At 64.6% G+C, this 57,671-nt stretch carries 48 protein-coding genes, 2 tRNA genes and 2 pseudogenes (1 of these 52 running past the window's edge); 24 read left to right on the forward strand and 28 right to left on the reverse strand.

All coding sequences use genetic code 11. The features are described 5' to 3' along the window. The 4 genes from A9762_RS11660 to A9762_RS11675 all read right to left on the reverse strand — a co-directional run. The coding region (locus A9762_RS11660) for an SH3 domain-containing protein (RefSeq protein WP_069342213.1) at window positions 1-692 on the reverse strand (692 nt) is incomplete at its 3' end. Between the two features lie 153 nt (window positions 693-845). After that, window positions 846-2,564: an inorganic phosphate transporter gene (locus A9762_RS11665; protein ID WP_083253849.1), complete on the reverse strand. Its 1,719-nt coding sequence runs from the start codon at window positions 2,562-2,564 to the stop codon at window positions 846-848. 13 nt (window positions 2,565-2,577) lie between these two features. Continuing rightward, on the reverse strand, window positions 2,578-3,684 hold the full coding sequence (locus tag A9762_RS11670; protein ID WP_010805175.1) for an S-(hydroxymethyl)glutathione dehydrogenase/class III alcohol dehydrogenase: 1,107 nt from the start codon (window positions 3,682-3,684) through the stop codon (window positions 2,578-2,580). A 213-nt stretch (window positions 3,685-3,897) separates the two neighbouring features. Then, entirely contained in the window at window positions 3,898-5,619 is a 1,722-nt protein-coding gene (locus A9762_RS11675) for a bifunctional diguanylate cyclase/phosphodiesterase (RefSeq protein WP_069342214.1), read from the reverse strand. Window positions 5,620-6,056: 437 nt separating this feature from the next. Between A9762_RS11675 and A9762_RS11680 the strand changes: the two genes are divergently transcribed. From A9762_RS11680 to A9762_RS11695, 4 genes are all read left to right on the forward strand, one after another. Then, window positions 6,057-6,638: a YfiR family protein gene (locus A9762_RS11680; protein WP_139133181.1), complete on the forward strand. Its 582-nt coding sequence runs from the start codon at window positions 6,057-6,059 to the stop codon at window positions 6,636-6,638. Window positions 6,639-6,784: 146 nt separating this feature from the next. Next, window positions 6,785-8,059, forward strand: a complete 1,275-nt coding sequence (locus A9762_RS11685; protein WP_069342280.1) for a diguanylate cyclase domain-containing protein — start codon at window positions 6,785-6,787, stop codon at window positions 8,057-8,059. A 111-nt stretch (window positions 8,060-8,170) separates the two neighbouring features. After that, window positions 8,171-8,758, forward strand: coding sequence for an OmpA family protein (locus A9762_RS11690; protein ID WP_371442830.1), 588 nt, complete (start codon window positions 8,171-8,173; stop codon window positions 8,756-8,758). Between the two features lie 288 nt (window positions 8,759-9,046). Next, complete coding sequence (locus A9762_RS11695) at window positions 9,047-10,348, forward strand: SGNH/GDSL hydrolase family protein (RefSeq protein WP_083253858.1); 1,302 nt, start codon at window positions 9,047-9,049, stop codon at window positions 10,346-10,348. 38 nt (window positions 10,349-10,386) lie between these two features. Here the strand turns inward: A9762_RS11695 and A9762_RS11700 are convergent, their stop codons facing one another. Continuing rightward, a complete protein-coding gene (locus A9762_RS11700; protein ID WP_069342215.1) occupies window positions 10,387-11,058 on the reverse strand; it encodes a 2-hydroxychromene-2-carboxylate isomerase in 672 nt (223 codons plus the stop codon). 244 nt (window positions 11,059-11,302) lie between these two features. On the opposite strand from A9762_RS11700, the gene A9762_RS11705 reads away from it, so the two are divergent. Together A9762_RS11705 and A9762_RS11710 are read left to right on the forward strand one after the other, a co-directional pair. Continuing rightward, entirely contained in the window at window positions 11,303-12,364 is a 1,062-nt protein-coding gene (locus tag A9762_RS11705; protein ID WP_069342216.1) for a YeiH family protein, read from the forward strand. Between the two features lie 125 nt (window positions 12,365-12,489). Further along, window positions 12,490-12,672 (forward strand): hypothetical protein, encoded by a 183-nt coding sequence (locus tag A9762_RS11710; protein WP_069342217.1) that lies wholly within the window; start codon window positions 12,490-12,492, stop codon window positions 12,670-12,672. Window positions 12,673-12,713: 41 nt separating this feature from the next. Here A9762_RS11710 and A9762_RS11715 read toward each other — a convergent pair whose 3' ends face one another. From A9762_RS11715 to A9762_RS11730, 4 genes are read right to left on the reverse strand one after another with little or no spacing between them, the layout of a single operon-like run. Beyond that, window positions 12,714-13,607, reverse strand: coding sequence for a glycosyltransferase family 2 protein (locus tag A9762_RS11715; protein WP_069342218.1), 894 nt, complete (start codon window positions 13,605-13,607; stop codon window positions 12,714-12,716). A 16-nt stretch (window positions 13,608-13,623) separates the two neighbouring features. Further along, window positions 13,624-14,997 (reverse strand): O-antigen ligase, encoded by a 1,374-nt coding sequence (locus A9762_RS11720; protein ID WP_139133182.1) that lies wholly within the window; start codon window positions 14,995-14,997, stop codon window positions 13,624-13,626. Between the two features lie 58 nt (window positions 14,998-15,055). Next, complete coding sequence (locus tag A9762_RS11725) at window positions 15,056-15,406, reverse strand: hypothetical protein (RefSeq protein WP_069342220.1); 351 nt, start codon at window positions 15,404-15,406, stop codon at window positions 15,056-15,058. Between the two features lie 58 nt (window positions 15,407-15,464). After that, window positions 15,465-15,677: a hypothetical protein gene (locus A9762_RS11730; protein WP_069342221.1), complete on the reverse strand. Its 213-nt coding sequence runs from the start codon at window positions 15,675-15,677 to the stop codon at window positions 15,465-15,467. 306 nt (window positions 15,678-15,983) lie between these two features. Between A9762_RS11730 and A9762_RS11735 the strand changes: the two genes are divergently transcribed. The 3 genes from A9762_RS11735 (at window position 15,984) to A9762_RS11745 (ending at window position 19,245) form a co-directional block, all read left to right on the forward strand. Continuing rightward, window positions 15,984-16,937: a LysR family transcriptional regulator gene (locus A9762_RS11735; protein ID WP_069342222.1), complete on the forward strand. Its 954-nt coding sequence runs from the start codon at window positions 15,984-15,986 to the stop codon at window positions 16,935-16,937. 226 nt (window positions 16,938-17,163) lie between these two features. Further along, window positions 17,164-17,817, forward strand: coding sequence for a DUF4286 family protein (locus A9762_RS11740; protein ID WP_069342223.1), 654 nt, complete (start codon window positions 17,164-17,166; stop codon window positions 17,815-17,817). A gap of 75 nt (window positions 17,818-17,892) precedes the next feature. Continuing rightward, window positions 17,893-19,245: an MFS transporter gene (locus A9762_RS11745; RefSeq protein ID WP_083253851.1), complete on the forward strand. Its 1,353-nt coding sequence runs from the start codon at window positions 17,893-17,895 to the stop codon at window positions 19,243-19,245. 13 nt (window positions 19,246-19,258) lie between these two features. Here A9762_RS11745 and A9762_RS11750 read toward each other — a convergent pair whose 3' ends face one another. The 4 genes from A9762_RS11750 to A9762_RS11765 form a co-directional block, all read right to left on the reverse strand. Next, window positions 19,259-22,135 (reverse strand): hybrid sensor histidine kinase/response regulator, encoded by a 2,877-nt coding sequence (locus A9762_RS11750; RefSeq protein WP_139133183.1) that lies wholly within the window; start codon window positions 22,133-22,135, stop codon window positions 19,259-19,261. Beyond that, window positions 22,132-22,923, reverse strand: a complete 792-nt coding sequence (locus A9762_RS11755; protein ID WP_240493529.1) for a helix-turn-helix domain-containing protein — start codon at window positions 22,921-22,923, stop codon at window positions 22,132-22,134. Before A9762_RS11755 ends, A9762_RS11750 begins: the two co-directional genes overlap by 4 nt. 464 nt (window positions 22,924-23,387) lie before the next feature. Next, on the reverse strand, window positions 23,388-24,689 hold the full coding sequence (locus tag A9762_RS11760) for a UDP-N-acetylglucosamine 1-carboxyvinyltransferase (RefSeq protein WP_069342225.1): 1,302 nt from the start codon (window positions 24,687-24,689) through the stop codon (window positions 23,388-23,390). A gap of 120 nt (window positions 24,690-24,809) precedes the next feature. Beyond that, a complete protein-coding gene (locus A9762_RS11765; RefSeq protein ID WP_240493525.1) occupies window positions 24,810-25,595 on the reverse strand; it encodes a GntR family transcriptional regulator in 786 nt (261 codons plus the stop codon). A 428-nt stretch (window positions 25,596-26,023) separates the two neighbouring features. On the opposite strand from A9762_RS11765, the gene A9762_RS11770 reads away from it, so the two are divergent. From A9762_RS11770 to A9762_RS11785, 4 genes are read left to right on the forward strand one after another with little or no spacing between them, the layout of a single operon-like run. Next, complete coding sequence (locus tag A9762_RS11770; RefSeq protein ID WP_069342227.1) at window positions 26,024-26,281, forward strand: DUF3311 domain-containing protein; 258 nt, start codon at window positions 26,024-26,026, stop codon at window positions 26,279-26,281. After that, on the forward strand, window positions 26,278-27,753 hold the full coding sequence (locus A9762_RS11775) for a sodium:solute symporter (protein ID WP_069342228.1): 1,476 nt from the start codon (window positions 26,278-26,280) through the stop codon (window positions 27,751-27,753). The genes A9762_RS11770 and A9762_RS11775 overlap by 4 nt, the downstream gene beginning before the upstream one ends. Continuing rightward, entirely contained in the window at window positions 27,750-28,967 is a 1,218-nt protein-coding gene (locus tag A9762_RS11780) for an amidohydrolase family protein (RefSeq protein WP_069342229.1), read from the forward strand. Before A9762_RS11775 ends, A9762_RS11780 begins: the two co-directional genes overlap by 4 nt. After that, window positions 28,964-30,259, forward strand: a complete 1,296-nt coding sequence (locus A9762_RS11785) for an MFS transporter (protein ID WP_069342230.1) — start codon at window positions 28,964-28,966, stop codon at window positions 30,257-30,259. Before A9762_RS11780 ends, A9762_RS11785 begins: the two co-directional genes overlap by 4 nt. A gap of 360 nt (window positions 30,260-30,619) precedes the next feature. Here A9762_RS11785 and A9762_RS11790 read toward each other — a convergent pair whose 3' ends face one another. Further along, window positions 30,620-30,823, reverse strand: a complete 204-nt coding sequence (locus tag A9762_RS11790) for a hypothetical protein (RefSeq protein ID WP_139133184.1) — start codon at window positions 30,821-30,823, stop codon at window positions 30,620-30,622. Here A9762_RS11790 and A9762_RS11795 point away from each other — a divergent pair. Both A9762_RS11795 and A9762_RS11800 read left to right on the forward strand, forming a co-directional pair. Continuing rightward, window positions 30,822-31,610, forward strand: coding sequence for an alpha/beta hydrolase (locus A9762_RS11795; RefSeq protein ID WP_069342232.1), 789 nt, complete (start codon window positions 30,822-30,824; stop codon window positions 31,608-31,610). The two genes, A9762_RS11790 and A9762_RS11795, sit on opposite strands and share 2 nt — an antisense overlap. Window positions 31,611-31,618: 8 nt before the next feature. Beyond that, complete coding sequence (locus tag A9762_RS11800; protein ID WP_083253852.1) at window positions 31,619-33,202, forward strand: MATE family efflux transporter; 1,584 nt, start codon at window positions 31,619-31,621, stop codon at window positions 33,200-33,202. Between the two features lie 16 nt (window positions 33,203-33,218). Here the strand turns inward: A9762_RS11800 and A9762_RS11805 are convergent, their stop codons facing one another. Then, entirely contained in the window at window positions 33,219-34,133 is a 915-nt protein-coding gene (locus A9762_RS11805) for a LysR family transcriptional regulator (protein WP_069342233.1), read from the reverse strand. 295 nt (window positions 34,134-34,428) lie between these two features. Here A9762_RS11805 and A9762_RS11810 point away from each other — a divergent pair, with 295 nt between their 5' ends. The 3 genes and pseudogenes from A9762_RS11810 to mdoH all read left to right on the forward strand — a co-directional run. Further along, window positions 34,429-35,088, forward strand: a complete 660-nt coding sequence (locus A9762_RS11810; RefSeq protein WP_069342234.1) for a LysE family translocator — start codon at window positions 34,429-34,431, stop codon at window positions 35,086-35,088. Between the two features lie 368 nt (window positions 35,089-35,456). After that, window positions 35,457-37,010 (forward strand): glucan biosynthesis protein G, encoded by a 1,554-nt coding sequence (locus A9762_RS11815; RefSeq protein ID WP_069342235.1) that lies wholly within the window; start codon window positions 35,457-35,459, stop codon window positions 37,008-37,010. A gap of 128 nt (window positions 37,011-37,138) precedes the next feature. Beyond that, window positions 37,139-39,637, forward strand: a pseudogene (mdoH, locus tag A9762_RS11820) (glucans biosynthesis glucosyltransferase MdoH); the annotation flags it as partial. Here the strand turns inward: mdoH and A9762_RS29430 are convergent. Next, a pseudogene (locus A9762_RS29430) lies at window positions 39,560-39,757 on the reverse strand (hypothetical protein); the annotation flags it as partial. The pseudogenes mdoH and A9762_RS29430 sit on opposite strands and share 78 nt — an antisense overlap. 45 nt (window positions 39,758-39,802) lie before the next feature. Further along, on the reverse strand, window positions 39,803-40,525 hold the full coding sequence (locus tag A9762_RS11825) for a peptidoglycan DD-metalloendopeptidase family protein (protein ID WP_069342286.1): 723 nt from the start codon (window positions 40,523-40,525) through the stop codon (window positions 39,803-39,805). Window positions 40,526-41,121: 596 nt separating this feature from the next. Here A9762_RS11825 and A9762_RS11830 point away from each other — a divergent pair. The 3 genes from A9762_RS11830 (at window position 41,122) to A9762_RS11840 (ending at window position 43,312) form a co-directional block, all read left to right on the forward strand. Next, complete coding sequence (locus tag A9762_RS11830) at window positions 41,122-41,325, forward strand: cold-shock protein (RefSeq protein WP_044456973.1); 204 nt, start codon at window positions 41,122-41,124, stop codon at window positions 41,323-41,325. A 268-nt stretch (window positions 41,326-41,593) separates the two neighbouring features. Continuing rightward, window positions 41,594-42,232 (forward strand): LysE family translocator, encoded by a 639-nt coding sequence (locus A9762_RS11835; protein WP_069342236.1) that lies wholly within the window; start codon window positions 41,594-41,596, stop codon window positions 42,230-42,232. A gap of 312 nt (window positions 42,233-42,544) precedes the next feature. Beyond that, window positions 42,545-43,312 (forward strand): flagellar brake protein, encoded by a 768-nt coding sequence (locus tag A9762_RS11840; RefSeq protein ID WP_069342237.1) that lies wholly within the window; start codon window positions 42,545-42,547, stop codon window positions 43,310-43,312. 99 nt (window positions 43,313-43,411) lie between these two features. On the opposite strand, the gene A9762_RS11845 is transcribed toward A9762_RS11840, so the two are convergent. The 8 genes from A9762_RS11845 to A9762_RS11880 all read right to left on the reverse strand — a co-directional run bounded on the left by A9762_RS11845 (window position 43,412) and on the right by A9762_RS11880 (window position 52,858). Continuing rightward, the gene (locus A9762_RS11845; RefSeq protein ID WP_069342238.1) at window positions 43,412-44,554 is read right to left on the reverse strand and encodes a PAS domain-containing protein; all 1,143 of its coding nucleotides are present in this window, start codon (window positions 44,552-44,554) and stop codon (window positions 43,412-43,414) included. A 140-nt stretch (window positions 44,555-44,694) separates the two neighbouring features. Then, a complete protein-coding gene (locus A9762_RS11850; RefSeq protein WP_069342239.1) occupies window positions 44,695-46,053 on the reverse strand; it encodes a hemolysin family protein in 1,359 nt (452 codons plus the stop codon). Between the two features lie 103 nt (window positions 46,054-46,156). Next, window positions 46,157-47,104 carry a LysR family transcriptional regulator gene (locus A9762_RS11855; protein WP_069342240.1) on the reverse strand — a complete coding sequence of 316 codons (948 nt, stop codon included), beginning with the start codon at window positions 47,102-47,104 and terminating at the stop codon, window positions 46,157-46,159. An 87-nt stretch (window positions 47,105-47,191) separates the two neighbouring features. Beyond that, a complete protein-coding gene (locus A9762_RS11860) occupies window positions 47,192-48,019 on the reverse strand; it encodes a dioxygenase (RefSeq protein ID WP_069342241.1) in 828 nt (275 codons plus the stop codon). Between the two features lie 134 nt (window positions 48,020-48,153). Then, a complete protein-coding gene (locus tag A9762_RS11865) occupies window positions 48,154-48,558 on the reverse strand; it encodes a DoxX family protein (protein WP_069342242.1) in 405 nt (134 codons plus the stop codon). Between the two features lie 218 nt (window positions 48,559-48,776). Beyond that, window positions 48,777-50,036, reverse strand: a complete 1,260-nt coding sequence (gene glcF / locus A9762_RS11870) for a glycolate oxidase subunit GlcF (RefSeq protein ID WP_069342243.1) — start codon at window positions 50,034-50,036, stop codon at window positions 48,777-48,779. Between the two features lie 18 nt (window positions 50,037-50,054). After that, entirely contained in the window at window positions 50,055-51,245 is a 1,191-nt protein-coding gene (glcE, locus tag A9762_RS11875; RefSeq protein WP_083253855.1) for a glycolate oxidase subunit GlcE, read from the reverse strand. Beyond that, complete coding sequence (locus A9762_RS11880; RefSeq protein WP_240493526.1) at window positions 51,245-52,858, reverse strand: FAD-linked oxidase C-terminal domain-containing protein; 1,614 nt, start codon at window positions 52,856-52,858, stop codon at window positions 51,245-51,247. The genes glcE and A9762_RS11880 overlap by 1 nt, the downstream gene beginning before the upstream one ends. Window positions 52,859-53,136: 278 nt before the next feature. On the opposite strand from A9762_RS11880, the gene A9762_RS11885 reads away from it, so the two are divergent. Together A9762_RS11885 and oxlT are read left to right on the forward strand one after the other, a co-directional pair. Then, window positions 53,137-53,979, forward strand: a complete 843-nt coding sequence (locus tag A9762_RS11885) for a FadR/GntR family transcriptional regulator (RefSeq protein WP_170836230.1) — start codon at window positions 53,137-53,139, stop codon at window positions 53,977-53,979. 1,008 nt (window positions 53,980-54,987) lie between these two features. After that, window positions 54,988-56,316, forward strand: coding sequence for an oxalate/formate MFS antiporter (gene oxlT / locus A9762_RS11890; protein WP_069342245.1), 1,329 nt, complete (start codon window positions 54,988-54,990; stop codon window positions 56,314-56,316). Window positions 56,317-56,591: 275 nt separating this feature from the next. Here oxlT and A9762_RS11895 read toward each other — a convergent pair. The 3 genes from A9762_RS11895 to fdxA form a co-directional block, all read right to left on the reverse strand. Continuing rightward, window positions 56,592-56,667 (reverse strand) — tRNA-Asn (locus A9762_RS11895). Between the two features lie 86 nt (window positions 56,668-56,753). Then, window positions 56,754-56,829: transfer RNA gene (locus tag A9762_RS11900), tRNA-Asn, on the reverse strand. 106 nt (window positions 56,830-56,935) lie between these two features. After that, window positions 56,936-57,259: a ferredoxin FdxA gene (gene fdxA, locus A9762_RS11905; protein ID WP_069342246.1), complete on the reverse strand. Its 324-nt coding sequence runs from the start codon at window positions 57,257-57,259 to the stop codon at window positions 56,936-56,938. Between the two features lie 320 nt (window positions 57,260-57,579). Between fdxA and pncB the strand changes: the two genes are divergently transcribed. Then, window positions 57,580-57,671: the start of a nicotinate phosphoribosyltransferase gene (pncB, locus tag A9762_RS11910; protein ID WP_069342247.1), read on the forward strand. The gene runs 1,114 nt beyond the window's last position; only the first 92 of its 1,206 coding nucleotides appear in the window; its start codon is at window positions 57,580-57,582; its stop codon lies beyond the right edge, outside the window.

Below are 57,671 nucleotides of genomic sequence, written 5' to 3' on the forward strand. Positions count from 1 at the left end.
CCGCCATGACCCCCGCCATGACCACCCCCGTGCCCGTCGCCACCACCCGGCGGACGTCTCCCCGGTCCCCCATGGCCCGGCGGCCTCGGGCCCGGACCCGGGCCGGCGCCATGTCCCGGGGGGCGCGGACCCGGCCCTGCGCCGTGTCCCGGCGGCCTCGGTCCCGGTCCCGGATAGTGACCACCCGGCGGTCGCGGTCCCGGCCCCGGATAGTGACCGCCCGGTGGCCTCGGCCCCGGACCCGGGCCCCAATGCGGCGGGCGAGGACCCGGCGGCGGACGATGCCAATACCGCTGGTCGTTGTACCAGGGACGGTTACGGTAATAGTTGCCCCAGTAATTGCCGATGGAGAAGGCGATGATCGGCAAGCCGATCATCGTCCCGTAATTGAGCACGGGTACCGGATTGCCCTGATAGGGATAGCTGAGCAGCGCGCCATAGATCCATCCGCGTGCGCCCGGCAGGCCGATGTCGCACCACGAGTAGCCGGCGATGCAGCCGTAAACCGTTACCGGCATGCCGGGCGCCGCCTGTGCGACGATCGGGTAGTCGGAGGCCGGACCCGCTCGCACATTGGCCGCCGAGTTGATGACGGCTTGCCCCGACTGCGCCGACGCGACTTCGGGCAGGGCCGCGAGCGTGGTCAGCATGGCAGTCCCCGCCAGAATGAGCGGCAAGGTTCGTTGGTTCATGGTCTTCTCCCTGTTGTGACGAGGTGCAGCCCCAAACCTCTGCATGCCGGTTCGACCGGTCGTGTCGCTGGTTGGTTTGCAGTAACGCGTAACGAAACGTTGCAGCCATATTCTCGCGCGTTACAGCATTTACATTCGCGCCCGATCCCACACTCAGAACAACTGGCGAAAGCCCCAGTACAAGCCACCCGCAAGCACGATCGCGGCCGGCAGCGTGAGCACCCACGCCAGTAACAAATTCCGGATGGTGTCCCACTGAAGACCCGCACCGTTGATGGTCATGGTGCCCGCAACACCGGATGACAGCACGTGCGTCGTGGACACGGGCATGCCGAACATGTCGGCCGCGCCGATGGTCATCATGGCGACGACTTCGGCCGACGCCCCCTGTGCGTAAGTGAGATGTTTCTTGCCGATGCGCTCGCCCACGGTCACGACGATGCGCCGCCAGCCGACCATCGTCCCCAGACCGAGCGCCACGGCGACCGACACTTTGACCCAGAACGGGATGTATTTGGTCGCCGTGTCCAGCTCGCCGCGAAACACCCTGAGCTCGCGCTCGGTGTCGGGCGCAAGACGAACATCATGTGTGTCCTGCCGACGCTCCAGCAGACGTATCGTCTCCGACACGATGTACATGTCGTTGCGCACGTTGGCGACCGACGTCGCCGGAACTCGCGCAAACGAGCCATGCGAAGCGATGTCGTGACCGATCTCGCCGGTCAGCTCGGACAGCGCCGGCACGACCTCGGGCGTGAATTGTTCGGTGCGAATGAAGCCGGTCAGTACGTCGCGCGCCGGAGCGGCCGCCGGGATATCGGAGACGGTCGGGCTCAGCGGCGGATGCGCTGCGAGCGAGCGCTGCACACGCTGCGCGCTGGCGGCGAATTGCGCGACCTGCGCGTCAGGCATCGCATGGTTGAGCGCATAGGCGATCGGCACGGTGCCGACGAGAATCAGCATGATGAGACCCATGCCTTTCTGCCCGTCGTTGGACCCGTGCGCGAAGGACACGCCCGTGCAGGTGAGGATGAGGATGCCGCGAATCCACCAGGGCGGCGGCGTGCGCGGCTCGGGCGATGCGTAAAGCGCGGGATTGCGCACGCACACCTTGAGCGCTATGAACAACGCCGCAGCGAGGCCGAAGCCGATTACGGGCGAAAGCAATAGCGAGTAACCGACGCTCGTGACCTGCTCCCAGTCGATGCCGCTGGTGCCGTCGCGTCCGTGCATGAGCGCGTTCGCGATGCCGACACCGACGATGGACCCGATCAGCGTGTGTGATGACGACGCGGGCAATCCCAGCCACCACGTACCGGCGTTCCAGAGGATCGCGGAGATCAGCAGCGCGAACACCATGGCAAAGCCTGCGGACGAACCGACTTGCAGGATCAGCTCGACAGGTAACAACGCCACAACGCTGAACGCCACCGCGCCGCTGGAGAGCAGCACGCCGAGAAAGTTGAACAGGCCGGACCACATCACGGCAATGCTCGGCGGCAGGGAGTTTGTGTAGATGACGGTTGCCACCGCGTTGGCGGTGTCGTGAAACCCGTTGACGAATTCGAAGCCCAGCGCGATGAGCAGGGCCACGACGAGCAGCAGGAACGGCAGTAGCGCGATGCTGTGCTCGCCCGCGCGCCCCACGTCGTGCACGAGACTGACCGTGGTGAAGGTCAGGCCCGCGAGCAACAGGGTGAGAAAGAGGGCGAGACGAATGCGATGGCGCCGCCGGCGTGCCCGCGCGAGCGGTACGCCGGTCGGGTCGGCGCGCCCCTCGCCACCGAGATCCTTGCGATCCCCGCCGTCCTTGCCGGACGAGCGTGGCGGCCGCGGTGGCAAGGCCGGCGTGGGGGCGCCGCCGTGTGCCATCGTGTGTCGTCGCTCAGTACAGCACGACCGAACGGATGGACTCGCCGCGCTTCATCAGATCGAAACCTTCGTTGATCTGGTCGAGGCGCAGCGTGTGCGTGATGAGATCGTCGATGTTGATCTTGCCTTCCATGTACCAGTCGACGATCTTCGGCACGTCGGTCCGGCCACGCGCACCACCGAAGGCGGAACCCTTCCACTCGCGGCCCGTGACCAGTTGGAACGGACGCGTGCTGATCTCCTGACCGGCCGCCGCCACACCGATGATGAACGACTGGCCCCAGCCCTTGTGGCAGCACTCCAGCGCCTGACGCATGGTCGTCACGTTGCCGATGCACTCGAACGAGTAGTCCGCACCGCCGTCGGTCAACTGCACGATGGTGTCGACGACGTTCTCGACCTCCTTCGGGTTGATGAAGTGTGTCATGCCGAATTTCTTCGCGAGTTCGACGCGACCCGGGTTGATATCGACGCCGATGATCTTGTCGGCGCCGACCATCTTCGCGCCCTGAATGACGTTCAGGCCGATCCCGCCCAGACCGAAGACGACGACGTTCGCGCCCGCTTCGACTTTCGCCGAGTACACGACAGCACCGACACCGGTCGTCACGCCGCAGCCGATGTAGCAGACCTTGTCGAACGGCGCGTCGGAGCGGACCTTCGCCACGGCGATTTCCGGCACGACGATGTAGTTCGAGAAGGTGGACGTGCCCATGTAGTGGAAGATGGGCTTGCCGTCGAGCGAGAAGCGCGACGTGGCGTCCGGCATCAGGCCGCGGCCCTGCGTGCTGCGGATCGCCTGACACAGGTTGGTCTTGCGCGACAGGCAGAACTTGCACTGACGGCACTCGGGCGTGTACAGCGGAATGACGTGGTCGTCTTTCTTGAGCGTGGTGACGCCCGGACCGACGTCGACGATCACGCCCGCGCCTTCATGGCCGAGGATGGCGGGGAAGATGCCTTCCGGATCGGCGCCCGAGAGTGTGTAGTAGTCCGTATGGCAGATGCCGGTGGCCTTGACCTCGATCAGCACCTCGCCGGCGCGCGGCCCTTCCAGATCGACTTCTTCGATGGTCAGGGGTTTGCCCGCTTCCCAGGCAATGGCGGCTTTGGTTTTCATGGCGATGTTCCTCGTTGCTACGTCGTTCGGGGGAATCCCTTCGCGACGTACCATACCGCGTTCTAAAGTCACGCGCGAGTCTTGACACGCCATGTCGACAAAAAAGGCGGCACCGGATACATGATTCGCCGGGGTGGCGGGGCGTCAGCGGTGGGGCGCCGCTGCTTTATCAAACGATGTCACCGGCGAGCGCCGCTGCATGAGCAGTCGATGTCACCGGCGAGCGCCGCTGCCCAGGGGCGCAACGATGTGATAAAAGCCCTGAGCGTCGACGGGGCGGGCGAACCAGTAGCCCTGCGCCTCGTCGCAGCCCAGTTCGGTGAGCCGCTGCGCCTGCGCCTGCGTCTCCACGCCCTCGGCCGTCACCCGTAATCCGAGCGAGTGGGCCATGGCGATGACGGCGCTCACGATGGCATGGCTCGGCGCGTGCGTGAGCATGTCGCGCACGAAGCTCTGGTCGATCTTCAGGCGATGCACCGGAAAGCGCGTGAGATACGCGAGGCTGGCGTAGCCGGTGCCGAAATCGTCCACGGCGATCTCCACCCCCATATCGTGCAGCGAACGCAGGCACCCGATGGCGGCGCTGGAGTCGCCCAGCAGCACCGTTTCCGTAATTTCGATCTCGAGATAGCGCGGCTCCAGCGCATTGACGTTCAGTGCCCGCTCGACCATCCCCACGACATCCTGCCGCGCGAACTGCTGCGACGAAACGTTCACCGACACGCGCGGCAAATGGCCGCAGCGCCGCAGCAACCGGCTCGCCTCGCGACATGCCGTGCGCATGACCCATTCGCCCAGCGGCAGGATCAGCCCCGAGGTCTCGGCAATCGGCACGAACTCGGCAGGACCGACAGCCCCGAGCGTCGGGTGACGCCAGCGAAGCAGCGCCTCCGCGTTACGGATCTCGCCGGTCGAGAGGGTGACCTGCGGCTGATAGACGAGATGCAATTGCGAGTGCGCCTGCTCGTGCACGGCCACACGCAACAGGCTTTCCAGCTCGTTGCGTCGCCGTGTCTGCGAATCCATCTCGCTGCTGAAGAAGCGCAGGCCGCCACCGGCGGCGCTGGCGATGCCGAGCGCGACATGGGCGCGCCGCAACAGCGTCTCCGGCGTGTTGCCATGGTCGGGGTAGCTGACCGCGCCGATGCTCGCGTCGAGTGCGACGGTGTTGTCGTCGACGTCCACCCACTGCGCCAGCCGCGCCTGAATGCGCGCGGCGAGCAACCGGGCGCCGTCGCCGGTCTCGTTGGTGACGATGACGAACTGACTGCCGCCGAGACAGGCGAGCGCGTCTTCCGGCCCGCTGGCTTCGCGCAAGCGTTCGGCCGCGATGCGCAAGGCGAGCTCGGCCGTCGGTGGCCCGAAGGTGCTGCGCAGTTTGCGCAGGTGATCGAGTTCGACGAGCATCACCGTCAACCCGACCCGCTGATTCGCGCAGCGGTGGATCGCCAGTTCCAGCCGCTCGTTGAGCAAGGTCTGGTTGGGAAGGTTGGTGACCGGGTCGTGATGCGTGACGTACCACAGGCGAGACGCCACCTGCACTTGTTGCGAGAGATCCAGCACGATCCCGACCCAGCGCCGCTCGCCCGGGGCATGTTCGACGCAGGAGAGCGCAAGACGGACCGGCAGCCAACTGCGGATGTGGGTGAGCAGGTGCCACTCGTCGTCGTACGGTACCGGTTCGATGGCCGACAGGCTGGCGAGGGCCGGCAGGCGACGGCGGGCGAGCTCGGAGGGATCGAGCAGCGAGAGGAAGCTGCGTTTGCCCAGCAGGTCGTCCGGCTGGTAGCCGGTCAGGCGCGTGAATGCCGTGTTCATGCGTTCGAGCATGCCGTCGTCTGTGCACACGAACATGGCATAGGGCGCGCTATCGAGCGCGGCGCGGCTCAATTCGGCTTGTACGTCAGGCACCCGACGAGGCACGGGATCGTTCACGTCCGCACCTCCCGAAAGCCGGTCCGGCCGGAATTCAGGAACGTCATGCAACACCTCCCTGGCGTCGCGATTTTTATCTCGAAGATCGAGCGATCGAATGGCTCGATTCCTTTTGATTTTCAATTGGTTATGAACGCCATTCTGCCACGATGCAAGCCCTTTCGTGCAAGGGAAAACGCGGGGGCGGAAGGGGTTTCGAAAACGTGCCGGGACGCGCATGCTGTGAGCTTGCGGCCCAGTGTGCGGAACCCGGTCTCCGACTCCGTATCTGGCTCGATGAAGAGCCCTTCGGTATCATGCGGCCTGATTCCGGCGAAGAACGGACATTTCAGCAAAGAGGAAAGACGGCATTGCATAGCGTCTCGATCAAGACGAGCGGCACGACACGGGGCCCGCGGCGAGCGTGCCGCGCGGTTCTGCATTGGCGCGCGCGTCTGATGCTGTGTTCGCTGATGTTGTGCATGCTGATGCCCGGCGACGCGATGGCGCAGACGTCCGCCAGCGCCGGGGCGGGCGCAGCCCCCTCGCCGGCAGGTACCCGCGAGGCCAACGTGCGACAGGTCGTGCTGGGTATCGTCAGCTTCACCCGCTGGCCCACGCCGCCCGCGAAGGTGCGCCTGTGCGTGATCGGCAACACCGACTACGCGCGCGACCTGCTCACACCGCCTGCGGGGCAGGCCTCCGGCAATACGAGTAATACCGGTAATGCCGGTGTTGCGCCGCCCGTCGACGTGCAGCGCGTGTCCGCCACAGAACCCGCCATTGGTTCGTTGTGCGATGCGTTGTATCTCGGCGCGGTGAGCGACACCGAACGCCGTGCGGTCCTGGCCGCACTCGCCGGTCACCCCGTGCTCACGATCAGCGAGCGCAACGACTCCTGCACGCTCGGCACGATGTTCTGCCTGAACGTCGATACCGACCGGGTGACCTTCGACATCAACCTCGACACCGTCGCGCGCAGCGGCGTACGTGTCCACCCGAACGTGCTGAAGCTGGCACGAAAGCCGGGGACACCATGACAACCCAATTCCCCCCAGCCCATCCCCCACCGAACGGACCGGGCGTGCCCGTTGCCGGATTGATGCCGCCGCACAGCGCTGTCGAGCTGGCGTCTGGCGCGGCGACGCATGAACCGCAAACCGCCGCACCCGACGCGGTCCCTGATATGGCCGCCGAGGCATCGGCGGCGTCTCCCCCGGTGCGCCGCCGCCGACCTTCGCTGCAACGGGTGCTGCGGCGCACGCACCTGCGTCTGGCGGTCTCCGCCGTGGTGCTCGCGGCACTCTCGCTCTCGATCGTCGCGTGGATCGCACTGCGCGCCTACGCCGAGAACAACCTGCTGCTGATCGGACGCTCGCTCGCCTACACGGCCGAAGCCGCCGTCGTGTTCGGCGACCGCGTGGCTGCGCAGGAAGCCATTGCCCTGATTGCGAACGACGAGGACGTGGTGCAAGTGCGCGTGCTCGATGCGCGCAACGTCCAGTTCGCCATGTGGCGCCGCCCTGACGGCGGCACGTGGTCGCGCATCGAGCGTACCGTGGCCGATGTCGCGATGCCGGGGCCCGTGACGCTGCCGATTCGTCACGACGGCAATGTCGTCGGGCAAATCGAAGTGCAGGGGCAGGGCAACCAGTTCTTCGTGTTTCTGATGAGTGGGGTCGGCGGCGTGCTGGCCTGTCTGCTGGTGACGTTTGCGGTGGCGAACCTGCTGGCCAAGCGCATGCACCGCGATATCGTCAAACCCCTGCGCGCGCTGGCGGAAGTCGCCCACGCGGTGCGTCGGGAACGGGCGTTCCATCAACGCGTGGCCGCCACGCCGATTGCCGAGCTAAAAGAGCTGGGCGACGACTTCAACGCGCTGCTCGACGAATTCGAGGGCTGGCAGAACCACTTGCGTGCCCAGAACGCTACGCTCGCCCATCAGGCGAATCACGATCCGTTGACGGGCCTGCCGAACCGCGCGTACTTCGAGTCGCGTCTGGCGCAGGCGCTTGCAGAGGCGGGGGAGCTGGGCACCCACGTCGCGCTCCTGTATCTCGACGGCAATCGTTTCAAGGACATCAACGACCGGCTCGGACACGACGCGGGCGACGCCGTGCTGGTGGCCATCGCAGGGCGGCTGCGTCAGCCGTTGCGTGAGGGCGATCTGGTGGCGCGTCTCGGTGGCGACGAGTTTGCCGTGATGCTGCGCGGCGTGCGTCAGACCTCCAATGCCGTGCGCCTCGCGCAGACGCTGCTTGCCTCGATGGAACGACCGATCGCGCTGCCTGATGGCATCAACGGCGGCGAACTCGTCACCTCGATGAGCATCGGTATCGCGTTGTACCCGACGCATGCCGACGACGCGCCCGCGCTGCTGCGTGCGGCGGACGCGGCGATGTATCAGGCCAAGCGTGCCGGCCAGGGCACCTGGCATGTTGCGGAAAGCCCCAAGAGATAAGGCGGCTGGCAACACCTAAGCTGAACAAACGACAACAAGAAACGACGACCGGATTTCACACCGCAATGGGGATTGGTTTTGAGCACTCATCACACACGTGAGCGCGCTTCGATGCGCGCTTTCACCCGCCACGCCCGTCGCCTCGACGAAGGATTCGTAGCATTCGAAGGTTTTGCTGCCGCGCTGACGCACATCGCGACGTCACTGAAGGCATCCGTTCGCCGGATGCTCCTGCTCGTCTGCCTGCTCGGCGTCGGCGTGCTGGCCGGGTGCCAGACCGCGCCGGTGCACGGCCTCACGCCTGAGCAGATTGCCGCACTCAAGGCCGAAGGCTTCAAGCAGACGGATGAAGGCTGGGAGTTCGGGCTCTCGGACACGGTACTGTTCGACACGGACAAGTTCGTGGTGCGCGATACGGCGCGCGACACCGTGTCGCGCATCGGCCACACGCTCGTGAAGGTCGGACTGGATGCCGTGCGTGTCTACGGTTACACCGACTCGGTCGGCAGCGACACCTACAACGAACAACTCTCTGCGCGCCGTGCCGATGCCGTCGCCGGCGTGCTGGTGGATGCCGGTATGCAGCGGGCCGGCATTCAGACGATCGGTGCCGGTAAGCGCAATCCGGTGGCCGATAACGGCACACCGGCCGGACGGGCGCAGAACCGGCGTGTCGCCATCGTAATTTCGACGCGCTAGGCATGGCAGGCAGTCTCCGCTGCCTCGTGCGGTGTTTCGCTGAATAAAGCAAAACACCGCCTGGACGGCGCGAATGACCCGAAAGGCAACGTAAGCCCTTGCCAGTGGCCACAATGAGGCACAATGGCGGCTGCTGCCCCGACTCGCGGATCGCCTCCGCTGTCCCTGATGCTTTCGATGTTCCCGACGTTCCTGAACCACCGGTTCCCGCGGTTTTCCGCTACCGAGGGCTTGCCGCAAAGGCATCGTGCCCGGCATGTTGCGCTGCGCACCGTCGCGCGCTTCACGATGACCACGCTGACGCATTGCGTCGTGGCTTGTGCCGTTACTGGGGTCGCAGGTGCGGCATCGTCGGCGTTCGCACAGGGCGCGCCGAATGTGGCGACGTCTGCGGTTGCCGGGAACGCTCGGGTCGGCGCCTGGGCGACGGCGCCGCAGGCGGTCGCACAACATCCGGCCGCGCCGTCGTTCAATCGTGCCCCGGCCGCTGGCGGGCGCACCGTCCGTCAAATCATTTTCCCGACGCTATCCGGTAACGAAGCCCGTGTGCGTTTCTCGAACACCTTCGGCACGCAGCCGCTGGTCATCGAGCGTGCAACGCTGGCGGTCTCGGCGCGCGGCGCTGGCATCGATGCCGCGAGCCTGCGAGGTCTGACGTTCGGCGGCCAGCCGGTCGCGCGCATTGCGCCGGGCGCATCGCTCGAGAGCGATCCGGTGCCGTTCGCCGTGCGCGCCGGTACGCCGCTGGCGGTCAGCCTCTTTACCCGTGAATCGAAAACCCCCACGACGTGGCACAAGATCGCCCAGCAGACGGCGTTTCTGAGCGGCGCGGGGGATTTCGTCGATGACGCGCAGGCGTCGGCCTTCCCCACGCGTTTTACGAATACGTTGTGGCTGGCCGGGCTGAGTGTGACGCCGGATGTGCCGTCGCATGCCATCGTCGCCATCGGCGATTCGATTACCGACGGCATGCGCAGCACGCTGGGCGCGAATCGTCGCTGGCCCGATGGGCTCGCGCGGCGTCTGGCCGCCGCCGGGCGACGCGACGTGGCCGTCCTCAATCTCGGCATCAGCGGCAACCGGCTGCTGCACGACTCCGCCTGCTACGGCGAGCGGCTCGTGGCCCGCTTTCATCGCGACGCGCTGGAGCAGCCGGGCGTAAAAACGGTTGTGGTGCAGATCGGCATCAACGACATCAATTTCGGTTACGTGCCGCCGCACGCCGGGCTCGATTGCGACGTACCCCATGTGATCGTGACGGCGCCGGAGATGATCGCCGGATATCAGTCGCTGATCGCCGCGGCCCACGCGCGCAACGTGCGCATTCTCGGCACCACGATTCCGCCCGGCAAATTGCCGCCCGAGCGGGAGGTGGTTCGCGAGGCGGTCAATCGCTGGGTCCGTAGTAGTGTCGGCAATGGCGGGTTCGACGGTGTCATCGACTTCGATGCGGCGCTACGCGATCCGTCGCAGCCGACGCGCATGCTGCCGCGTCTGGACAGCGGCGACGGCACCCATCCGAGCGATGCCGGTTACGCCGCCATGGCCGAGGCCGTGCCGTTACCGCTGGTGCTGGGCACCGGCAAATAACGCCGGACTGTTCATCCGGCGGACGTGGCGCGATCGCTTCAGCGCTCGCGTCGCACGCCTACCGTCACCTGTTGCAGACGTTTGACGTCCGGCGATTGCAGCCATTCGGGGTGCGCGAGGCAGTGACGGAACATCGCTGTCGCATCGTCGCCCCAATACAACTCCCCCTCATACGCAAACGTCGGCACGCCGAACACGCCTGCGGCAATCGCGGCTTCGGTGTTCTCGCGCAAGGCGCTCTTGACGTCCGGCGCCTCCGCGCGGGCGAGCGCCTCGTCGGCGGACAGCCCGAGCCGTTGGCTCAGGTCGGCCCAGCCCTGAGCGTCGGAGACATCGCGGCCCTCCGCCCAGATGAAGCGGAAGATCGTGCGCACGACGTCATGCGTCGCCCCCAGCGAGACAGCGAGCCTGAGCACGCGAATCGGATGGAACGGGTGCACCGGCGGCATCTTGTAGGGAATGCCGTCCTGCTCGGCGCGGAATTGCGCCATCCGGTAGGTGAAGATGCGCTTGTGCGGTGTCTCCGCCGGCCCCTGCGTCTGCAAATGCACGAGGATCGCGCCGAGCACGATCGGCTTGAGTTCGACGGATAACGTGCGCGGCAGCGTGTCGAAGCGCTCGAATTGCAGGTACGCGAAGGGGGATGCGAAATCGAAATACCACTGGGCGCGGCGAACGTGGGTGTCGGCGGTAGACGTAGCTTGCGACATGGGGGCGCGGTCTCCTTGGTCTGGTTTTCTGATCGGCACGGCGTCGTGTCGTGCCCTGGCGCTCGAGACAGTGTAACGGGCGCTGGCATCACGCTGTAGGGGAGGCGGGAAAGCCATAAAAATCAATGCATTACGTCTGATCGTTATAAGTATCGGAAATATGGATATTCTGTATCCGATATAACGATTTTTATTATTGAAGCGGAGTTTTTAGACTTGCAGTCATTCGAAAGGAGTGCCTGCAATGACAACAAAAACCCACACCGCTTCGTCCGCCGGATCCACTGCCGCCAGTCGGCCGGATACGCTGGTGCCCGATCAGCACAACCCGTGGGCAGGTCTGATCCTCTCGACGGCTATCGCTTTCGTCGCGCTGCTGCTGGGTCGTCAGATGCCGCTCGTCGGCGGTCCGGTGTTCGGCATTCTGCTCGGCATTCTCGTGCGCAACCTGTTTTCGCCGGGCGCACGGTACGAGGCCGGCATCAAGTTCGCCTCGAAGTACGTGCTTCAGTGGTCGATCATCGCGCTCGGCTTCGGTCTGAGCCTGTCGCAGGTGGCCCACACGGGCCTCGAATCGCTCGCCGTCACGGCGGTGACGATCACCGCTGCGGGCCTGTCGGCGTGGGGGCTGGGCCGTCTGCTGGGCGTGCCCGACAAGCTCAAGCTGCTCATCGGCGTGGGCACGGCGATCTGCGGCGGGTCTGCCATCGCAGCCGTCACGCCCATCGTCAAGCCGGACGACCACGAAACGGCGTTCGCCATCTCGACCATCTTCCTGTTCAACATTGCCGCCGTGCTGCTGTTCCCGGTGCTCGGTCACGCGCTTCACCTGTCGGATCTCGGCTTCGGGATGTGGGCCGGTACGGCGATCAACGACACGTCGTCGGTGGTGGCCGCGGGTTACAGCTACAGCAAGGCGGCGGGTGACTATGCCACCATCGTCAAGCTCACCCGTGCCACGCTGATCATTCCGATCTGCCTGACGCTCGCCGCCATCGTGGCCTACCGCGCCAAGCGGGCCGGTGCCGGTAACTTCAGCCTCGCCCGTATCTTCCCGTGGTTCATCCTCGGCTTCCTGATCGCTTCGGGGATTCGTACGGCAGGGTTCGTGCCGGCATCGCTGCAACCGTGGATTCACGACGCCGCCGAGTTCCTGATCATCGTTGCGCTGACCGCCATCGGCCTGTCGTCGAACCTGCGTCGCATGGCCTCGACGGGGGTGCGTCCGATCCTGCTCGGTCTTGGGGTGTGGGCCGCCGTGTCGGTGAGCAGCCTCGTGGTGCAACTCACGATGGGGCAACTCTGATCCGACAGGCTTATGGATGCTTATTGAGGCTTAGGGCAGACCCGGCGGGCAAGCCGGGTTTCGTCACCTAGAATGCAATCACGGACGACGGTTTGTCGTCCGTGAAGCGTTTTCGGGAGGCCAGGATGACAACCTCGTTCGGTGAGATCTGGTACACGATCGGCGCGCTGGTGGTGATCGCGATACTTGCAGGGATGGTGTGGGAGCTGGGGGTGTGGTGGACGCGTCACCCGGATAGCCCCGCTGTGAAGCGTCTTGAGCATGCGTGGGCGCGAATCCGCCACCCACGGCACCACCCACCGCATTAAGGCTGCACTGATGACGGTCGAGCCACCAGCGCGGTGACCGCTCAGTCCAGTTTCAGATGGCGCGGCACGTCGGTATCCCAACGCGCGAGGTCTTCGAGCGGGTAGGGCTTGCTGCCGTGCAATGCGCGCTTGATGCGGCTCTTGCCGCTGGGCGTCGGCACGTTCGGTAGGGCGGCGCCCGCGGGCGTTCCCGCCAGATCGAGATAGTCGCGCTTGAATTCCGCCTGCGTCATCCCCCACTTCATCAGGAACTCGCGGCTACCGCGATTCTTCACCACGCGCCCGGTCGAGCGGCAGCCGAAGTGGTAGACGACGCTCTTGCCGACGATCCGGAACGTACGGCATCCGACCAGCCACAGCTTCATCAGGAAGTCGTCGTCGCTGCTCATCCCCGGTCCGAACTCGATGCTGTAGCCCCCGACGAGGTGCCAGAGGCTCCGGCTCACGAGGGTGGGCTGCGTGGGCACACCGTTGACGTCTTCCCGACCCAGTGAAGCGGCAAAGGCGATCAGGCCGGCTTCGTCGAACGTTTCCGTCGTCGTGCCGAAATCCTTCGAGACCACCTGCTTGCTGACCCCCGCGTTGGGTTCGATCATCACCGACGAGAGGTAATAGATCGGTGTATCGAGCGCACGGGCGGCGTCGATGAGCGCGGTGTCCCAGCCGGGCGTGACGAACATGTCGTCGTTCAGGAACAGCAACTGATCGTGCGAGGCGAGCGGCGCGAGCTGGTTGAGCGCCAGGCAGACGCCCACGTTACCGCTGCTGTGTGTGTGACGCAGACCCTGCTCGCGGACCCATTCCAGCGTTCCATCGCTTCCGTCGTTCACGTGAACGAGGATCTCGTGCGCCTCGCCCGAATGGCGGCGAACACTATCGATGCATAGTTTGAGGAACGGGAGATTGTTCCACGTAGGGATCAGGATGCTTAGCATATTGGGAGCGCTGCGATTAACGGCCGGCAGGGCTGGCAGGCGTTTCGTCGTCTGCCGGGGAGCCGACAGGATAGGCGAACGCGGCAAACAGGGCCAGCATCGTCGCGTAGAACGCGACCGTTACCTTGAGATTGAACGTCTCCACGGTCAGACCGAAGACGGCAAACGCCACCACCGTCATCAGTCCCATCAGGGCGGCTCGATTCTGCACATGACCGGTGCTCAGCCTGGCCGAGCGCATGAAGAAGATGGCCGGACCGGCGTAGATCCCGACGATGCAGAGCAAGCCAAGCAGGCCATAGTCGACGAAGTACGCCAGGATCTGATTGTGGACTTCTCCCTTACCGAGGTCGGCGGCCAGCGGCGTCAGTTGGCCGGAGGCTGCCATGCCGGGCATGGCATCGCGATAGCCGTGCGCCCCCTGTCCAAGGAGCGGGCGCTGCGCGATCAGCCTGCCTGCTGCTTTCCAGAGTTCCACTCGGATACCCGTCGAGGTGTTGGCGTCGCCTGCGGAGAGGTTGACCAGATCCGAGCGGATCATCTCGAAGCGGTCCCGAACTACCTGCGACGCGAATGTGCTTGCCAGCAGGGCAATGCCGATGAGTGCAATCGTCAGGCGACGCTTCATGCCACCCGGTTGACGTTGCCAGAGCAACCATATGATCAGCAGGCAAGGCAGCACGATCCACCCGCCACGGGACTGGCTGGCCCAGGAGGCATAGCAGCCCGCTGCGCCGCCGATGAGCTTGAAAGCGACGATCCACGGCTTGTCGTGCGACAGCCAGTGAATGGACACCAACGAAAGACTGCCAAGAAGAATGGCGATGTCGCCGAAATGGATGGGGTTCAGGAACGAGCTTTCCGCTCGGGCGGCGAGCAGATCTGCGGTCGAGTACCAGGCCATGAGAGCGGCGCATATCGCGCCGGTGGCGAAAGCCAGATCGGTCCACGTCGGCATGACGTCGACAATGCGCCTCAACCCGAGGAATACCAATGTCGCCAGAAGAAACCGGACCGGCGAGTCGAGGGTGTTTGCAACGACACGGCCATGCAGCGTCTCGACAAGCAGGATCGCAAAAAAGGGCAGCAACAGCGAGATGATGAGAATCCGGGCGTGCGGATTGTCTCGTAGACTCCGGCACAGTTCACCCGGCCGGCGATTCGTCAGGAGAATGACGGCGCCGAGAGCGGCGGTCACGAACATCGCCGTGTTTCCCCCGCGCGGGACCACGAGCGACGCTGCGGGAAACAGAAGGATTAGCGTGCCAAAAATATTGGCGACGAGGTGCCGGCTGAAAGCTTGTGCCGACGCGGAGGACTTGCTCATTGGGTACCAGGCAAACTGCGGGAATTTTCTTTGCACGAAGTATGCCAGAAATGCCCGCCGCACCGAGTTTACCGTCTACGGGGCGCAACGCCGGACGGCCGATCCCGCTAAAAATTCACAATTACAGGTTCATCGCGCCAAGTACGCCGCAAAGGTGCAGCGCGACGTGTGTCCAGGCGGCTTCGTCGTAGCCGTCCCCTTCCCGGGCGAGTTGCTGGGCTTCGTGGAACGTGCGCCAGATGGCGGCCGCGCTCGACGGCGTGCCCCCGGACAGCCGGTACTGGCGCTGCAAGGCTTCGGCCAGCCACGGTTGTTGTTCGGCGCAGGCCTGTGCGTAAGCCTCGACGGCGACGCGGGCGTACGGATCGGCCGCCGGGTCGAGGACAACCGGCTGGCATGCCGACGGGCGGGCCATCGAAGCGGCCATGGCGTGGCGCTCGGCGGCGCTCTGACGGGTGTGGTGGTGTTTCATATCGGTCTCGTCTCGTTGGCCGCGCCAGGCTTGCCGGCGCGGGATCACTTACGTGGACTCACTCGTTTTCCATATTGCGGATGAACAGCATGGCCGCGTGCTTGGCCTGATCGATGCTCGAGAACGTACGGCCGTCCATGGGCCAGATGTCGACCAGCACCGCATAGCTGCCGGGGTACTCGGCCTGCATGATGCGGATGTAATGCTGCCGGAACACACAGCGCGCGAGTTCCACTGTCGGATGCGGTCGGCGGAAATGGGCGGTTGACATGACAGTCTCCAGAGATTTGGCCCTCCGGCCTCGACGGGCCGTTGCACAAGATTCAGCAAATCCCGTGCCAGTCCTCTTGAGACGATTAACTGCTTGATTCGTAAGGGGATGGGGAAGATGAGGCGCGCCGCGTCGGCGAAAAACGTTACGAAAACGAAACATCACGAAACATGATGGGAACGCCAGGCCGTAACAGGCCCCCTCAAATGACCGTTGTTGACGATACGCAGGAAGCGTTTAACGACGTCTTTTGTGTTCCCGTTAAAATGGGCTTTTCCCCAAAGGTTGTCCGCATCTCCCGTAAGCATGAACCTGCGTTTTCTCGAAACCTTCGTCTGGCTCGCCAAGCTGCGTAACTTCCGGTTGACGGCGGAACGCCTGCACACGACGCAGGCGGGGGTATCGAGCCGGATCGCTTCGCTGGAGCAGAGTTTCGGCGTGCGGTTGTTCGACCGCAGCGCGCGCGAGGTCACCCTGACGGCGGCCGGGCAGAAGGCGCTCGCGTATGCCGAGCGCATCGTCATGCTCGGGCAGGAGATGAAGCGCGAGCTGAGCGACCCGGACATGCCGCCGGGGGTGCTCAAGATCGGCGTGGTCGAGTCGATCGTGCACAGCTGGTTTCCCGATCTCGCGGCGCGCATTCACCGCGAGTACCCGCAGCTCGAAATCGAGGTGACGAGCGAGACGACCATCAATCTGTGCAAACAGCTCGAAGCGGGCACGCTCGATCTGGTGCTGCAGACGGACATGCAGCACGGCACCGGCGTGGAAAACCTGCCGCTGGCCGAGTTTCCGATGCGCTGGGTGGCCAGTCCCAAGCTCAATCTCGAAGGCGAAACGCTCGACGTGGCCGATCTGGCCGCGTATCCGCTGGTGAGCTTCTCGCGCAATTCCGGACCGCACAAGACGCTGGAGCGCATGTTCTCGGTCGCGGCCGAACGCCCGGTGCGGGTGAACTGCATGACGTCGGTCGCGGCGATCATCCGCCTTGTCGCGGATGGTTTCGGCGTGGCAATGCTGCCCCCGGCGATCATCCAGCGCGAACTGGGCGAGCACAGCCTGCACCTGCTGCGCGTGAACGCCAATTTCCCCAATCTGCCGCTCGTCGGGTCGTTCCGCACGGGCGCGCTGCTTGCCGAGAACGTCGCCCGTCTTGCGCAACGCACCGCCAGCGAGTTCGCCCTGAATATGGGACCGGACATCGCGATTCCGCCTGCGGCTGCCATGACGGCCCCCGTGTGGGGCGCCGGCGATTCCTGATTTGTCCCGGTCTCATCCCCGCGTCATCTGGCGTGAAGCCCCGCCCGGCAAGGGTTCAGGCGGTCATAAGAATTTGCTGTCGCGGCGAATTTGATTTCTTGTTGGACGCATTTTCCGTCGTTTTGCACACTCGGCTGGACGGTCGGCCTGTGGCGCATGCTTTCGTCTTCGTTGCGAAGCGTGCCCCGGCCGGCCTCTCCGATTGTCGAAAACCGATGGATGCCTCATGACTGTGACTGCCCCGCGCGCCCAACTTTGTATCTGGACGAATATCGATCCGGCCTCCGAAGCGGATTTCAACCGCTGGTACGACCGTGAACACATGCAGGAGCGTGTGGCGATTCCGGGCTTCCAGTTCGCCCGCCGCTTCAAGGCGCTGCATGACTGCGCCCGTCCGTACCTCGCGCTCTACTGCACGCAAGACGCCGCTGTGTTCACGAGCGAGCCCTACGCCCAGGCGTTCAATCACCAGACGGAATGGTCGCTACGCAATTTCGCGCGCATGCAGGGCACGCAACGCCGTGTCGGCACGCTCGACGTCGAAGCCGGTGAAGGTCAGGGCGGAATGCTCGCGGCCTTCGTGCTGACGGAGGCGGTCGTGACGCAGGCTCGCTCGCGTCTGAACGCCCAACTGGCCGAACTGGCGCAGGGCGACGGGATCGTGCGCGCCACGCTGCAAGTCACGGTGCCGACGCTGTCCGTCTCGCTGACGGCCAAAGACGCGCCGCTGCCGCCGGCCGATGCCGTCGTTCTCATCGAAGGCACCGACCCGGACGCCGTGCGCGCCGCCGCCGAGACGCTGGCTGCCGCTCACGGTGTACCGGCCTCCGACGTGACCCGCTTCGCCATGTTGTGGCGCCTCGGCGCCAGTGGCGACTGACGTCCCACCGCTCATTCGCGAGGCCGGTCGCTCCGGCGGGTCTCGTGCAGATCTCGCGCACTTCTGGAGACATTCATGACAACGTATTCGAATACCCGCGATGTACGGGAAAACAGCGGGGCAGAGGGTGCGGTCGACAGCGCCACGACCGCGAAGCAAGGCGCCAACAAGGGACGTCTGGCAACCGCCAGCATGGTCGGCACCACGCTGGAGTGGTACGACTTCACCGTCTACAACACGCTGGCTGCACTGGTCTTCAACCACTTGTTCTTCCCGTCGGTCGATCCGCTGGCCGGCACCATCCTCGCGTTGTCGACGTATGCCGTCGGTTACGTCTCGCGTCCGCTCGGCGGCTTCGTGTTCGGTAACCTCGGCGACAAGATCGGACGGCGTGCCGTGCTGGTGCTCACGCTCGTGGTGATGGGCCTGACCACCGGGCTGATGGGCCTGCTGCCCACGTACGCGTCGATCGGTATCTGGAGTCCGGTGCTGCTCGTGGCCCTGCGCTTCGTGCAGGGCGTGGCGCTCGGTGGCGAATGGGCGGGCGCGGTGCTGCTCTCGGTGGAGCATGGCGATCAGAAGAAGCGCGGGTTGAATGCCTCGTGGACGCAGGTCGGGCCGTCGTTCGGCACGCTGCTGGCGACTGGCCTGATCGCGCTCATTACGCTTTCGATCTCGCCTGACGACTTCCTCACGTGGGGCTGGCGTGTGCCGTTCTTGCTGAGCCTCGTGCTCGTGGCCTTCGGTCTGTGGGTGCGTCGTGGCGTGGAAGAAACGCCGATGTTCGAAGAGATGCAGCATTCGGACCGTCAGGCAGAGATGCCGATTGCCGACGTTTTCCGCAAGCACTGGCGCAATCTGCTGGTCGCCGGCGGCTCGCGCATCGGCTCGGACGTGCTCTACGCACTCATGGTCGTCTTCACGCTGACGTACGTGACCGGCACGCTGCATCTGTCGCGTCCGCTGGCGCTGACGGCCGTGCTCGTAGGCACCGCCTTCAACGCGCTGACGGTGCCGCTGTTCGGCGCGCTCTCGGACAAGCTCGGCCGCCGTCCGGTGTATGGCTTCGGCGTGCTGTGCGCTGTGATCTGGGCGTATGGCTTCTTCGTGCTGCTCGATACGTCGAGCCCGGCGCTGATCGTGCTGTCCGTGGTCATCGGTCTGGTGATTCACGCCATCATGTACGGCCCGCAGGCGGCGTTCGTCACGGAACAGTTCCCGACGCGCGTGCGCTATGCCGGTTCGTCGCTGGCTTACACGCTGGCGGGTATTCTGGGCGGCGGCTTCGCACCGCTCATCATCGTGAGCCTGTACAAGGAGTACGGAACGACGTTCGCGGTGTCGCTGTATGTGACGGCAGCGCTCGCGGTCACGGCCATCGCACTCTTCGCCGCGCGCGAGACGGCACACCAGCCGCTTCGGGATTGATCTAACGACTGATCTAATACGGCGCCGCGCACAACGCCTCCAGCCCGGCAAGGTCTCCACGCTGGGCAAGTTGGTGGACGTGGTGCGCGAAGCCGTCGTATTGCGGTGCCAGCGTGCTCAGGTGACGCGCCCAGTCCATCAGGTCGGTGATCGCGCCCATGGCGATCAATTGCCGGGCTTCCACTAGCAGATCGCGTGACGGTCGTACGAGCGCAGCGCTGTCGGCGTCTGCCTCACCGTCCGCGTCGGCGGTGAGCGGGGCGTCGATGCGTTGCAGGTCGAGCAGCCGCGCCAGCGTGTGACGCAGGTCCGCGAGTTCGACCGGCTTGAGCAGGCAGGCGTCGTACCCTCTGGCGTCGTCGTCCGCTTCTGCGCCTTCCTCTCCCGCGGCACTCCCGACGCCGCTGCCCGCCACCACCTGCGGTGAGGCGGACACGGCCAGCACGGGCACGTCGGGCCAGCGTCGTCGCACGGCACGCGCTACGGCCAGACCATCGGCATTGGGCATCATGTGATCGGTCAGCACCAGATCCGGCAGCGTCTGTCTCGGATTGCCCAGCGCGGCGATGAGCGCCACGCCGTCACCGAAGGTACGCACGGAGAAGCCCAGACTGGCGAGTTCATCGTGCAGGAACTGCCGGATCTCGGGCGAATCCTCGGCAAGCCAGATGTGATAGCCGGTGCCGTCGAGCGGCGGGAGCGCATGCGTGGCGCCCGCGAACGATTGCGCGACGAGATCGGTCTCGCGCGCCACGTGCAGCGGCAGCGAGAACGTCACCCGTGTGCCGACGTCGGGCGTGCTGTCGATGGCGATGGTGCCGTTCATGCGCTCGATCCACTGCTTGACGATCGCGAGCCCCAGCCCCACGCCCGGCAAACGGCGTGCACCGTCGAGCCGCGCGAACGGTTCGAACACGCGGGGGAGGTCTTCCTTCGCGATACCGCAGCCGGAATCCTCCACGCCGAAACACACGTGCACGATGTCGGCGCGCGTGGCGTCCGGGGTGGCCGACAGCGACAACGTGATGGTGCCGTCGGCGGTGTACTTCGCCGCGTTGTCCAGCAAATTCCCCAACACCTGACGCACCCGCTTGGCATCGAAGGCGAGCAGCGGCGGCAGCGGCGCGCGCACGTCGAGCAGGAACGCGTTGTCATGCTTGCGCGCGAGGCTCATGCCTTCGTGCGCCATGCTGTCGATGAAGGCGTGGGTGTAGACCGGGGCGACGTGTAGCGCATCGGCCGCGCCGCCGCCTGCGTATTCGATCAGATCGTTGACCATCGCGAGCATGTGATGCGCGCTGCGACGGATGATGCGGCCACGGTCGGCGTCTTCGCGGCCGCCGGACTGGACGAGATCCGCGAAACCGATGATGGACGTGAGCGGCGTGCGCAGGTCGTGGCTGATGCGCGCAAGGAAGTCGCTCTTGGCGCTGTTGGCTTCGTCGGCCGCAATCAGGGCGGCCTGCAATTCGCGCGTGCGCGTGTCGACGGCGTTGGCCAGCCGCGCCTGTTCCTCACGACGCGTTTGCAACACCTCGCGCTGCGCAGCGCGCTGCTCGCGCACCAGTTCGCGCGAGCGTCCGGCCACGATGATGGTGAGCATCAGCAGCACGGAGATGTTCGTGCTCCACGCCATCGCCGTATTGGCCAGCCACTCCTCGGGCAGCAGGCCGTTGATGATCGCCAGCCGCCAGAACAGCACGACGCAACCCGGCGAGAACGAGAGCAGGCTCAGGCGCGCATTCTTGCAGCCGCGCCGCCAGCCGTCGATCAGCGAGACGACCCAGATGACGTTGAAGACCGTCAGCAATTGCAGATGGGTGAAGGCCGCCACACGGTGATCGCCGAACAGCACCCACACCGCCATGAAGCCCATGATCCCGATCATGACGCGGTACGTCCAGCGCCACAGCGCAACGCCGTTCAGACCTGCGAAGGCCAGCAGCATTGCGCTGAACGCGCCGGCCGTCAGTGTCGAGAAGAAGCTCGGCGCCCGGACGATGAACTCGCCGCCTTGCGGCAGGACATAGCGATACAGAAAGCCCTGAAACGCCATGTCCTGCGCGACCTGCGTGATGGTGGTGAGCGCGAGCAGTACGAAAACCGGATCACGTCGCGCGATGCCGAGCACGAGGGCGTAGAGCCCGATGGAGATCATCGAGCCCGCGAGCAGCATGGCGATCATGGCGTTGTGCGCCTCGGCCATGCGGAAGTCGTCGGGACGCCAGAAATGCGGCACGAGACTGACCGATGAGCGCGTCTCCACCCGGACGAGGAACGTCATGCGTTCGCCGGGGGCGAGCGTGATGGGAAAGACGGAGGTCTCGGACGCGATGGGGTGCTGCGTCAGCGGCACGGTGTGCCCCGCGCGCCAGCTGACGCTCGGCTGCGTTGCGCCGAACGGCATGGCATAGAAGCGGATGTCCTCCAGCCGCACGATGCCCACGCTCAGCCAGCGCGTGACCGGCGCCGCGCTCAGGTTCTCGACGTTGCCGGTGAGCCAGAACGCCGAGCGACTGTAGCCGGCGTTGAGCATGCGCGGGACGACCTGGCGCCAGCCGGGTGCGGCGAGCGCCTGTGTCGCGTCGAGCCGGCGCGTCGGGTCTTCGAGCATGCGCAACTGCGTGTCGAGCTTGAGTGGCGACGGGGCGGTTGCGAGGTCGATGGCGACGGAGGTGGCGACCGGCTTACCGGAGGGCGTCGGTGCAGTCGCCTCGGCAGCCGCGACGGCGCCGATCGGCAGCCAGAGCGCGATGAGTGCGATGAGCGCGATGAGTGCGATGAGCGCCATGAGCGCCAGACGAAGGAAGCGGGCGAAGGGGAAGACGTGGACGATGGGGAAGAAGCGGGCGAGGACTGTGCCGGGAATGCCCGATGGCGCAGCACTCATGGCGTGGACGGCGTGGGCGGCGTGTCGGCACCGTCAGTACCGTCGGACGCGAGATAGGTCTGCGCGCCCTGCTCACGAAAGCCGCTGGGCGGCATGCCGAAGCGCTCGCGGAACGCCGTCGCGAAATTGGCGGCGCTGGCAAAGCCCACGGCCGCTGCAATGTCCTGTACGTCGAGCGACGTCTCCGAGAGCAGGCGTCGCGCTTCCTTCATGCGTTCTTCGCGCAGGAAGTCGAAGACCGTGACGCCGACGCAGCGCCGGAACGCCAGATTGAGACGCCGCGTGTTCGTGCCCACGGCGCTCGCCAGTCCGGCAAGTTCGGGAGTCGTGCTCAATTGATCGAGCAGCAAGGCGCGTGTCGCCCGAAACAGCACAGCGTCGAGCGTATGTGCCTGTACGGGCAGCGGCGTGAGTCTCGTACCATCGCTGCCGGCACCGGACGTCGCCTGAGCGGGCGAGGGCGTCGTCGCCTTGAGATGGATCGACAGCCGCAGCCGCACTTCTTCGAAGTCGTACGGTTTGGTGACGTAATCGACCGCACCGGCCGTCAGTCCTGCAACACGTTCGCCGGGCAGGGCGGCCGCCGTCAGAAAGATCAGCGGGATGTGGCGGGTGCCCGGGTCCGCCTTGAGCAGACGGCACGCGCCGAGGCCGTCGCAGACCGGCATGCGGATATCCATGAGGATGAGATCGGGCTGCACCGTGCGGGCCTTGGTGTAGCCGTCGCGACCGTCTTGTGCGATGTAGACCCGGCAGCCCTGCTGACTGAGGAAGTCCATCAGCAGCATGCGGTCTTCCTGATTGTCGTCGACCACGAGCACACGCACGCCCGACAACTGCCGGGCATGGGGCGAGGCGGGCCATGCGCCTGCCGGACGAGATGATGTCGCGGTGGGGGCGGCGGACGCGGCAAACGACTGCGGGGGCAGGTGACGATCGCTCATGATGGTCGTCATTCTTTCACATTCGCCCGGACACGCTGCGTCAATTCGGTGTGAATGCCGGTGGGCGGGAAATAATTTTCCGTCAGGCAAACGTGGGATGCCGTCGGGCAAAGGTGCGGCAAGCGCGCGCCGGATCGGCTCAGGTAAGGTCAACCGTCGGGTTCGCAGCGGCGACGACCGGCGTGTAGGTGATCGGGGGGTCGTCTGCCGTCAGGGGTGCCGCAGCGCGAGCCCGGCCCCCCCGGGGGGGCCGGATCCGTACGGCTTCAAAGACATCGATGATCTCGATGCCGCCGCAGCGACGCCAGTTACTCCGGGTTCGTCCAGACGACGTTCGCGCCGACCGAGCAGAGATTCTCGACGAAGCGCGGATGCGCACGACGGATCGGCAGCGCGTTCTTGATGGTCGACTGTCCGTCGATGCTCGCGGCCACCATCAGCAAGGCGATCGCCACGCGAATGATGTACGGGCTCTCGACGACCGCCGGCGAGAGCGGCACGCCACCGAACGTGATCAGACGATGCGGGTCCGACTGGAACACGTGCGCGCCGAACTTCGACAACTCCGTCGACCAGCCCATCGCGCCGTCATAGACCTTGTTCCAGAACATGGCGCTGCCTTCGGCCTTCACGCCCAGCGCGATGAAGATCGGCAGCAGGTCCACCGGGAAATACGGCCACGGCGCGGCTTCCACCTTCGTCAGAATGTTCTGCGTGAACGGCGCCTGCACCTTGAGCTTGCCTTGCGCGGTTGCCGTCGACCAGCCGTCGCGGTGCTCGACCTTGATGCCGAACTTCGCGAACGTACGGTCGATCAGCGGGAACTGCTCCGGCGCCGAGTTCTTGACGGTGATCTCGCCGCCCGTGATCGCGCCCAGCGCCAGGAACGTGGTGATCTCGTGGAAATCCTCGGCGAAGCGGAATTCGCCCCCGCCGAAGCGCTCGACACCTTCAATGGCGAGCTGCGACGTCCCCACGCCTTCGATCGGCACGCCGAGCATCTGCATGAAGCGGCAGAACTCCTGCACGTGCGGCTCGGAGGCGGCGTTGTTCAACTGTGAGCGTCCGTTGGCGGTCGCCGCGCACAGCACAAAGTTTTCCGTGGTGGTCACCGACGCGTAATCGAGCCAGTGATGGATGGCCGGGCGTGCTTCGTCCGCGTGGATCAGCAGCGAGCCGGCGGTGCGCTCGACACGTCCACCGAAATGGCGCAGCACTTCGATGTGCGGATCGATCTCGCGCACGCCGAGCGTGCAGCCCTTGATGTTGTCTTCGATGCGCGCGACGCCGAACCGCGCGAGCAGCGGCGGCACGAGCATGATCGACGAGCGCATCTCCTCGGGCAGATGGTCGGTGCGCGGGTCGAACCGCGTGTTCAGGTGATGGACGTCCAGGATGCCGGCGTCGAAATCGACGCTGACATCGCTGCCGAGCTGACGAAAGATGTCGAGGATCTTGCGGACATCGGTGATCTCGGGCACGCCGATGAGGCGCACGGGCTGATCGGTCAGCAGCGTGGCGCACAGCACCGGGAGGACGGCGTTCTTGTTGGCGGAGGGGGTGATGCGGCCGCGCAGCGGCTGGCCGCCATGGACTACCAGATGGGACATGGGCTTCCTTCGGGCTTCGTGCTTCGTAATGGCTTCGTACTCAAGCGAGGGGCGGGATTGGCATGCGGGCCGTGGGCTCCTCGCGATCAGGCGCAATATACCCCGATTTGGGCATCCGCCTCATGCACCTCCCGCAAACGCCTCTGCGAAGATGGCGCGGAAGTCCGGTGTCTCGGCGGCCGCCGCATGCGTCAGCACGCGGGTTTCGAGCTCGTCGAGATGCGCCGTCGCGAGCGCAATCGCCGCGTCGGTCTTGCCGTCGCGCAATTGACTCACGAGCTGCGCGTGTTCGGTCGGTGCGCAGTGCATGAACTCAGCCGGGTCGTACAGCGCTTTATATAGCTCTGTCTTGGCGACGAGTTGACGCGCGAACGCATCGAGTTCGGCGCTATCGGCCATGCCGATCAACTTCAGATGGAATTCGCCCGCGAGCTGGATGGAGCGCTCGTGCGTGCCGTCGGCATGCGAGCGGGCTTCGGTCGCCACGTGGGCGTCGAGCGCCGCGAGTTGCGCGTCGCCCAGCCTGCCGCAGATGCTCGCGATCACACCGATCTCCAGTACGCGCCGCGCACGGTACGTCTGACGAATGTCTTCGAGCGACGGCTGCGGCACGAACGCGCCGCGATTGGGTTCGAGCACCAGCTTGCCTTCGAAGCCGAGCCGCGCGAGCACCTTGCGCACCGCACCACGCGTGCAGTCGAACGCCTGCGCCAGATTCCGTTCACGCAGCGGCATGCCCGGCCGGAGCTTGCCCGAGAGCAACGCCTGCGAGATCGCGGCGTAGACGCGCGCTTCGATCTGCTGGCCGGCGCTGCCCGGCGTGCTGTCGTCGTCAGCCGACATGGCAGTCGAAGCGGCGGTGGCGGGCGGGGACGAAGGCGAGGGCGGTGCAGCGGTGCGGCTCAAGCCGGTTCTCCTGGAAATACGCGAATCGCGATCAGTCGTGAGCGATCGTGCTTGATTGTGCTTGATCGCGCGGGTGTGGGGCGCATTGTACCTGCGCCCTCGCGTTCGCCGTCAGGGCCGCACCCTCCCATGATGTCTGGCCGATCGAAGGTATCGGAAACCCTCGATTTCGGCCCGTCGGCGCTCGCGACCTTGCATTTCGGCAAATCGTTACCGATAATGGTCAACAAAAATGGTTAACCATTTTGTGTTATTTGGTTGATGATATGGCAATTCGAAACGACATGCCATCCCGTCGACCGCTCGCGAAATGGACGAAACCATCGGGCCGCCGCGATTTGCCGACTGCCTTGCGCGCATCTCCCGATGCGAACGACAGCGCGACAACGCGTGACTGCCCTGTGAATCCCTTTGGGTCTGGAGACGTCATGAAACCTGTACATTGCCTGGCTGCGCTTCCCGTCGCGGCCTTTTATAGCGGCGGCTGGCTCGCCGAACACGTGGGTACCCGGCTGGCCGGGCTGCCTTTTCTGATGACGTGGAACATCGTCTGGTTGCTGCTCACGTCGCTGGTCATGGTCGTGATGTTCCGTTTCGACGGATCGCGCGACGCCGCCCGCCGTCAGGCGTCGGTGGCCGATGTTGCCGATGCCGGTCGTCGCGATCACGACGGAGCCGCATCATGAACGCCGCACTCGCCGTCATCGCGGCATTTCTCGCTTTCGCGCTTTTCGTGGGCTTGCGCGCACGACGCGGTCGCACCATGAGCCTCGAACAATGGGCCGTGGGCGGACGCGGCTTCGGCACGCTGCTCGTCTTCCTGCTGATGGCGGGCGAGGCCTTCTCGACCTTCACGTTCCTGGGGGCGAGCGGATGGGCCTACAGCAAGGGGCCGCCCGCGTTCTACATCCTCGCTTACGGCGCCCTCGCCTATCTGCTCGGTTACTGGATGTTGCCTGCGGCGTGGCGTCATGCGACGAAACACCACTGCGTGTCGTTCTCCGACTTCTTCGCCACGGCGTACCAGTCGCGCGCGCTCGGGGTGGTGGTCTCGCTGGTCGCCGTGCTGGGCATGAGCGCGCTGCTCATCATCCAGTTGCGCGGGCTGGGCATCATCGTGTCCGAGGCGTCGTACGGCACGATCCCGCCGGCGGTTGCGATCTGGTGCGGTGCGATCGCGATGGTGGTCTACATCACGGTCTCGGGCATTCACGGTTCCGCAAGCATTGCGATCTACAAGGACATTCTGATTCTCGTGATCGCCGTGTTCCTCGGCATCTACCTGCCGCTGCATTACTTCGGCGGCTTCGGCGAGATGTTCGACCGCATCGAGGCGGCGCGTCCGGGCTTCCTGCAAATGCCCACCAGCGGGCTCACCCTGTCCTGGTACAACTCGACGATCCTGCTCACGTCGCTCGGCTACTACCTGTACCCGTACGTCTTCACGTCGGTGTATGCCGCGAAGACCGAGAGTGCGGTGCGCAAGAACACGATCCTGATGCCGCTGTATCAGATGGTCATCGCCTTCATGTTCTTCGTCGGTTTTGCAGCGATTCTGCAAGTGCCGGGGCTCTCCGGCGCCGATTCGGATCTGGCGCTGCTGCGCATCGTCAAGCAGACGTTCTCGCCGTGGTTCGTCGGCGTGATCGGCGGCGTGGGGGTGTTGACCGCGTTGGTGCCCGGTTCGATGATCTTGCTCAACGCGTCGACGCTGATCGCGAAGAACATCTATCGCGACGGCTTTGCGCCGCATGCGAGCGAAGCGTTCGTCGGCAAGCTCGCCAAGCGTGTGTTGCCGCTGTTCGGTCTGGTCGCGGTGTTCTTCGTGCTGCGCGGCGGTGCGACGTTCGTGGCGCTGGCGTTGTTCGCGTCGAGTCTGCTCACGCAGTTGTTCCCGTCGTTCGTGGCGAGTCTGCTGCCGCGTCCGTTTGGTAACAAGTACGGCGCGTTCGCGGGCATCGGCGCCGGTGCGCTCGTGCTGCTGGCCGCCGTCGGGTTCGACGTCAACCTTCGCACGTTGATGCCGGGCGCATCGGATACTGTGGCGTCGATCAACATGGGACTGGTCGCGCTGGCGGTCAATGCGGTGACGTTCGTGGCGGTGAGCGCGCTTACCCGTTCGCGCAACGTGGAAGCCGGAATCTTGAGGAAAGTATGACAACACTGGAAATTCGCAACGCACGGGGGCTGGATGGTTCGCCGGTCGACGTGCGTGTCGAGCAAGGCAAGATCGCGGCCATCGGATCGGCACTACCGCCGTATCCGGCGTCGGCCGTCGGTGTGGATGGTGCTGACGGTGCCGTGCATCGCATCGACGCGGGCGGGGCGCTGCTCATGCCGGGTTTCGTCGAATCGCACACGCACCTCGACAAGACCACGTGGGGCATGCCGTGGTACGTGAACGAGTGCGGCTCGCGGCTCATCGACCGGATCGACAACGAGCGCGCGTGGCGCGCGGCCAGCGGGCACGATGCGGGGGCGGCGTCGCTGGCGCTCGGTCGCGCGTTCCTCGCGGCAGGCACCACGCGACTGCGTACGCACGTCGACATCGACACGGATGCGGGCTTGCGACACCTCGACGGTGTCCTCGCCACGCGTGAGACGCTGGCCGACCGGCTCGACATGCAGATCGTGGCGTTCCCGCAGTCGGGCGTGCTCGATCGCGCGGGCACCGTCGAACTGCTCGACGCGTCGCTCGCCCGTGGGGCGGACGTGCTCGGGTGGCTCGATCCCTGCGCCATCGACCGCGACCCGAAGGCATCGCTCGACGCCATGTTTGCGCTCGCGGACAAGCATGGCTGTCCCGTCGACATCCATCTGCACGAACCGGGCGAGATGGGCGTGTTCTCGTTCGAGTTGATGCTGGAGCGCATTGTGGCGCTCGGCATGCAGGGCAAGGTGGTGGTGTCGCACGCCTTCTGCCTGGGCGAACTCGATGCCGCGCGTGCCGATGCGTTGCTGGCGCGTCTGGCGGATGCCGGGGTGGCGCTCATCACGACGGCGCCGCCGTCGCGTATCGTGCCGCCGCTCATGGCCTGCCGTCGCGCCGGGGTGCCGCTCGCCGGCGGTAACGACGGCATTCGCGATACTTGGACGCCCTACGGCTCGCCCGACATGCTCGAGCGCGCGATGATGATCGGTCTGCGCTACAACCTGCGGCGCGACGACGAACTCGACATCGCGCTCGATTGCGTCACGCATCAGGGCGCGCGTGCGTGCTGGTTCGAGGACTACGGACTTCACGTCGGCGCTCGCGCCGATCTCGTACTGGTCGATGCCCTGAACGCGGCGCAGGCGATCGTCACTCGCGCGCCGCGCCGTTGGGTCGTGGCGAACGGTCACGTGGTGGTGAGCGAGGGCGTGGCGGTATGACGCTTTGGCTGGCCATCGTCGCGGTGGGGCTTACGCTGCGCCCGACGCTCACCTCCATCAGCCCGCTGCTGCCGCAGATTCGCGAGGCGACGGGCATGAGCTATCCCGTCGCCGCATTGCTCACGTCGCTGCCCGTGCTGGCGATGGGGGCGGGCGCGTTCGCCGCGAGCGGGCTGACGCGACGCTTCGGTGAGCGCAGCGGTGTGTTGCTCGGACTGGCCGCGCTGGCGTTCGCGTGCGGTGCGAGGTTCGTGGCAGACGACACCGTCACGATGATCGCGACGGCGCTGGTGTCGGGCGCTGGCATCGCCATCATTCAGGCGTTGCTGCCCGGCGTGGTGAAAGCGAACTACAGCGCCGCGCGCATGACGTCGATGATGGGACTGTACTCAGCGGCGCTCATGGGCGGCGGCGGCCTCGGGGCAGCCGCGAGTCCGTGGGTGGCCGCCGAGGCGGGCGACTGGCGCGCCGGGTTGGGGATGTGGCTGGCCGTCGTCGGTCTGGCCGCGTTCGCATGGTGGCGTGCGCCATTGGCGCGCGCGGCGGCATCGGCGGCATCGGCCGCAACACTGGAGACACCCGCGACACCGGCGACGGCGGAAGCACTGCGTGCGGCATGTCAGGCCGCAACGGCGCGCATCGCAGATCAGGCGCCGTCGATGCTCGATCTGTTGCGCAAGCCTCGCGCGTGGACGCTGGCCGTCTACTTCGGTCTCATCAACTGTACTTACACGACGATGGTCGCGTGGCTGCCGCCGTTCTATCAGGCGCGGGGCATGAGCGCGACGCACAGCGGCGCGTTGCTCGCCGGGCTCACGGCGTGTCAGGTCGCGGCGGCACTGATGTTGCCGTGGCTCGCACGCGCTCACGTCGATCGCCGCCGCTGGCTGACGTTGGCGCTCGCGGCGACGCTGGGTGGTCTCGTCGGGCTGGTCATCGCGCCGGACATCGCACCGTGGGTGTGGATCGGCGGTATCGGGTTCGGTCTGGGCGGTACCTTTTCGCTGGGACTGGTGCTGGCGCTGGATCATCACGCGCATCCGCGTCACGCGGCGGCGCTGGCGGCGTTCATGCAGGGCGTGGGCTTTTGCATCGCGGCGCTCGCCCCGTTTGCGGCCGGCGCCATCGTGGCGGCGACGGGGAGCTTCCTGCCGTCGTGGATCGGGCTCGTCGTCATCAACGTCGCGCTGATCGCGTTGACGTGGCGTTTCGATCCGCAGGGGTACGCGTCGGCGCTCGGCCTGAAGCGAGAGGTGCACGAGGCGAGAGAGGGTGAGCATCGGCACGCCTGAACGGACATCGTCCCTACGACGAATGCCAGTCAAAGGCGCGTGAAAAGGCAACGCATGTGAGTCCGAATTGCAAGACATGCGTTGCGCACGCGAGACACGTCAGGACGATGCAAAATTCATGCGAGCGCATACGCAATCCGCGCTAAGATGGCTCATCGTGTGATGTCGCAGCGGGGCGTCGTCGCGAGACCGTTGCCCCCGGCTCAACCTGATCCCTCGGTCCTTCAGATGATTTCGGACTAGCGCCCTTCGGGCCCGGGTTGGCTGCGTGCTGCCGGATACCAGGGGAGAACGGATGCTCGGAAAGGCGCGCAGGGCGGTGGGACGATCGTTCGGGACGTTACGCGTCGCGAGTGGTGTCTACAGCGTCGGCACGTCCACTGCCGCGACGATCTTCGCGGCGTTCATCACGACACTGGTCACCACGTTCGTCTCGACATTCCCTGCGCATGTTTTGGCTGCCGACACCGCGGTGTCCGCCACTGCTGGGAAGCCCACGTCGGCCCCTGCGGCACCCGCTTCCAGCGCATCGTCTTCTTCCTCGTCTTCCGCTTCCGCCTCCATGTCGACGGGCACCGACCAGCGCGTGCTGCGCAGCGACGGGGCCTATGCGAACCTTCACGTCTTCCGGCCTGCCGGTGCCTGCAACGGCGTGGTCGTGCTCAGTCCCGGCGCGGGCGACGACCGCGATGCGCTGTCGTGGCTTGGCCGTGCGCTCTCGAAGTCAGGCTGGCTGGCGGTGACCATGGCGCACAAGGAAAGCGGTCGCGACTCCTTGCGGGACCGGGTGCGCAATGGCGGGTTGCGCGATGGTTTGCTTGCGCTCACTACGGACCCCGAAGCGTACGACGATCGTCTCGAAGATGCGGGATCTGCATTGCATTGGGCGCGTGGTCAGTGTCATGCGGGACCGGCGGTCTTCGCCGGACATTCGATGGGCGCGGTGACCGTGATGATCGAGGCCGGGGCGAAGAACAAGCTGGGGCTCGATAGCGACGATCGTTTCGACGGCTATATCGCGCTCTCGCCACAGGGCAAGGGCGCGATCTTCCCGGCGGGCGCGTGGCACGACATTCGCAAGCCGGTGCTGCTGGTGACCGGCACTCGGGACGAGCCGCTCGACGGCAAGTGGCAGACGCGTACCGAACCGTTTGCCGATATGCCGCCGGGATGTCACTGGCTGGCGGTGGTTGATGGCGCGACGCATTTCAACTTCGCGGGCTTCGGATACGGGCACGGAGATATCGAAGCCAAGATCCTGCCGCTGATCCAGCGATTCCTCGACAATGTGCGTGGCCACCGATGTAGCGTGCCGTCACCGGCGGCCGGCGTGAAGTTCGACACCAAATAAGGCGGACCATGGCCGAACAGGATCTCACGCGCGGCCCCATCGGCAAGACCCTGTTCTGGTTCTCGCTGCCGGTGCTCGGCAGTAACGTGCTGCAATCGCTCAACGCGTCGATCAACGCCATGTGGATCGGCCATTATCTCGGCGAGTCGGCGCTCACTGCCGCGTCCAACGCCAACATCCTGTTGTTCTTCCTGCTCGGTGTCGTCTTCGGCATCAGCATGGCCAACACCATCCTCATCGGTCAGTCCATCGGTGCGAAGAATCATGTGCTGACACAGCGCATCGTCGGCACGAGCGCGACGTTCTTCGTGCTGATGTCGGTTGGCGTGTCCGTGTTCGGCTACGTCTTCACGCCCGAGTTGCTGGGCGCATTGGGGACACCAGGCGATGCACGCGAGTTTGCTGTCGCGTATCTGCGCATCATCTTCGTGGCGCTGCCGGTGATGTACTTCTACAACTTCGTCATGATGGCGCTGCGAGGCGCGGGCGACGCTCGCACCCCGTTTCGTTTCATGCTGTTGTCGGCGGGACTCGACATCGCGCTCAACCCGTTGCTCATCTTCGGCTGGGGACCGATCCCGCCGTTCGGCATTGCGGGCTCGGCGGGCGCCACGCTCATCGCACAGACGGTGAGCCTCGCGGCGCTCATGTACACCTTGTATCGGCGGCGCGATCCGCTGTGGCTCACGCGTCGCGACTGGAAGTATCTGCGCATCGATCCGGGGCTGTTACGGCTGATCGTCGTCAAGGGATTGCCGATGGGATTGCAGATGGTGGTGATCTCGTCGTCGGCCATGGTGATGATGGGATTCGTCAACGGTTACGGATCGCAGACCACGGCGGCCTACGGCGTAGCGTCGCAGTTGTGGACGTACGTGCAGATGCCGGCGCTGGCGATCGGTGCGGGCGTGTCGTCCATGACCGCGCAGAACGTCGGTGCGGGGTTATGGGATCGCGTATCGAAGATCGGACGTGTCGGCGTCGGACTGAACTTTGTCATGACCGGCGCGCTGGTCATCGCCATTCTGTTGTTCAACAAACAGTTCATGAACGCCTTCTTGCCGGGCGATGGCTATGCCATCTCGGTGGCGCAGCACATCAATGCGGTCGTGGCGTGGTCGTTCGTGCTGTTCGGGGTGACCATCGTGCTGTTCGGCGTTGTGCGGGCCACCGGGGCGGTCACGGCACCGCTCGTCATCCTGTTCGTCTCGCAGTGGGTGATCCGCTTGCCGTTCGCGTGGCAGATGCAAAAGACGTGGGGGGCCGAGGCGATCTGGTGGAGCTTCCCGCTCGGATTCGCCGTGTCGCTCGTCATGGCGCTGACGTACTACAAGTGGGGCAATTGGCGTGGCGTGCGAATGCTGCCGAAGGGGCCGCCTGCCGTTGCCCAGACCGAAGATGCGGCGAGTGCGGCGGCAGGTCCTGCGCCGGTGCCGGTGCCTGTCGCGGCTGCGCAGTCGACATCGCCGTCGCCCTCGGCTTCGTCGGCTTCACCTCCTGCGGAGTCTCATCCGTCCGCTTCCCGCTCCGCGGCCACGGGGCCCGCCCCCGATTCCGATTCCAGTCACGCGCCGCGCGACCCTCGCGCCTGATAACGCCCGCTTCAGTTCACTGCGAGTTTTCGATCCATGGCGACGCGGCGTCCGCCAGCGCGTGGCGCAGCCATGCCAGCAGGGCTTCCTTGGCCGGGTTTGCGGCGAAGGGCTCGCGTGAGAGCGCGACATATCCCGAGCCGTCGCGGATAAAGCCGTAGGGGGCGACGAGGCGGCCTGCGCTCAGTTCGTCGCTCACCATGTAGACCGATCCGATGGCGGCGCCGAGTCCGGCGCCGGCGGCTTGCAGGCTCAGATAAAAGTGTTCGAACGGCGGCGTCTTGCCGTGTGCTTCGAGTGAGGGAAGTGTGGGCGGCGAATCGCGTCGGGTCGATTGCATGGCGCGCAGCCAGTCTTGCCAGGCGCTGGGGCGGGTGCGCGTGCCGAGCGGATTCAGACGTGGGGCAGCAAACGAGGCGGGCAGTCCGACCGGTCCGATCCATTCGTCGGCGAGCGGTTCGGCGGCGAGGGTATGGCCCCAGAAGAAGTCATTGCGTCGGATCGCGACGTCCACACCGGTGTTTTCGAAGTCGAGCGGGCCACCGGCGGAGTGAAGGTGGAGGGCGATGTCGGGGTGTGTCTGAGCGAGCGTGCCGAGGCGGGGAATGAGCCAGCGCATGGCGAGGGTGGGTTCGCAGGAGACGACGAGCGTGCGCGAGGCGGCGCTGGCGTGGAGGCTGGCGACGGTGGAGGCGAGTTGATCGAACATTTGCCGGGTGGTGGCGTGGAGGCGGGTACCGGCGGGGGTGAGGAAGACGGCGCGGTTGCGGCGTTCGAAGAGGGGAAAGCCGAGGGCGAGTTCGAGCGTGCGGATTTGCCGGCTGACGGCACCGTGGGTGACGAAGAGTCTGTCGGCGGCGCGGGCGAAGCTGAGTTCGCTGGCGGCGACGTCGAAGACTTGAAGGGCGTTGAGGGGCAGGGGGCGCGTCATACGTGAGAAATTATCACGGATGAGAAGCCAAAAACATCGTTTTTCGGGCAAGAAAAGACCAAGGAAAATACCCCCGAAGCGACGAAAAGACGTTAGCGCCGGAGCGCGAAGAGTGCGATGAGCGGCGGATCGGGGCCCTGTTCTGAACCGAGTTGGGTCTATGTCTGAGGGGCGGAATAGGGCCCCGGTCCGTCGCGGCGATGGCATCGGTTCGGGCTCGGTTCGGGCATCAATTCCGGCAAAAACACCGTCCCCACCCAGCCATCGTCCTCAAATCAATCAGTGAGAATTCATCATGCAAGAGTTGTTGGCGGTAATGACGATCACGGTGCTGGCGGTAATCAGCCCGGGTGCGGATTTCGCGATGGTGACACGCGAGAGCTGGCGTCACGGTCGCAGGGCGGGGTTATGGGCAGCGTTGGGTATTGCGGCGGGAGTGCAGGTACATGTGGCGTACACGTTGGTGGGCGTCGGGTTGTTGATTGCGCAGGTGCCGTGGCTGTTCACCGGCATCAAATGGGTCGGGGCGGCGTATCTGGTCTACATCGGCTGGCGGACATTGAAGGATCGGTCGCCAGTCGTCGATGTCACCGAGGAGTCGCCTGCGTTGTCGACGGCAGCGATCGATTCGGATGAAAAGATAGCCACTCGCTGGCGCGAAGACCTGCAAGCCTTCCGCACGGGCTTTTTCACCAACGCGTTGAATCCGAAGTGCACGTTGTTCGTTGTGAGTACCTTCACACAGGTCGTTCATCCGGGCACCGGGTGGGGATTGGGGCTGGCGTACGGCGCATTCATGTCGTTTGCCCATTGGGTGTGGTTCAGCCTCGTGGCGCTTGGCTTTTCGGCGGGGTGGATGCGTGCGGCGATGGTCCGGCGGCAGCATCTCGTGCGACGCACCATTGGCGGCGCGCTGATGACGCTGGGGGGATTGCTCGCGATGGCGAGCCGCTAGCGGGCGGCAGATGACAGCGGAGGGCGTTTCCGTCGGGGCGAAAACAAAGTCGTGAGCGAAGTAGTGACGCTTCGCGCGAAATTTCGCCTCGAATGGCAGGGAAATGGTGCAGGAATGTCGAAAAAATGACTGAAAAGTGGCAAGAAAGGCAGGGAAATCCTTTCAAATGCCCCTTTGGTCACAAATAGTCACAAATTTATGACGCGCCGGAAGCACCGCCACAGCAGACGATAGGGGTAATGTGAGTGCCTGCTTCGAAGGTTTTGCCGATGCATCTTTAGTCAATCGGTGAATGAACGGGTAAAATTGCGCGTTCGGCGCACGCTGGCTACGGTCGGCACGCGCGTTACATGCCCTTCCCACTGCCGATGGAATTCCTGCCCAACGCGGTTTCCCGCATGATTTCCCACCGTGCCCTGCGCCTGGCGATCGCCAGTGTGCTCAGCGTCTGTGCGCTCGTCTCAGGCGCCGCGCATGCTTTCTCGTTCGACGACGTCGCCAAACAGGCTCGCACGCTCGCGAACAGCCGTTACAAGCCGAAGGATCCGAACCTTCCCAAAGACCTTCAGAACCTCACCTACGACCGCTATCGCAACATTCGCTTCAAGCCCGAAAAGGCGCTGTGGCGTGCGCAGAAGCTGCCGTTCGAGCTGATGTTCTTCCATGAAGGCTCGTACTACGACCGTCCTGTCAAGATCAACGAACTGATGGGCAACAGCGTGCGCGAAATCCGCTATAGCCCGGACATGTTCGACTTCGGTGCGCTCAAGGTCGACCCGAAGCAACTGCGAGGCTTAGGCTTCGCCGGGTTCCGGATCCACTACCCGGTCAACACGCCGAAGTACAAAGACGAAGTCATGGTCTTCCTCGGCGCGAGCTATTTCCGTGCGCTGGGCAAGAACCAGACGTACGGCCTGTCCGCACGCGGTCTCGCGCTCGACACCGCGCTGAACTCCGGTGAAGAGTTTCCGCGCTTCACCGAATTCTGGATTCAGCGTCCCGCGCCGGGCGCCAAAGAGCTGATCATCTACGCGTTGCTCGATTCGCCGCGCGCTACCGGGGCCTACCGCTTCACGCTGCGTCCGGGTGTGGACACGACCGTCGACGTCAAATCCGAGCTGTTCCTGCGCGAGAACGTGACCAAGCTGGGCATTGCCCCGCTGACCAGCATGTTCTTCTTCGGCGAAAACCAGCAGCCGCCGGCACCCGACTATCGTCCCGAAGTGCACGACTCCGACGGCCTCTCCATTCAGTCCGGCACCGGCGAATGGATCTGGCGTCCGCTCGTCAATCCAAAGCGTCTGCTCGTGTCGTCGTTCTCGCTGTCCAACCCCGGTGGTTTCGGGCTGGTGCAACGCGATCGCGACTTCAACAATTATCAGGACCTTGAAGACCATTATGAGTCGCGCCCGAGCGCCTGGGTCGAACCCAAGGGCAAATGGGGACAAGGTCGTGTAGAGTTGGTGCAGATTCCTACACCGGACGAAACCAACGACAACATCGTCGCCTATTGGGTACCCGATGCACCGCCGAAGCCGAAGCAGCCGTATGGGCTGGAGTACCGGCTGACGTGGCAAAAGGATAATGACAAACGCCCGCCTCTCGCGTGGGTGACGCAAAGCCGCCGTGGTCACGGCTACCGGGGAAAACCAGACGACAGTCTGCTGTTCGCGCTCGATTTCGAGGGCCCGGCGCTCAAGAAATTGCCGGATGACGCCAAGGTCGAAGGCAATGTGTCCATCGACGGTAACGGCAAGATCCTTGAAGTGCAGACGCAGCGCAATGACGTCACGGGAGGCTATCGCGTCATGCTTCGCATGCGCCGCCTCGATTCCGAGAAACCCGTCGAAATGCGCGCTTACCTGCGCAACGGCAGTAACACCCTATCCGAAACGTGGAGCTACCTGTTACCCCCCGAGTGAGCGAGCGCTCCGATATTCCGGTCGACGAGCTTTATGTCGACCGGCTGCCCCTGCCCGCCGAGAAACGTCGCGCCCTGCTCGCGCAGGCGAAGCGTGACGGCGGCGATTCGCTCGACATCCTGACTCGCTTGCAGCGTTTGCTCGCCGCACGCGGGACCCATGTCGCCGGCGAGGGCACACCGTCTGTTGACACTGAGCCTGCGTTGGCACTCCCGTCGACGCTTGCGTCGACGCTTCCGTCGACTGACGTCGGCAAGACGTCGCAGATCGACGGCCAGACTGACGCGACTGTCGCACCGACGGCGGTGGCGACAGCGGCATGGCACGCCCACGATCTCGCGGAGATCGAATCCGACAGCGATGCCGTGCTCGCCTCGCAACCGGTGCGTCTTTCGCTGACCGAAGGCGGTTCGCTGGCCGCTGCGGCCGGGCTGAATGAAGTGCGCGGCGTGCAGACGTTGCGCGTGGCACCGCCGGTTCGGCGCACGTCGCTGATTCCGCGTCCCTGGTCGCTCAATCCGCTCGCCCGCCTGTGGCGCAAGATCACCGGCCGCCAAGACCCGGATCCGCTCGTGCGCGACGCGCCCGATCCGAAGGGCAAGTGGTCGCAAGCAGGGCGTCGCCGCCGCTGGATGCTGCTTGCGCTGATGATCGCGCAGACGGCGCTCGCCACGCACTTCATGGCGTCGGTGCTGCCGTATCACGGCGCCGATCCGCTCGAATTCTCCGTGCTTGTGCTGTTCGTGCTGCTCTTCGGCTGGGTGTCCGCCGGATTCTGGACGGCCATCTTCGGCTTCTTCGTCCTGCTGTTCGGCGGCGAGCGTCACATGATCTCGAAGATGGCGGCGGGCGATGCGCCCATCGCGCAGGATGCACGTACCGCCATCGTCATGCCGATCTGCAACGAAGACGTCGGCCGCGTGTTCGCCGGTCTGCGCGCGACCTACGAGTCGCTCGCCCGGACCGACTCGCTGGAGCGCTTCGACTTCTTCATCCTGTCGGATTCCAACGAGGCCGACAACTGCACGGCGGAAGTCGATGCCTGGCAGGCGTTGTGTCGCGAGGTCGGCGGCTTCGGTCGCATCTTCTATCGCCGCCGGCAACGTCGCGTGAAGCGCAAGAGCGGCAACCTCGACGACTTCTGCCGCCGCTGGGGTAGCGATTATCGCTACATGATCGTGCTGGACGCGGATAGCGTCATGAGCGGTGAATGCCTGACGAAGCTGGTGCGCATGATGGAGTCGCACCCGAGCGCAGGGCTGATCCAGACGGCGCCGCTCGCAGCCGGACGTGAAACGTTCTATGCCCGTCTGCAACAGTTCGCCGGACGTGTCTACGGCCCGCTGTTCACCGCCGGCCTGCACTACTGGCAACTCGGCGAATCGCACTACTGGGGGCACAACGCCATCATTCGTCTGAAGCCCTTCATGGAGCATTGCGCACTCGCGCCGCTGCCGGGCAAGGGCGCGATGTCGGGCGCGATTCTGTCGCATGATTTCGTCGAAGCGGCGCTCATGCGTCGTGCGGGCTGGGGCGTGTGGATCGCCTACGACCTGCCCGGCAGCTACGAAGAAATGCCGCCGAACCTGCTCGACGAACTCAAGCGTGACCGTCGCTGGTGTCAGGGCAACCTGATGAACTTCCGTCTGTTCCTGGCGGAAGGCATGCACCCGGTGCATCGCGCGGTGTTCGTCACGGGCGCGATGGCTTACGTGTCGGCGCCGCTGTGGTTCATCTTCCTGATTCTCTCGACGTGTCTGCTGGCCAAGCACACGCTGGTGGTGCCCGAATACTTTACGGCGCCGCGTCAGTTGTTCCCGGTCTGGCCCGAGTGGCATCCGGAGCGGGCGCTGGCGCTGTTCTCGGCCACGGCCACGTTGCTGTTCCTGCCGAAGATCCTGGCGGTGCTGCTGATCTGGGTGAAGGGCGCGAAACGCTTCGGCGGCTGGTTTGCCGTGACGGTGAGCATGTTCATCGAGATGGTGTTTTCCGCAGTGCTCGCCCCGGTGCGCATGCTGTTCCACACGCAGTTCGTGCTGGCGGCGCTCACGGGCATTGCGATCCAATGGAAGTCGCCGCCGCGTGAAGATGCAGAAACGCATTGGGGCGAAGCCATTCGCCGCCATGGGTTGCAGACCGTGATCGGGATGGCGTGGGGCGGTGTCGTCTATTGGCTCAACCCGGACTTCATCTGGTGGCTGATGCCGATCGTCGGCTCGATGATGATCTCGATCCCGGTGTCGGTCTTCTCCAGCCGGGTTTCGCTCGGACGCGGTCTCAAGCGCGCGCGTCTGTTCCTCATTCCGGAAGAGTCATGGCCGCCGAAGGAATTGCGCATGACGGAGAAGTACACCGCCGAGGCAGGCAAGCATGTCGGGTTCGTCGACGCGGTGATCGACCCGATGGCCAACGCGCTCGTCGCGTCGAGCGTGAAACCGACACTCGACGATGCGAAGCGCGATGCGCTGCGTGCGGGACGTGTCGAGACCGCGTTGCTCAAAGGCCCGACCAAGCTGACGAACACGCAGAAGTGGGAGTTGCTCAACGATCCACGCGCACTCGCGGCGCTTCACTTGCTGGTGTGGACCGATCCCCGTGCGCACCCGGAATGGTGCGATGCGCGCGCCAACGGACTGTCGCAGGGATTTCTGGCGTCGGCATGATGTCGCTTGATGCGGTCTGATGCCGCGTCGATTGCACGATAAAAAACGGCAAGGCTTCGCGCCTTGCCGTTTTTGTTTGTGCAGATCGGCTTACCGGATGCGTATCGATTTCACCCGGCTTGCCGCTTGTCAGCGTGGCGGCAGGAAGTCGCTCGGATTGAACGGCGTGCCTTTCTGACGGACTTCAAAGTGCAGCTTCACGACGCCATGCGAGTCCGTGTCGCCCATCTTTGCGATTTGCTGTCCCTTCGTGACGGCCGCCCCTTCCTTCACGAGCAACGCGCTGTTGTGCGCGTAAGCGGTGAGGTAGCCATTCTCGTGCTGCACCATCACGAGGTTGCCGTAGCCGCGCAGCCCGTTGCCCGCATAGACCACCTTGCCAGCCGCCGCCGCGTAAATCGGATCGCCAACCTTGCCGCCGATATCGATGCCCTTGTTGCTGCTGCCGTTGTAGTTCGCCAGCACGTTGCCGGTGGCGGGCCACGTCATGGGAATCTTGTTGGTGGCCGTGCGCGGGGCGGCGGGCACCGGCGCAGGTTTCGGCGCGGGGCGGCCTTGCGCCCGCGGACGTGACGCCGTCGACGGCGAACTCCCGCCGGCCGATGCCACCGGCGCCGGCGTGCTAGTGGCCCCCGGCGGCGGCACGACACGTAGCACCTGCCCGACCTCGATCTTGTCGGCGTCGGCCAGGCTGTTCCAGTTCACCAGATTGGCCGTGCTGGTGTTGTTCGCGCGAGCAATGCCATAGAGCGTGTCACCGGACTGCACACGATAGCTGCCGGCGGGTACCGGGCCATACGTCGGCGAGCCGGCGCAGGCGGCCAGCGTGGCGCACACGGTCAGGCTGAGCAGATGGGTACGACAGCGCGCGAACCTGTGCGACCGGGCGGGCGTGCCGACGTCGGCTTGCGATGGCGAAGTTTGCAGCAGAGGCAACAGTCGCAGAGGTCGCAGAAGGGGTAGCGGCCTCAAAAAGCGGAAAAGACGATTAGGCTCCATCCGTGGGCAGGTAAAAGTTTCTGAGGGTGGAGACCCGCTCGCGGTTGCATCACGTGCCAGCCGTGGCACTTTTCGGGTGTGTGCGTCGAATAGGGGAAAATCGTCGGAAAACGGTTTCAGACAGCACAAAACTCGGGCTGGACGCGCGACAACGGCATAGGCGCGGGACAAAACGCCCATTGTACGGGCGTCGACAGGCCGTCGGACATTCGAAGAGTGCCCAAATTCCCGCCTATTTGCGGAATTTGTTACTTATTTTGCGGTATTTCCCCTGTTGACAAGCGTCGGCGCGACACGTATAAAACCAACTGCAGATTGTCAAGCCGCGAAGTTGTTGTCAGACGTAGTTTTCCTGCTTCTCGCTGGTTTCTAGTCCTTCATTTTCCCTTGATTGTCAGCGCTTCACGAGGTCATTCCGACCTCAAGCTATTGTTTTATTAGGAAAAAACATGGAAACCGGTACTGTTAAGTGGTTCAACGACGCAAAGGGCTTCGGCTTCATCACCCCGGACGCCGGCGGTGAAGACCTGTTCGCTCACTTCTCGGAAGTGAAGGTCGACGGCTTCAAGTCGCTGCAAGAGAACCAAAAGGTCTCGTTCGAAGTTAAGGTTGGCCCGAAGGGCAAGCAAGCTGCGAACATCAAGCCCATCTAAGGGCTGACCGCTTCTCGTGATGTCGCGCTCGCTTTCGGGCGAGGCGATGTCCCGCGATCAACAGGCTCGATGACGAAAGTCATCGGGCCTGTTTGTTTTCTGCCTGTCGTATTTCCCCGTCGTATTTTGACTGCCTGACGCACGCGTTCTCAGAACGTGCAGAATCGTATCGGACGTGCACGCGGACGATGCCACCGTCACGGTTCGACGCTACAATGCCTGATCGCATTTCCATTCGCGCACGCATACGCATTTTTCCGGGGCAATCATGAGCCTGCAAACCTGGTGGCTGTTCATAGTCACCACTTTTTTCGTCTCGGCAACGCCGGGACCGAACATGCTGCTCGTCATGACGCACGGCGCACGCCACGGGTTGCGCGCGTCGCTGGGGACGATGGCCGGCTGCATGACGGCGCTCATCGCCATGATGTCGATCTCGGCAGCCGGTCTGGGCGCACTGCTCAAGGCCTGGCCGATGCTGTTCGACACGCTGCGCTATATCGGCGCGGCCTATCTCGTCTATCTCGGTTACAAGAGCTGGCGCTCGCCGGTGAACACGCAGGATGAGGCGGCGAAGCTCGCTACGCCGGCGCTGGCCGCCGATTCGAGCTTCGGCAAGCTGTACAAGTCCGGTTTCCTGGTCGCGGCCAGCAATCCGAAGGCAATCCTCTTCGCAGCGGCTTTCCTGCCGCAGTTCATCGATCCGACGGCTGCCAAGCTGCCGCAGTTCGCGATTCTGCTCAGCACCTTCGCCGTCATCGAGGTGAGCTGGTACATGGTCTACGCGACCGGCGGTTTGCGCATCGCGCCGTATCTGCGCGAAGCGCGCGTGCTCAAGGCGTTCAACCGCATCAGCGGCGGCGTGTTCATGGGCTTCGGCGCGTTGATGGCAGCGGTGCATCGCTGATCGGGCTCGGGAAGTGCGCGGGTGATGTGGATGTGACGGCGGCGTGGGTCACGGCGCCGGGCAATAAGGATGTGAAAGCGATGGCAGGGCTCTGGAAAGGCCCGGGTGTGGCGCGTGGCACGGGGAGCAGTATGCTGACGCGCCGGAGCACTCAATATTTCCGGTCGGTGACCGTTAACGTTCATGACCCGATACGCGGTGCCGGCGCCAATGGGCGGGGAGTTGCCCTGGCGTTGCGCATCGCAGCGGCTTTATTACGTACGGATCGCGTGGTTGCGCGCGGCCGTCACGGGGACAAATAGAAGATCAGGTATGGAAACGACAGAACCGCAGGTGACACCGGCGCCCACGGACGAAGAGTCTCAACTGCATGATTCGTATCGCATCAGCAACCCGCTGGAGATTGGCGGCGTGCTGCGTCATCTGGCGACCCGCGGCGACTTCATGACGGTGTACTTCGCGAACGGCCAGCGTCAGCTCGTCACGCGTCTGCTCAAGGTCGAGCCGCAAGCCCGCGGTTTCTACTTCGACTGGGGCGGCATCGAGACGGAGAACCGCGCATTGCTCGCAAACAAGCGCGCGCTGTTTGTCGGTGTGCCCGAAGGCATTCAGGTGCATTTCCCCATCGGCGATGTCGAGGAACGTGAATACGAAGGCTATCCGGCGTTCTATTCGTCGTATCCGGAAACGCTCGTGCGCTTGCAGCGCCGCGACTATTTCCGTGTGAAGACGCCGATCCTGGATCCGTATCAGTGCACGGTCAAATTCCCGGACGACACGCCGATGCGTCTGGCGGTGTTCGATCTTTCGCTGGGCGGTGTCGGTCTGCGTACGAAGGCCGAAGGGGCTGCCGAGATTCCGAAGGGCTCGATGCTCATGCACGTGGAGATCGAGCTGCGCGACTACGGGACGGTGCAGGTCGATCTGGAAGTCTGCGCGGTGCGTGCCGTGCCGCTCGCGAAGGATATCGAGTACCACATCGGTTGCCGCTTCATTGCGCTCTCGCGCACGGCCGAGTCGCGCCTGCAAAAGCTCATCACGCAGCTTGAACTCAATCGCAAGGCGTTCGCGCGCGGTTGAGCGAAGCCACGTCGCGGATCCCCGCGATCGACAGAAATAAAAAGGGCGGCCATCGGTCGCCCTTTTTGTTTGCCTCGGCGCTTCGTAGGCCGCCGGCCGTCAACCCGGCGCCTGTATTCTCAACGCCGGAATCGCGTGAAGCAGCCGCAGCAGGTCCGCTTGCCGGCGGCAGCCCGTCTTGTCGAAGATGTGACGCAGTTGCGTGCGTGCGGTGTTGATGGCGACATTGGCGTCCTGCGCGTACTGGGCCAGTTCGCGGCCTTCCGCCAGTGCCTGCGCCAGCCGCGCCTCCGCCGGCGACAGGCCAAACAGCACCTTGAGCGTGTACGGGCCGAGCGTCATGCGACGGTCCAGTTCACCGATCGTCAGCATCGCCATCGGACGTTGCCACGGCGCCGAGCAGGCGTGCGACTCGCGCAGCGGCAGCACCGTGACCACCCAGTGGTGCTGGTTGTCCCCATGCAATCGATGACTCCCTGCCACCGGCATCGCCGCCGTTGCATTGGTGATCAGGCGTCGCACCGCCTGCTCGTCGCTCGGCAGTAGCGCCGAGAACTTCCCGCCACGAATGCCGACGTTGCGCGTCGCCCCGAGGATCTGGTGTGCCGCGACGTTCAGGTAGTGCGCGTGACTGGTGTCGTCGGTGATGACGATGGCCATCTCGAGATGATCGAGCACGGCCATGCCGATCGCCGCCTGGGCTTGCAGATGCCGTGTGCCGGCCCGCAAGCGCGCAGCGCGCGCGATGTGCTTCGTCAGGATTTCCAGTTCAGGCGCGTTGTCCGCCTCTTCGAACGGCACGTGATCCGGGCTGCGCAGAATGGCGAGCAACTCGCTGGTACCGTCCGCGCCATCGAGATGCAGGCCGTAGGTATAGCGCACGCCGTTCGGAATGAGGAAGTCGTTGAACAGCTCGCTGCGCGCGACGTAGCGATCGCTCAGGTGATGATGGCACCGCATGGCGTGCCCGACGGGCTGACGCAGCATGAGGGCGACGCGCGGGTCGGTGGGGGCGAGCTTCTCGACGAACTCGCGGATGAGATCGGGCGAGGCGTCGAGCGAATTGGAGTCGCGCGTGGCGCAGTGACGCGCGCGATCCCAGGTCACCGAGTGGAACCCCATGCCGCCGGCCCACTGATTGAAATCGCGCAACGCCTGATCCCAGCGCGCGTCGTCGAGCACTCCGTCATAGCAAGTGCCGATCAGCGCATCGAGTGACAACTTCCCCGTGCCGTCCACCATCGCCTCCCCTGGCTCTGTTTCGACGAACTACCGTTGCCGTGCCCAGTCATGCCTTGCGTGACCCTTAGCTTGGCCTCTGACGGGCGATGTCACGCTTAGTAGGTATTCTGGCAAGCGACATGACGGGCATCAATCGGGGATCAATCCTCGCGTTGTTGCATCGCCACATCGCGCGCAACGGGGGGCTCGCCGCGCGCTTCACGTACGCCGTCGGGGTAAATGCGAACGAGCACGATGCGCGGGCCTTGCATCTTCTTGACGACCACCGAGAAGCCGTCGAAATCGACCTTCTGCCCCTCGCGCGGCAGATAGCCCAGCGCGTTCATGATGAGGCCGCCCACGGATTCGGCGTGCTCGCTCGGAATGTCGAGGCCGAGCGCGCGTTCCAGCGTCAGGATCGGCAGGCTGCCGCGCCCGATGAGCGTGCCGTCTTCCATGCGGGTCCAGTCGTCTTCCGTCTGACGGAATTCGTCGCGGATCTTGCCGACCAGCGCGGAGAGCAGGTTATCGAGCGTGAGGAAGCCGATGGGTTTCTGGTCCGGCCATCCTACGATGGCAAAGTGCGGTGCGCCCCGGCGGAAGCGGCTGAAGAGCTCGCGCGCCGGCATGTCGGGCTTCACTCGCTCGACCGGACGCGCCATGCTGCCCAGATCCTCGATGGACTGACCGTGGTGTTCGGCAAGGAACAGATCCTTCAGGTGGACCACGCCGAGCACGGTTTCGCCGTCGTTGTCGAAGAACGGGTAGCGGCTGTAGCGATGGCGATAGGCCGTGTCCATGTTCTCCCGGAACGTGGCGTTGCGACGGAAGGCCGCCACTTCGCTCATCGGACGCATCAGGTCGGAGACCGTCAGATCGCTGAAATCGATGGCGTAGGCCACCACGTTCCAGTCGTCGCGCGAGAGCTTTTCGCTGGAGGCGCCCCGGCGCACGATCAGCTTGATTTCGTCGGCCGAGTAGTGCGCGTCGGTGCCGTGCGACGGGTCAAGCCCTGTCCAGCGCAGCAGACGGTTGGCACTGTGGTTGAGCACCCAGATGGCCGGATACATCAGCCAGTAAAAGCCGTACAGCGGTGCGGCTGTCCATACGGAGACGGCTTCCGGCATGCGCAACGCCATCGATTTCGGCGCGAGTTCGCCCACGACGATGTGCAGGTACGAAATCGTGAAGAACGCGATGAAGAACGCCAGCGCGTGAATCAGCTCCGGGGAGCTCACGCCCACGAGTTCGAACAGCGGCGTGAGAATGCGTGCGAAGGCGGGTTCACCGATCCAGCCAAGACCGAGCGAGGCGAGGGTGATGCCGAGCTGGCACGCAGAGAGGTAAGTATCGAGTTGGCCGTGGACCTTGGCCAGGATACGACCGCGCCAACCCCGTTGGCGGGCAATGACATGAACGCGCGTCTGGCGCAGTTTGACGAGGCCGAATTCCGCCGCCACGAAGAAGCCGTTGAGCAACACCAGCAGGATCGCAGCGACGATCAGTAAGAAGTTTTCCAAAATATCAGTAATGGGACGACAGGCCCACCAGTATAAGTGACAAACGCCGTCGCCAATAAATATCCGTGGGGTTCCGGTGTTTTGCCAACCGTTCGCAGGCGATTCAGGGGGCTTTCGTGGTGGATGCAGGCAGGTTTGCGACAGGCCGGTCAAGTGCCAGCCAGCCGGGCATGGCGAACGCCTCGACGAGGAAGTCGATCATCGCGCGGACCTTCGCGCTCAGGTACTTGCGCGACGGGTAGACCACATAGATGCCGCGCTCACCCTGCGTGTACTCCGGCAGGAATTCGACGAGACGGCCGTCGCGAACGGCGTCCTGCACGAGAAACGCCGGTTGCAGGATGATGCCGCTGCCCGCAATGGCGGCCGCGACGCAGGTGTCGCCATTGTCGGCAATCAGCCGGGCATGCGTCTGCACGGAGACGGGGCCGTCCGGTCCGTCGAAATGCCATTCCTTCCGGTGCAGGAAATTGCTGTACCCGACGGTCTCGTGGCGTGTGAGTTCGCTGGGGTGCGCCGGTGTGCCGTGCTGCGCGAGATAGCCCGGCGATGCGCACAGCAGCAAGCGGGTGCCGGCCAGCCGCCGATGCACGAGCGACGAATCCGGCAGGCGCGAGATGCGGATGGCGAGGTCGTAACCTTCGTCGACGATATCGACGAGCCGGTCGCTCAGCGTGATGTCCAGGGAGACCTGCGGGAACTGCGCGAGAAACGTGGGCCAAAGCGGCGCGAGATGCAGCACGCCGAAGGTGTGAGGTGCGTTGATGCGCAGCGCGCCAGCGGGTTGGCCGTCCTGCTCGCCGGCCATGGCGTCGGCTTCGTCCAGCTCCGCGAGGATCTGGCGGCAGCGCTCGACATAACGTTGGCCGGGCTCGGTCAGTGACAGGCGTCGCGTGGTGCGCTGAAGCAGGCGCGTGCCCAGACGCGCTTCGAGGTCGGCAACGTAGCGCGAGACGGCCGTCTTCGAGATGCCCAGCGAATCGGCCGCCTTCACGAAGCTGCCCGATTCGACCACGGCGATGAAGCACTCGATCTCGCGAAGTTTGTTCATGCCGGGGCGATGCTCCTCAGAGTCGTGCGATGAGATGGCGCGACAGCGAGGGCGGACAACCCTTGTCCGTCGTCGCTGTCATTGTTGCTATTGTGCCAGCGCGTTTGCGCGCGCGAGCGACGGTGCCGCGTTGCCGAAGGCAAAGGCGTCCATGCGCAGTGCGCCGTAGGTCGAGCCGGTGTCGAAGTGCGTCTGGCTGAGCGCATTGTCGGCCGCACCCATCGCGATGTAGATCGGCAGCAGGTGCTCGTCGGTCGGATGGGCACGCTCGGCGTGCGGCGCGCGTGCCCGGTAGTCGAACAGCGCGTCGAGATCCATCTTCGCCAGATGCTCGGTGAACCACGCGACGAATTCGGCCAGATACGGCGCTTCGGCACGGTCCTCCGACGGCGCGCGGAACACCTCATGCAGATTGTGCGTGAAGCTGCCGGACGCCACGATCAGCACGCCGTCGTCGGCGAGCGGGGCGAGCGTTTGCCCGAGCCGATACTGGTATTCCGGGCCCATGTGCCGCTGGAGCGACAACTGCGTGACCGGGATATCGGCTTCCGGGAACAGATAGCTCAGCGGCACCCATGCGCCGTGATCGAGCCCCCATTGATCATCGGTCACCGCCGGCAGCCCGGCGTCGCGCAGGCGCTGCACCGTCCGCTCGGCCAGTGCCGGGGCGCCCGGTGCCGGGTATTCCAGTTCGTAGAGTTCGCGCGGGAAACCGCCGAAATCGTGGATCGTGCGTTGCTGCGCGAGGCTACCCACGCGCGGTGCGGGCGTCGACCAATGCGGAGAAATCACGAGAATTTCCTTGGGACGCGGCACCGCACGCCCCAGCGCCGTCAGCAACGGGCCGGTGCGGCCCGGATCGACCGCGAGCAGCGGCGAGCCGTGGGAGACGAAGAGGGTCGGAAGGGCAGACATGGCAATCACTCCTGCAAAACAGCGAATCGACGTTGCGACATGACGTCGCGAATCAGCGGTAACGACGGACTGGCATCGCCATCACCCCGTCATCCCCTGACGGGGCAATGAAGGGGCGATGGCATCGGCCTGAATCACTCGGCGCGAGCGCGGCGAATGGCGAAGGCGCCATCGCCCAGCAAGGCGACCGACAGCAGGCCTACGAGCCAGAACGCCGGGAATTCCCAGCCGCCGCCCTTGTTGGTGAACAACCAGCCGTTGTGGCCATGCACCGAGACGATGGTACCGAGCATCAGCGCGGCGAGCGGCAGGGCGGCCCAGCGTGCATAGAACCCGGTGATCAGCATCAGCCCACCGATCAGCTCAAGCGCCATCGTGACATAGGCGAGCACCGGCGGCAGACCTAGCGAGCCCATGAAGCCGACGAAGCCGGGAATGGTGAAGACGAACACCTTGAGCGACAGGTGGGCGAGGAACAGGATACCCAGCGAGACGCGCAGCAATAGGGCAGCGTACGGGGCGGTTTTGGTATCGATCATGACGGGCTCCGGTGAGGGAATCGGTAATACAGGCTAAGGGTCGGCTCAGCCGTGCGACGTCTTCAACGACGCCGACGACTGACTTAGCCCCGATTCTAGGGAGCGGGATCGTACAGATAAACGGGCGGGGGAGGGATTGATTGTCCCGGTCATCGGGACAATCAATCAGGGACGACGTATACCGAGCGAGGAAGGGGCGGTGTCGCCCGCCCGGTCGCTCAGGCCGACGCGATCATCCGGTCGAGCAGTTCGACCCAGTGCTGCACCGGCGCGTGGTCGCGGGCGTGTTCGCCCTTGGCCGTCGCCTGCAAATGGCAGATGCAGCCCACGTTGGCCGACACGACGAGTTCGGGATCGAGCGCGTCGAGCGACTTCCACTTGGCATCGCGCAGTTGATGCGACAGTTCCGGCTGGGTGACGGAATAGGTGCCCGCCGAGCCGCAGCAGATGTGACTGTCCTGCGGCAGCATGACGCTCACCCCCACACCGGCGAGCACCTTCTCGACCACGCCCTTCAACTGCTGGCCGTGTTGCAACGTGCAGGGCGGGTGATAGGCGATCTTGCCGGTCTTGCCATTCTTGCGGTTGGGCACACGCTTTTGCAGCGCTTCGAGATTGTCGAGCAGGACTTCCGACAGGTCTTTCGCAAGTTCAGAGACACGCTGCGCCTTGCCTGCGTACTGGGAGTCGTGACGCAGCAGATGGCCGTACTCCTTGACCGTCGCTCCGCAACCGGAGGCATTGATCACGATTGCTTCGGCACCCGCTTCGATCTCGGGCCACCAGGCGTCGATGTTGCGGCGAATGTCGTCGAGCCCGTCGTCGTGATAGTTCAGATGCAGACGAATGGCGCCGCAGCATCCGGCCGACGAAGGGCGCAGCATCTCGATACCGAGGGCGTCGAGCACGCGCGCGGTCGCCTTGTTGACGTTGGGCAGCATGGACGGCTGCACGCAGCCTTCGAGCATCAGCATGCGGCGCGTGTGTTTCGTCTGCGGCCAGCTCCCCGAACGTTGGCGATGCGGCACTTTCTCGCGCAAGGCGCGCGGCAGCAGTCCACGGAACTGCTGACCGAGGCGCAGCGCGGGCGAGAACAGTGTGCGGTTAGGCAGCACGTGGGCGAGTGTCCAGCGCACGGCGCGTTCGCGGGCGGGGCGGCCGACCTTGGCGTCGATGTGACGGCGGCCAATGTCAGCCAGACGGCCGTATTGCACGCCCGACGGGCAGGTCGATTCGCAACTGCGGCAGGTCAGGCAGCGGTCCAGGTGACGCTGCGTCTCGCGCGTCACGCTCTGGCCTTCGACCATCTGCTTGATGAGATAGATGCGTCCGCGCGGGCCGTCGAGCTCGTCGCCGAGCAACTGATACGTGGGGCAGGTCGCGGTACAGAATCCGCAATGCACGCATTTGCGGAGAATGGCTTCGGCTTCGTCGCCGTCCGGTGTCTGACGGAGGAATTCTGCGAGGTTCGTTTGCATCGTTTTATATCTGGCGATTTACCGGTACAACCGATGACGGTTGAAGATGCGGCTCGGATCGAAGGCTTGTTGCAGACGCTCGCCGATGGCGCGCAGTGCTGCCGGTTGCGGTGTGAACACACGTTCCGCGTCGGTCGACATGCCGGTTGCGCGACGGCCATGGCGGAACAGCGTAGCATGCCCGCCGACCGCTGCGGCGATTGCGCGAATTTCGGACGCCGAACGCCGCGTGATCCACCATCGCTGCGCACCGCCCCATTCGATGAGATGCTCGTCGCCGTGCGCGAGCGGCGGTGTCGTCGGCGGAACCGACAGGCGCCACAGCGGCTGCGCGTCACCCGCCACATCGGCAGGCGCCACTGGCACCGGCGCTGCGGCAAAGAACGCGTGCGTCTGTTCGCGCAGCGACACCCAGAAGTCATGCGCTTCGATGGCGTCGACGTGACGACCGCCCATCGCGGCACGTGCGGCGTCGATGGCGGCTGCGGCGCCGCCCAGACGCACACTCAGCACGCCGTCGTGCCACGCCGAGCCCATCAGCGGCAGCGGCTGGCCGCCCCACCGATTGAGCTGGTCGATGGCCTGCGCCTGCGGCAGTTCGAAACGCAGCGTGGCTTCGGCCACCGGGCACGGCAGCACCTTGATCGAGAGTTTGAGCAGCACGCCGAGTGTGCCGAGCGCGCCCGCGAGCACGCGCGAGACGTCGTAACCTGCGACGTTCTTCATCACTTGCCCGCCGAAATGGAGGACCTGTCCCTGACCATTCATCACGACCGCGCCGAGCACGAAGTCGCGCGGTGCGCCCACATGGGGACGACGCGGGCCGGCGAGTCCCGCGGCGATGCAGCCGCCGAGCGTGGCGCCGGGGCCGAAGTGCGGCGGCTCGAACGGCAGGATCTGGCCGCGTTCGGCCAGTGCGGCTTCGATTTCGGCGAGCGGTGTGCCCGCGCGTGCCGTGATCACGAGTTCTGCGGGGTCGTACGAGACGATGCCGCGATACGCCCGCATGTCGAGCGGTTCGCCCATCGGCGTCTCACCGTACCAGCGCTTCGTATTGCCGCCCTGAATGTCGAGCGGTACACCGCTGGCGGTGGCGGCCAGTACGCGTTCGCGAATCCCGGCGAGCGCCTGTGCGGCGGCGCTCGCTTCGCTGTCGGCGCACGTGGACACGGACGATGCCGGTGTCGTGGCTTGGAAGGCTTGCGACATCAGAACCTCGGCAGATCGGGATGGGGCAGCAGCCCGCCGCGTACGTGCATCTTGCCGTACTCGGCGCAGCGCGCCCGTGTAGGGATGGCCTTGTCGGCGTTGAGCAGACCGGCCGGATCGAAAGCACGCTTGACGGCGAAGAATGCGTCGCGCTCCTCCGGCGAGAACTGCACGCACATCGAGTTGATCTTTTCGATGCCCACGCCATGCTCGCCGGTGACCGTCCCGCCGAGTTCCACGCAGGCCTCGAGAATGTCGCTGCCGAAGGCCTCGGCGCGATGCCATTCGTCCAGATCGTTGCCGTTGAACAGGATCAGAGGGTGCATGTTGCCGTCGCCGGCATGGAAGACGTTGATGCAACGCAGGCCGTATTGCACTTCCATCGCCTCGATGCGTTTGAGCAGGGTGCCGATGGTCCGGCGCGGGATCGTGCCGTCCATGCAGTAGTAATCGGGGGAGATGCGCCCGGCGGCCGGGAAGGCGTTCTTGCGTCCCGACCAGAAGCGCAGGCGTTCGGCTTCGGAGGCGGAGACCTGAATGCGCGTCGCGCCCGAGGCTCGCAGCACTGCGGAGACGCGTGCGATTTCTTCGGCGACTTCCTCTGGTGTGCCGTCCGATTCGCAGAGCAGGATGGCCGCGGCGTCGAGGTCGTAACCGGCGTGCACGAACTCTTCGACGGCTTGTGTGGCCGGCTTGTCCATCATCTCCAGACCTGCCGGAATGATGCCCGCCGCGATGATCGCCGCGACGGCGTTGCCGCCGGCTTCCACGTCGTCGAAGCTCGCCATGATGACCTGCTGGACCTGCGGCTTCGGTACCAGCTTCACGGTCACTTCCGTCACCACGCAGAACATGCCTTCGCTGCCGATGAAGACGGACAGCAGGTCGAGACCCGGGGTGTCCAGCGCATGGGAGCCGAACTCGACGATCTCGCCGTCCATCGTCACGGCGCGTACGCGAAGGACGTTGTGCACCGTCAGGCCGTACTTCAGGCAGTGCACGCCGCCGGAGTTCTCCGAGACGTTGCCGCCGATGGTGCAGGCGATCTGCGATGACGGGTCCGGCGCGTAATAAAGACCGTAAGGCGCGGCGGCTTCCGAGACGGCGAGGTTGCGCACGCCCGGCTGCACGGTGGCGGTACGGGCGTAGGCGTCGACATCGAGAATACGTTTGAACTTGGCCAGCGAGAGCACGATGCCGTCGGTGATCGGCATGGCGCCGCCGGAGAGCCCCGTGCCGGCGCCGCGCGGCACGACCGGCACGTTGTTCGCGTGGCAGGCGCGCAAGATGCGGCAGACCTGATCCTCGTCGGCGGGCAGCACGACGGCCAACGGCAACTTGCGGTACGCAGCGAGGCCGTCGCATTCGTACGGCGTGATCTGCTCGCGGTCGGTGAGCCAGTGAGCGTCCGGCACCGCAGCGCGCAAGGCGGCGAGTCGGGCGTCGCGTGTGGCGGCGCTCAGCGCGTCGAAAACCGGCTCGTCGGTACGCACCGCAGTCGCTGGAGGCGACGACGGTGGTGGTGACGGTGGAGGTGATAACGGAACGGGCGGCATCGCGCTATTGGGCGGTGCGGCGGGCGCGGAAGTCAGGGGCGACGCATTCGATGTCATCGGGCTTGCTCTCGGACGATCGTTGACGTGTTGTGACATTTGACCGTTCTTGGTCTACTGGTAGACTGGTCGACCAGTTGTCGGATGACGTCATCGTAAAGGGAATGATCCGATTTCAACTACAGGGTTAACCCGTAATTTGAGGGAGATCCTCTAGAGGTGCCGGAGGCGAGGCCGTGTGCCTGCCCTGAGCGAAGCCGCATCCTGTATCGTGGCGTCTGTGATTTTTCCGTCGAGAACCGAAGCCGACTATGCCGTCCAACGAGTCGTCCCTGCCTATGTCCTCTCTCTCGTCTTCTTCCCCAGCGTCTTCCCCGGCTGCGCCGTCTGCCGGCGACTTGCCGGGCGCCGTCGCAAGCTTCGCACCGGTCACGCCACCGCCGCGTCTGCGTCTGTCCGACATGGTGTACGAGCAACTGGAGACGATGGTCGTCGAAGGTCGGCTCGCGCCGGGCTCGGCGCTGCCGTCGGAGCGCGATCTGGCGCAGCAGATGGGCGTCTCGCGTCCGTCGCTGCGTGAAGCGCTGCTGCGGCTGGAGTCGCGCGGGCTGATCGTCGGCCGTGCCGGGGGCGGCTATCTGGTCGCCAACGCCAGCCAGCCGCTGCTGGCGGAGCCGTTGTCGCAACTGATGTCGCGTCACAGCAAGACCGTCGACGACGTGCTGGAAATGCGCGAAGTGCTTGAAGCGAAGGCCGTGGAACTGGCCGCCGAGCGCGCCACGCCCGAGGACATCGCCCGTCTCGCACAGGCGCTCGAAGCGCTGGAAGCCGCCTTTGCGGCGGGGCGTGACGGACGCGACGGCGAGGGCGACGCCCGCGGGCAGTCGTTGTTGACCCGGGTGCCTGAACTCGACGCCCACTTCCACCTAGCGCTGGCCGAGGCGACGCATAACCTCGTGCTGGTGCATCTGATGCATGCGATCTTCGAGCTGCTGCGTGGCTCCGTGGTTGATAACTACCGCGCGATCGTCGGGCATGGCGCCGATCTGGCCGAACTGATCGATCAGCATCGGCGCATCTTCAACGCGGTGGCATCTCACGACGCGGCCAGCGCGCAGCGATCGCTGCATGAGCATCTGACCTTCATCCGCAACAATTCGGGCGACGTCGATCCCGTCTGATCTCGTCTGACCCCGATTTTTCTTGCTGGCGGAGCCCTCGCCCGAGGGCAAAAGAATCCCGCCAAACCCTCATCGTTTTCCCTGACTCGCGCATCCGGCGACGCTCGTCGCCTGAATGCCGTCTCCTCGTCGCCCAGGGGTGTCACACCCCGCAATGGCACGGTTTACCTCGGTTTTCAAGTTATCGAGCGCTTACCAGCCAGCGCGCAGTCGCCCTTGCGTGCCCGGCGCTTGTCTCCCGTATGCGGGCGCTCTCGGGTTGACAGTGGTTCGGCCATGGACTAATTTTGGAACCATAAAAAATACTTAATTCGATATATTGAATCTTGTATATCAGATTCAAAGTGACGAATCGGCCCCCGGAAGTGCCCGTGAAATTGCCGGGTGGTGGTCGAGTCGGCACGGCATTCATCGGAGACATCAGTTGGGTAAGCACGCATTTTCTTTCGGGCAGTCCTCGTGCGACGGTTGTGACGCACCGGCTGCCCTGTCGTATCCGCCTTCAGTGTTCACGGAAGTCGTTCGTGCGCTGGGGTGTTCCTCACCGGCCTGCTGCATGTCCCGGGCAGGCGATCTGGCGATTACGCGTCCGCGAGGCGCGCCCGCCTGAGTGATGGGATCTGGCTTGCGATGCGATCTATGCGATCCATCGTGATACGCCGACAGCGCAAGCCGGTCCGCACTCGAATTTATTAACCAGTCACCCCTTGGCAGCCGGCAACTTGCCGGCGCGGACCCTGAAAAGTCTGCGTCGCCGCGCCGAGGTGGGGGCCGGAAGTGTCCTTTGGCACTTCCGAGAGTCAGTCAGCCGGGGCTTAAGCCCTGCGAGCCTGCCGCCAGGCAGTGCTCCGCGATCAAGCGGCCAAGCATGAGCCGCACGCAACGCCAGGAGGCGTGCCGTCTGCGCATATCCCCGTCGGGGACGCGCGGCAGCACGCGATGACGTCGGGCACCGCACAACGAATCGCGGGTCGGCGTCAATCGTCTGACAGGAACAGGAGGCAAGTCATGCAAGCAGCTGCGCAACCGGAGGAGAAGACCTCTTTTCTGGGAGGGCGCTGGTCACAACTGGTGATCGGCATCATCTGTATGGGCCTGGTGGCCAATTTGCAGTATTCGTGGACGTTGTTCGTCGAGCCGATGGAAGCCAAACACCATTGGGGTGTGGCGGCCATTCAGGTGGCATTCTCGATTTTCATCGTGGTGGAAACGTGGCTGGTCCCGATCGAGGGCTGGCTGGTCGATCGCTTCGGGCCGCGCCCGGTGGTGGCGGGCGGCGCGATTTGCGTGGCGTTGTCGTGGATCATGTACTCGTACGCCGAGACGTTGACCGTGCTGTACACGGCCGCTGTTATCGCCGGTATCGGTGCGGGTTGCGTGTACGGCACCTGCGTGGGTAACGCGCTGAAGTGGTTCCCGGACAAGCGCGGTCTGGCTGCCGGTCTGACGGCGGCAGGCTTCGGTGCCGGTGCGGCCATCACGGTGATTCCGATTGCGAACATGATTCGCGAATCGGGTTACGAAGCGGCCTTCTTCAACTTCGGTATCGTGCAGGGCGTGGCGATCTTCATCCTCGCATTGTTGCTGGTCAAGCCGCGTGCACCGAAGGGTGTCAGCGTGTCGCGCCGCAACCTGGCGACGAAGCAGGACTACACGTCGGGCCAGATGATTCGCACGCCGGTGTTCTGGGTGATCTACGTCTGCTTCGTTGCCGTGGCCGCTGGCGGTCTGATGGCGACGGCGCAGATCGGGCCGATCGCGAAGGACTATGGCATTGCATCGATGCCGATGACGCTGTTCGGCGCCACGCTGCCGCTGCTGACGATGACCCTGTCGATCGACAACCTGTGCAACGGCTTCACGCGTCCGCTGTGTGGTTTCGTCTCGGACAAGATCGGTCGTGAGAACGCGATGTTCATCATCTTCCTTGGGGAAGGGGTGGCGATGCTGGGCCTGATGCACTTCGGTCAGAACCCGTACATGTTCGTGTTCTTCGCTGCGATGACGTTCCTGTGCTGGGGCGAAATCTTCTCGATCTTCCCGGCGCTGTGTGCCGATACGTTCGGTAGCAAGAATGCGGCGTCGAACGCGGGCACGTTGTACACCGCGAAGGGCACGGCAGCCTTGCTGGTGCCGCTGGCTTCGGTGCTCGCCGTGGGCGGTCACTGGGATCGCGTGTTCATTGCGGCTGCGGTGATCAGCATCACGGCGGCGGTGGCGGCGAAGTTCCTGCTCGCACCGATGCGCCGTCGCTGGATCGAGTCGGAGAACAGCAATAGCGCTGCACAAGCGTCCGCAAGCCCGTCGGTTGCCATCGGCGCACCGGCCAGCGAGTGAGTGCCACGCTCGACATCGGACAGATTGCCGTGAGGTGTCTGGCCGGTGATTGAGATGAGGTAAGACGTGAGTTCGTCGGAAGGACAGAAGCGGGGCGCCAGCGATGGCGCCCCGTTTTCGTTGGGGCGACGACGCGCCGTTGTGTGGCCGTCTCATCGATCGGATAGACGTCAGATGGACGTCAAAATAGACGACGGGGGGCAGGAAACCCATCTCGCTCGCTGCGTGGACGCAGAAAACAAAAAAGCCCGTCAAAGACGGGCTTTTTCGTGTTTTGGCTCCTCGACCTGGGCTCGAACCAGGGACCTACGGATTAACAGTCCGGCGCTCTACCGACTGAGCTATCGAGGATCAAACTTGGCAGTCGCACATCGCCATCGCGGTATGTCGACTAAAACAAAGGCCTCGCTGTAGCGAGGCCATCGCTTCGGTATTCTTGGCTCCCCGACCTGGGCTCGAACCAGGGACCTACGGATTAACAGTCCGGCGCTCTACCAACTGAGCTATCGGGGATCAAAAGAGAAAGCGATTATAGTGGCGGTTTTTACACACTGTCAACACCGGGAACGCATTTTTTCTGCGTTCACAGCGAGAAAGCCGCCAGAGTCACGCTCGCGGATCAGCGCTCGAGCAGATGGAGCTTTTCCTTGACGTCCTTCCAGTCGTCGGCATCGGCCAGCGACGGTTTCGTCTTGGTGATGCTCGGCCAGTTCGGCGTCAGTTCGGCGTTCAGCGCGGTGAAGTGCTGTTGGTCGCCCGGCACGTCTTCTTCGGCATAAATGGCATTCGCCGGACACTCGGCCACACAGACTGCGCAATCGATGCACTCGTCCGGATCGATGACGAGGAAGTTCGGGCCTTCGCGGAAGCAATCCACGGGGCAAACGTCCACACAGTCGGTGTATTTACATTTGATGCAGCTTTCGGTGACAACGTGCGTCATGCCAACAACTCCGGAGTAGGGCGCGAAACGGCTTCGATCGGCCGTTAAAACGGGTATTGTAGCGCAGCCCGCGTTCACAGGTGCGAGAGCGGGACGATGAAGCCGGCATTGCGTTTCATTCCGGCACAAACGGTGCCGGCACCACGCCGGATTGTACGAAATGGGCCATGACGTCATGCGTGACACCGCTTTGCGGTACGATGTTCGATGTTCCTGTGCGCTGCCTCGCGCCGTGTGAACGTGCGAATCCCGCATCCGCATGTGCGCACTCGGCAGCGTCCGATGCTTTCTCGTGAGCGCTCCTCGCGGAGCCTGTCGTCATGATCATCACGTCGCTGCTCGATACCGATCTCTACAAGTTCACGATGATGCAGGTCGTCCTGCACCATTTCCCCGCCGCACAGGTCGAATA

The sequence above is a fragment of the Pandoraea sp. ISTKB genome, from assembly GCF_001721285.1.
Classification (GTDB): Bacteria; Pseudomonadota; Gammaproteobacteria; order Burkholderiales; family Burkholderiaceae; genus Pandoraea; species Pandoraea capi.

Coding starts and splice junctions, on each gene's coding strand:
- A9762_RS11665 (WP_083253849.1), bottom strand. CDS start 2,564: ATGGCACACGGCGGCGCCCCCACGCCGGCCTTGCCACCGCGGCCGCCA.
- A9762_RS11670 (WP_010805175.1), bottom strand. CDS start 3,684: ATGAAAACCAAAGCCGCCATTGCCTGGGAAGCGGGCAAACCCCTGACC.
- A9762_RS11680 (WP_139133181.1), top strand. CDS start 6,057: ATGCTGTGTTCGCTGATGTTGTGCATGCTGATGCCCGGCGACGCGATG.
- A9762_RS11685 (WP_069342280.1), top strand. CDS start 6,785: ATGGCCGCCGAGGCATCGGCGGCGTCTCCCCCGGTGCGCCGCCGCCGA.
- A9762_RS11690 (WP_371442830.1), top strand. CDS start 8,171: ATGCGCGCTTTCACCCGCCACGCCCGTCGCCTCGACGAAGGATTCGTA.
- A9762_RS11695 (WP_083253858.1), top strand. CDS start 9,047: ATGACCACGCTGACGCATTGCGTCGTGGCTTGTGCCGTTACTGGGGTC.
- A9762_RS11700 (WP_069342215.1), bottom strand. CDS start 11,058: ATGTCGCAAGCTACGTCTACCGCCGACACCCACGTTCGCCGCGCCCAG.
- A9762_RS11705 (WP_069342216.1), top strand. CDS start 11,303: ATGACAACAAAAACCCACACCGCTTCGTCCGCCGGATCCACTGCCGCC.
- A9762_RS11710 (WP_069342217.1), top strand. CDS start 12,490: ATGACAACCTCGTTCGGTGAGATCTGGTACACGATCGGCGCGCTGGTG.
- A9762_RS11715 (WP_069342218.1), bottom strand. CDS start 13,607: ATGCTAAGCATCCTGATCCCTACGTGGAACAATCTCCCGTTCCTCAAA.
- A9762_RS11725 (WP_069342220.1), bottom strand. CDS start 15,406: ATGAAACACCACCACACCCGTCAGAGCGCCGCCGAGCGCCACGCCATG.
- A9762_RS11730 (WP_069342221.1), bottom strand. CDS start 15,677: ATGTCAACCGCCCATTTCCGCCGACCGCATCCGACAGTGGAACTCGCG.
- A9762_RS11735 (WP_069342222.1), top strand. CDS start 15,984: ATGAACCTGCGTTTTCTCGAAACCTTCGTCTGGCTCGCCAAGCTGCGT.
- A9762_RS11740 (WP_069342223.1), top strand. CDS start 17,164: ATGACTGTGACTGCCCCGCGCGCCCAACTTTGTATCTGGACGAATATC.
- A9762_RS11745 (WP_083253851.1), top strand. CDS start 17,893: ATGACAACGTATTCGAATACCCGCGATGTACGGGAAAACAGCGGGGCA.
- A9762_RS11750 (WP_139133183.1), bottom strand. CDS start 22,135: ATGAGTGCTGCGCCATCGGGCATTCCCGGCACAGTCCTCGCCCGCTTC.
- A9762_RS11755 (WP_240493529.1), bottom strand. CDS start 22,923: ATGCTGCTGATGGACTTCCTCAGTCAGCAGGGCTGCCGGGTCTACATC.
- A9762_RS11760 (WP_069342225.1), bottom strand. CDS start 24,689: ATGTCCCATCTGGTAGTCCATGGCGGCCAGCCGCTGCGCGGCCGCATC.
- A9762_RS11770 (WP_069342227.1), top strand. CDS start 26,024: ATGAAACCTGTACATTGCCTGGCTGCGCTTCCCGTCGCGGCCTTTTAT.
- A9762_RS11775 (WP_069342228.1), top strand. CDS start 26,278: ATGAACGCCGCACTCGCCGTCATCGCGGCATTTCTCGCTTTCGCGCTT.
- A9762_RS11780 (WP_069342229.1), top strand. CDS start 27,750: ATGACAACACTGGAAATTCGCAACGCACGGGGGCTGGATGGTTCGCCG.
- A9762_RS11785 (WP_069342230.1), top strand. CDS start 28,964: ATGACGCTTTGGCTGGCCATCGTCGCGGTGGGGCTTACGCTGCGCCCG.
- A9762_RS11795 (WP_069342232.1), top strand. CDS start 30,822: ATGTCGACGGGCACCGACCAGCGCGTGCTGCGCAGCGACGGGGCCTAT.
- A9762_RS11790 (WP_139133184.1), bottom strand. CDS start 30,823: ATGGAGGCGGAAGCGGAAGACGAGGAAGAAGACGATGCGCTGGAAGCG.
- A9762_RS11800 (WP_083253852.1), top strand. CDS start 31,619: ATGGCCGAACAGGATCTCACGCGCGGCCCCATCGGCAAGACCCTGTTC.
- A9762_RS11805 (WP_069342233.1), bottom strand. CDS start 34,133: ATGACGCGCCCCCTGCCCCTCAACGCCCTTCAAGTCTTCGACGTCGCC.
- A9762_RS11810 (WP_069342234.1), top strand. CDS start 34,429: ATGCAAGAGTTGTTGGCGGTAATGACGATCACGGTGCTGGCGGTAATC.
- A9762_RS11815 (WP_069342235.1), top strand. CDS start 35,457: ATGGAATTCCTGCCCAACGCGGTTTCCCGCATGATTTCCCACCGTGCC.
- A9762_RS11830 (WP_044456973.1), top strand. CDS start 41,122: ATGGAAACCGGTACTGTTAAGTGGTTCAACGACGCAAAGGGCTTCGGC.
- A9762_RS11835 (WP_069342236.1), top strand. CDS start 41,594: ATGAGCCTGCAAACCTGGTGGCTGTTCATAGTCACCACTTTTTTCGTC.
- A9762_RS11840 (WP_069342237.1), top strand. CDS start 42,545: ATGGAAACGACAGAACCGCAGGTGACACCGGCGCCCACGGACGAAGAG.
- A9762_RS11845 (WP_069342238.1), bottom strand. CDS start 44,554: ATGGTGGACGGCACGGGGAAGTTGTCACTCGATGCGCTGATCGGCACT.
- A9762_RS11855 (WP_069342240.1), bottom strand. CDS start 47,104: ATGAACAAACTTCGCGAGATCGAGTGCTTCATCGCCGTGGTCGAATCG.
- A9762_RS11860 (WP_069342241.1), bottom strand. CDS start 48,019: ATGTCTGCCCTTCCGACCCTCTTCGTCTCCCACGGCTCGCCGCTGCTC.
- A9762_RS11865 (WP_069342242.1), bottom strand. CDS start 48,558: ATGATCGATACCAAAACCGCCCCGTACGCTGCCCTATTGCTGCGCGTC.
- glcF (WP_069342243.1), bottom strand. CDS start 50,036: ATGCAAACGAACCTCGCAGAATTCCTCCGTCAGACACCGGACGGCGAC.
- glcE (WP_083253855.1), bottom strand. CDS start 51,245: ATGTCGCAAGCCTTCCAAGCCACGACACCGGCATCGTCCGTGTCCACG.
- A9762_RS11880 (WP_240493526.1), bottom strand. CDS start 52,858: ATGACATCGAATGCGTCGCCCCTGACTTCCGCGCCCGCCGCACCGCCC.
- A9762_RS11885 (WP_170836230.1), top strand. CDS start 53,137: ATGTCCTCTCTCTCGTCTTCTTCCCCAGCGTCTTCCCCGGCTGCGCCG.
- oxlT (WP_069342245.1), top strand. CDS start 54,988: ATGCAAGCAGCTGCGCAACCGGAGGAGAAGACCTCTTTTCTGGGAGGG.
- fdxA (WP_069342246.1), bottom strand. CDS start 57,259: ATGACGCACGTTGTCACCGAAAGCTGCATCAAATGTAAATACACCGAC.